The organism is Aeribacillus sp. FSL K6-1121 (assembly GCF_038003725.1).
Lineage (GTDB): Bacteria > Bacillota > Bacilli > Bacillales > Aeribacillaceae > Aeribacillus > Aeribacillus composti.
The window spans coordinates 1,786,297-1,843,967 of record NZ_JBBOPS010000001.1 but is presented as its reverse complement, the minus strand read 5'-3'; the positions used below and the strand labels follow the sequence as shown (position 1 = coordinate 1,843,967).

Annotated in this window: 53 protein-coding genes, 2 pseudogenes and 1 riboswitch (1 of these 56 running past the window's edge); of the genes and pseudogenes, 38 read left to right on the top strand and 17 right to left on the bottom strand. The window is 40.4% G+C overall.

The annotated features are described in order from the left end of the window. On the top strand, nucleotides 1-401 hold the final stretch of the coding sequence (locus NSQ61_RS09010) for a DUF6449 domain-containing protein (RefSeq protein WP_144598243.1). Its footprint begins 1,558 nt before the window's first position; only the last 401 of its 1,959 coding nucleotides appear in the window; its start codon lies off the left edge, out of view; it ends in the stop codon at nucleotides 399-401. A 17-nt stretch (nucleotides 402-418) separates the two neighbouring features. Continuing rightward, nucleotides 419-925 carry an RNA polymerase sigma factor gene (locus NSQ61_RS09005; RefSeq protein WP_063389419.1) on the top strand — a complete coding sequence of 169 codons (507 nt, stop codon included), beginning with the start codon at nucleotides 419-421 and terminating at the stop codon, nucleotides 923-925. 63 nt (nucleotides 926-988) lie between these two features. Here the strand turns inward: NSQ61_RS09005 and NSQ61_RS09000 are convergent, their stop codons facing one another. Next, complete coding sequence (locus NSQ61_RS09000; protein ID WP_063389418.1) at nucleotides 989-1,405, bottom strand: DUF4395 domain-containing protein; 417 nt, start codon at nucleotides 1,403-1,405, stop codon at nucleotides 989-991. 147 nt (nucleotides 1,406-1,552) lie between these two features. On the opposite strand from NSQ61_RS09000, the gene dat reads away from it, so the two are divergent. The 3 genes from dat to NSQ61_RS08985 all read left to right on the top strand — a co-directional run bounded on the left by dat (nucleotide 1,553) and on the right by NSQ61_RS08985 (nucleotide 4,332). Next, a complete protein-coding gene (gene dat, locus NSQ61_RS08995) occupies nucleotides 1,553-2,392 on the top strand; it encodes a D-amino-acid transaminase (RefSeq protein WP_063389417.1) in 840 nt (279 codons plus the stop codon). Between the two features lie 78 nt (nucleotides 2,393-2,470). Next, nucleotides 2,471-3,397, top strand: a complete 927-nt coding sequence (locus NSQ61_RS08990; protein WP_340806792.1) for a dipeptidase — start codon at nucleotides 2,471-2,473, stop codon at nucleotides 3,395-3,397. Between the two features lie 110 nt (nucleotides 3,398-3,507). Beyond that, nucleotides 3,508-4,332 carry an alpha/beta hydrolase gene (locus NSQ61_RS08985; RefSeq protein ID WP_261308796.1) on the top strand — a complete coding sequence of 275 codons (825 nt, stop codon included), beginning with the start codon at nucleotides 3,508-3,510 and terminating at the stop codon, nucleotides 4,330-4,332. A gap of 59 nt (nucleotides 4,333-4,391) precedes the next feature. On the opposite strand, the gene NSQ61_RS08980 is transcribed toward NSQ61_RS08985, so the two are convergent. After that, entirely contained in the window at nucleotides 4,392-4,949 is a 558-nt protein-coding gene (locus tag NSQ61_RS08980) for a DUF420 domain-containing protein (RefSeq protein WP_063389414.1), read from the bottom strand. Between the two features lie 170 nt (nucleotides 4,950-5,119). Here NSQ61_RS08980 and NSQ61_RS08975 point away from each other — a divergent pair, with 170 nt between their 5' ends. Beyond that, nucleotides 5,120-5,536 carry a universal stress protein gene (locus NSQ61_RS08975; protein WP_063389413.1) on the top strand — a complete coding sequence of 139 codons (417 nt, stop codon included), beginning with the start codon at nucleotides 5,120-5,122 and terminating at the stop codon, nucleotides 5,534-5,536. 704 nt (nucleotides 5,537-6,240) lie between these two features. Here the strand turns inward: NSQ61_RS08975 and NSQ61_RS08970 are convergent. After that, a complete protein-coding gene (locus tag NSQ61_RS08970) occupies nucleotides 6,241-7,632 on the bottom strand; it encodes a polysaccharide deacetylase family protein (RefSeq protein WP_117017210.1) in 1,392 nt (463 codons plus the stop codon). A gap of 1,042 nt (nucleotides 7,633-8,674) precedes the next feature. Between NSQ61_RS08970 and NSQ61_RS08965 the strand changes: the two genes are divergently transcribed. From NSQ61_RS08965 to NSQ61_RS08950, 4 genes are all read left to right on the top strand, one after another. Continuing rightward, entirely contained in the window at nucleotides 8,675-9,238 is a 564-nt protein-coding gene (locus NSQ61_RS08965; protein WP_311067113.1) for an FAD-dependent oxidoreductase, read from the top strand. A gap of 334 nt (nucleotides 9,239-9,572) precedes the next feature. Further along, on the top strand, nucleotides 9,573-10,154 hold the full coding sequence (locus NSQ61_RS08960; RefSeq protein WP_311067114.1) for a cell wall hydrolase: 582 nt from the start codon (nucleotides 9,573-9,575) through the stop codon (nucleotides 10,152-10,154). Between the two features lie 458 nt (nucleotides 10,155-10,612). Beyond that, the gene (locus NSQ61_RS08955; protein ID WP_311067115.1) at nucleotides 10,613-10,828 is read left to right on the top strand and encodes a hypothetical protein; all 216 of its coding nucleotides are present in this window, start codon (nucleotides 10,613-10,615) and stop codon (nucleotides 10,826-10,828) included. Between the two features lie 206 nt (nucleotides 10,829-11,034). Then, nucleotides 11,035-11,418: a DUF4183 domain-containing protein gene (locus NSQ61_RS08950; RefSeq protein ID WP_311067116.1), complete on the top strand. Its 384-nt coding sequence runs from the start codon at nucleotides 11,035-11,037 to the stop codon at nucleotides 11,416-11,418. Nucleotides 11,419-11,493: 75 nt separating this feature from the next. On the opposite strand, the gene NSQ61_RS08945 is transcribed toward NSQ61_RS08950, so the two are convergent. Together NSQ61_RS08945 and splB are read right to left on the bottom strand one after the other, a co-directional pair. After that, nucleotides 11,494-11,856, bottom strand: a complete 363-nt coding sequence (locus tag NSQ61_RS08945) for a DUF4183 domain-containing protein (protein WP_311067117.1) — start codon at nucleotides 11,854-11,856, stop codon at nucleotides 11,494-11,496. Between the two features lie 139 nt (nucleotides 11,857-11,995). Continuing rightward, complete coding sequence (splB, locus tag NSQ61_RS08940; protein ID WP_339194957.1) at nucleotides 11,996-13,012, bottom strand: spore photoproduct lyase; 1,017 nt, start codon at nucleotides 13,010-13,012, stop codon at nucleotides 11,996-11,998. A gap of 233 nt (nucleotides 13,013-13,245) precedes the next feature. On the opposite strand from splB, the pseudogene NSQ61_RS08935 reads away from it, so the two are divergent. Together NSQ61_RS08935 and NSQ61_RS08930 are read left to right on the top strand one after the other, a co-directional pair. Further along, a pseudogene (locus NSQ61_RS08935) lies at nucleotides 13,246-13,807 on the top strand (FAD-dependent oxidoreductase). A gap of 742 nt (nucleotides 13,808-14,549) precedes the next feature. Further along, nucleotides 14,550-14,708 (top strand): DUF1540 domain-containing protein, encoded by a 159-nt coding sequence (locus NSQ61_RS08930; RefSeq protein WP_311067118.1) that lies wholly within the window; start codon nucleotides 14,550-14,552, stop codon nucleotides 14,706-14,708. 82 nt (nucleotides 14,709-14,790) lie between these two features. On the opposite strand, the gene NSQ61_RS08925 is transcribed toward NSQ61_RS08930, so the two are convergent. After that, a complete protein-coding gene (locus tag NSQ61_RS08925) occupies nucleotides 14,791-16,236 on the bottom strand; it encodes an N-acetylmuramoyl-L-alanine amidase (RefSeq protein ID WP_311067119.1) in 1,446 nt (481 codons plus the stop codon). Nucleotides 16,237-16,441: 205 nt separating this feature from the next. Then, nucleotides 16,442-16,622, top strand: a riboswitch (cobalamin riboswitch). A gap of 104 nt (nucleotides 16,623-16,726) precedes the next feature. Here NSQ61_RS08925 and NSQ61_RS08920 point away from each other — a divergent pair. The 15 genes from NSQ61_RS08920 (at nucleotide 16,727) to ltrA (ending at nucleotide 31,576) form a co-directional block, all read left to right on the top strand. Next, on the top strand, nucleotides 16,727-17,701 hold the full coding sequence (locus tag NSQ61_RS08920) for an ABC transporter substrate-binding protein (RefSeq protein ID WP_063389407.1): 975 nt from the start codon (nucleotides 16,727-16,729) through the stop codon (nucleotides 17,699-17,701). Beyond that, nucleotides 17,664-18,725: a FecCD family ABC transporter permease gene (locus NSQ61_RS08915; RefSeq protein ID WP_063389406.1), complete on the top strand. Its 1,062-nt coding sequence runs from the start codon at nucleotides 17,664-17,666 to the stop codon at nucleotides 18,723-18,725. Before NSQ61_RS08920 ends, NSQ61_RS08915 begins: the two co-directional genes overlap by 38 nt. Before the next feature lies 1 nt (nucleotide 18,726). After that, nucleotides 18,727-20,190: an adenosylcobinamide amidohydrolase gene (locus NSQ61_RS08910; protein WP_063389405.1), complete on the top strand. Its 1,464-nt coding sequence runs from the start codon at nucleotides 18,727-18,729 to the stop codon at nucleotides 20,188-20,190. Continuing rightward, a complete protein-coding gene (gene cbiB / locus NSQ61_RS08905) occupies nucleotides 20,187-21,170 on the top strand; it encodes an adenosylcobinamide-phosphate synthase CbiB (RefSeq protein WP_063389404.1) in 984 nt (327 codons plus the stop codon). Before NSQ61_RS08910 ends, cbiB begins: the two co-directional genes overlap by 4 nt. Continuing rightward, nucleotides 21,130-22,209 (top strand): threonine-phosphate decarboxylase CobD, encoded by a 1,080-nt coding sequence (gene cobD / locus NSQ61_RS08900; protein ID WP_063389403.1) that lies wholly within the window; start codon nucleotides 21,130-21,132, stop codon nucleotides 22,207-22,209. Before cbiB ends, cobD begins: the two co-directional genes overlap by 41 nt. Further along, a complete protein-coding gene (locus tag NSQ61_RS08895; RefSeq protein WP_063389402.1) occupies nucleotides 22,203-22,772 on the top strand; it encodes a bifunctional adenosylcobinamide kinase/adenosylcobinamide-phosphate guanylyltransferase in 570 nt (189 codons plus the stop codon). The genes cobD and NSQ61_RS08895 overlap by 7 nt, the downstream gene beginning before the upstream one ends. Then, nucleotides 22,769-24,271, top strand: a complete 1,503-nt coding sequence (locus NSQ61_RS08890) for a cobyric acid synthase (RefSeq protein WP_340806778.1) — start codon at nucleotides 22,769-22,771, stop codon at nucleotides 24,269-24,271. The genes NSQ61_RS08895 and NSQ61_RS08890 overlap by 4 nt, the downstream gene beginning before the upstream one ends. Before the next feature lies 1 nt (nucleotide 24,272). Continuing rightward, entirely contained in the window at nucleotides 24,273-25,070 is a 798-nt protein-coding gene (gene cobS, locus NSQ61_RS08885) for an adenosylcobinamide-GDP ribazoletransferase (RefSeq protein WP_311067121.1), read from the top strand. Then, a complete protein-coding gene (locus NSQ61_RS08880; protein ID WP_340806776.1) occupies nucleotides 25,028-25,651 on the top strand; it encodes a histidine phosphatase family protein in 624 nt (207 codons plus the stop codon). The genes cobS and NSQ61_RS08880 overlap by 43 nt, the downstream gene beginning before the upstream one ends. Further along, nucleotides 25,603-26,037: a bifunctional adenosylcobinamide kinase/adenosylcobinamide-phosphate guanylyltransferase gene (locus NSQ61_RS08875; protein ID WP_311067123.1), complete on the top strand. Its 435-nt coding sequence runs from the start codon at nucleotides 25,603-25,605 to the stop codon at nucleotides 26,035-26,037. Before NSQ61_RS08880 ends, NSQ61_RS08875 begins: the two co-directional genes overlap by 49 nt. A 73-nt stretch (nucleotides 26,038-26,110) precedes the next feature. Beyond that, nucleotides 26,111-26,620: an ECF transporter S component gene (locus tag NSQ61_RS08870; RefSeq protein WP_311067124.1), complete on the top strand. Its 510-nt coding sequence runs from the start codon at nucleotides 26,111-26,113 to the stop codon at nucleotides 26,618-26,620. Continuing rightward, a complete protein-coding gene (locus tag NSQ61_RS08865) occupies nucleotides 26,586-27,305 on the top strand; it encodes an AIR synthase related protein (protein ID WP_311067125.1) in 720 nt (239 codons plus the stop codon). Before NSQ61_RS08870 ends, NSQ61_RS08865 begins: the two co-directional genes overlap by 35 nt. Nucleotides 27,306-27,541: 236 nt before the next feature. Further along, entirely contained in the window at nucleotides 27,542-27,994 is a 453-nt protein-coding gene (locus NSQ61_RS08860; RefSeq protein WP_340808085.1) for a MerR family transcriptional regulator, read from the top strand. An 86-nt stretch (nucleotides 27,995-28,080) separates the two neighbouring features. After that, nucleotides 28,081-29,376, top strand: coding sequence for a hemolysin family protein (locus tag NSQ61_RS08855; protein ID WP_311067126.1), 1,296 nt, complete (start codon nucleotides 28,081-28,083; stop codon nucleotides 29,374-29,376). A gap of 940 nt (nucleotides 29,377-30,316) precedes the next feature. After that, entirely contained in the window at nucleotides 30,317-31,576 is a 1,260-nt protein-coding gene (gene ltrA / locus NSQ61_RS08850; RefSeq protein WP_340808025.1) for a group II intron reverse transcriptase/maturase, read from the top strand. Between the two features lie 93 nt (nucleotides 31,577-31,669). On the opposite strand, the gene NSQ61_RS08845 is transcribed toward ltrA, so the two are convergent. Next, a complete protein-coding gene (locus tag NSQ61_RS08845; protein WP_311067127.1) occupies nucleotides 31,670-32,521 on the bottom strand; it encodes a methyl-accepting chemotaxis protein in 852 nt (283 codons plus the stop codon). Between the two features lie 95 nt (nucleotides 32,522-32,616). Further along, the gene (locus tag NSQ61_RS08840) at nucleotides 32,617-33,978 is read right to left on the bottom strand and encodes an IS4 family transposase (RefSeq protein WP_311067128.1); all 1,362 of its coding nucleotides are present in this window, start codon (nucleotides 33,976-33,978) and stop codon (nucleotides 32,617-32,619) included. 249 nt (nucleotides 33,979-34,227) lie between these two features. Between NSQ61_RS08840 and NSQ61_RS08835 the strand changes: the two genes are divergently transcribed. Both NSQ61_RS08835 and NSQ61_RS08830 read left to right on the top strand, forming a co-directional pair. Then, nucleotides 34,228-34,986: an SDR family NAD(P)-dependent oxidoreductase gene (locus NSQ61_RS08835; RefSeq protein WP_311067129.1), complete on the top strand. Its 759-nt coding sequence runs from the start codon at nucleotides 34,228-34,230 to the stop codon at nucleotides 34,984-34,986. A gap of 175 nt (nucleotides 34,987-35,161) precedes the next feature. After that, nucleotides 35,162-37,039, top strand: a complete 1,878-nt coding sequence (locus tag NSQ61_RS08830) for an IS1182 family transposase (RefSeq protein WP_340806771.1) — start codon at nucleotides 35,162-35,164, stop codon at nucleotides 37,037-37,039. A gap of 219 nt (nucleotides 37,040-37,258) precedes the next feature. Here the strand turns inward: NSQ61_RS08830 and NSQ61_RS08825 are convergent, their stop codons facing one another. From NSQ61_RS08825 to NSQ61_RS08815, 3 genes are all read right to left on the bottom strand, one after another. Next, nucleotides 37,259-39,904, bottom strand: a complete 2,646-nt coding sequence (locus NSQ61_RS08825; RefSeq protein WP_311067131.1) for a DUF2309 domain-containing protein — start codon at nucleotides 39,902-39,904, stop codon at nucleotides 37,259-37,261. Continuing rightward, complete coding sequence (locus tag NSQ61_RS08820; protein ID WP_311067333.1) at nucleotides 39,897-41,396, bottom strand: NADH dehydrogenase subunit 5; 1,500 nt, start codon at nucleotides 41,394-41,396, stop codon at nucleotides 39,897-39,899. The genes NSQ61_RS08825 and NSQ61_RS08820 overlap by 8 nt, the downstream gene beginning before the upstream one ends. A 349-nt stretch (nucleotides 41,397-41,745) precedes the next feature. Then, nucleotides 41,746-42,114 (bottom strand): DUF2294 domain-containing protein, encoded by a 369-nt coding sequence (locus tag NSQ61_RS08815; protein ID WP_311067132.1) that lies wholly within the window; start codon nucleotides 42,112-42,114, stop codon nucleotides 41,746-41,748. Nucleotides 42,115-42,886: 772 nt separating this feature from the next. Here NSQ61_RS08815 and NSQ61_RS08810 point away from each other — a divergent pair. The 4 genes from NSQ61_RS08810 to NSQ61_RS08795 all read left to right on the top strand — a co-directional run bounded on the left by NSQ61_RS08810 (nucleotide 42,887) and on the right by NSQ61_RS08795 (nucleotide 48,995). Next, complete coding sequence (locus NSQ61_RS08810) at nucleotides 42,887-44,242, top strand: aspartate kinase (protein WP_311067133.1); 1,356 nt, start codon at nucleotides 42,887-42,889, stop codon at nucleotides 44,240-44,242. 606 nt (nucleotides 44,243-44,848) lie between these two features. Further along, nucleotides 44,849-46,576 carry a methyl-accepting chemotaxis protein gene (locus tag NSQ61_RS08805; protein ID WP_311067134.1) on the top strand — a complete coding sequence of 576 codons (1,728 nt, stop codon included), beginning with the start codon at nucleotides 44,849-44,851 and terminating at the stop codon, nucleotides 46,574-46,576. Nucleotides 46,577-46,786: 210 nt separating this feature from the next. After that, complete coding sequence (locus tag NSQ61_RS08800) at nucleotides 46,787-47,248, top strand: MarR family winged helix-turn-helix transcriptional regulator (protein ID WP_063389390.1); 462 nt, start codon at nucleotides 46,787-46,789, stop codon at nucleotides 47,246-47,248. A gap of 94 nt (nucleotides 47,249-47,342) precedes the next feature. Further along, the gene (locus NSQ61_RS08795; protein ID WP_063389389.1) at nucleotides 47,343-48,995 is read left to right on the top strand and encodes a bifunctional diguanylate cyclase/phosphodiesterase; all 1,653 of its coding nucleotides are present in this window, start codon (nucleotides 47,343-47,345) and stop codon (nucleotides 48,993-48,995) included. Nucleotides 48,996-49,127: 132 nt separating this feature from the next. Here the strand turns inward: NSQ61_RS08795 and NSQ61_RS08790 are convergent, their stop codons facing one another. Next, the gene (locus tag NSQ61_RS08790) at nucleotides 49,128-49,226 is read right to left on the bottom strand and encodes a YjcZ family sporulation protein (protein WP_063389388.1); all 99 of its coding nucleotides are present in this window, start codon (nucleotides 49,224-49,226) and stop codon (nucleotides 49,128-49,130) included. A 75-nt stretch (nucleotides 49,227-49,301) separates the two neighbouring features. Then, nucleotides 49,302-51,101 (bottom strand): DNA ligase D, encoded by a 1,800-nt coding sequence (locus tag NSQ61_RS08785; protein WP_340806766.1) that lies wholly within the window; start codon nucleotides 51,099-51,101, stop codon nucleotides 49,302-49,304. 33 nt (nucleotides 51,102-51,134) lie between these two features. On the opposite strand from NSQ61_RS08785, the gene NSQ61_RS08780 reads away from it, so the two are divergent. Continuing rightward, nucleotides 51,135-51,662 carry a D-glycero-alpha-D-manno-heptose-1,7-bisphosphate 7-phosphatase gene (locus NSQ61_RS08780; protein ID WP_340806764.1) on the top strand — a complete coding sequence of 176 codons (528 nt, stop codon included), beginning with the start codon at nucleotides 51,135-51,137 and terminating at the stop codon, nucleotides 51,660-51,662. On the opposite strand, the gene ku is transcribed toward NSQ61_RS08780, so the two are convergent. The 3 genes from ku to NSQ61_RS08765 all read right to left on the bottom strand — a co-directional run bounded on the left by ku (nucleotide 51,659) and on the right by NSQ61_RS08765 (nucleotide 53,204). Then, entirely contained in the window at nucleotides 51,659-52,501 is an 843-nt protein-coding gene (ku, locus tag NSQ61_RS08775) for a non-homologous end joining protein Ku (RefSeq protein ID WP_340806762.1), read from the bottom strand. The genes NSQ61_RS08780 and ku overlap by 4 nt on opposite strands. A gap of 165 nt (nucleotides 52,502-52,666) precedes the next feature. Next, a complete protein-coding gene (locus tag NSQ61_RS08770; protein ID WP_063389384.1) occupies nucleotides 52,667-52,834 on the bottom strand; it encodes a twin-arginine translocase TatA/TatE family subunit in 168 nt (55 codons plus the stop codon). A 175-nt stretch (nucleotides 52,835-53,009) separates the two neighbouring features. After that, nucleotides 53,010-53,204, bottom strand: a complete 195-nt coding sequence (locus NSQ61_RS08765; RefSeq protein WP_063389383.1) for an alpha/beta-type small acid-soluble spore protein — start codon at nucleotides 53,202-53,204, stop codon at nucleotides 53,010-53,012. Between the two features lie 373 nt (nucleotides 53,205-53,577). On the opposite strand from NSQ61_RS08765, the gene NSQ61_RS08760 reads away from it, so the two are divergent. The 4 genes from NSQ61_RS08760 to NSQ61_RS08745 all read left to right on the top strand — a co-directional run bounded on the left by NSQ61_RS08760 (nucleotide 53,578) and on the right by NSQ61_RS08745 (nucleotide 57,131). Continuing rightward, on the top strand, nucleotides 53,578-54,780 hold the full coding sequence (locus tag NSQ61_RS08760; protein WP_063389382.1) for a quaternary amine ABC transporter ATP-binding protein: 1,203 nt from the start codon (nucleotides 53,578-53,580) through the stop codon (nucleotides 54,778-54,780). Next, a complete protein-coding gene (locus NSQ61_RS08755) occupies nucleotides 54,770-55,630 on the top strand; it encodes an ABC transporter permease (protein ID WP_277986810.1) in 861 nt (286 codons plus the stop codon). The genes NSQ61_RS08760 and NSQ61_RS08755 overlap by 11 nt, the downstream gene beginning before the upstream one ends. A gap of 50 nt (nucleotides 55,631-55,680) precedes the next feature. Next, on the top strand, nucleotides 55,681-56,571 hold the full coding sequence (locus NSQ61_RS08750) for a glycine betaine ABC transporter substrate-binding protein (protein WP_340806760.1): 891 nt from the start codon (nucleotides 55,681-55,683) through the stop codon (nucleotides 56,569-56,571). A gap of 344 nt (nucleotides 56,572-56,915) precedes the next feature. Further along, nucleotides 56,916-57,131, top strand: coding sequence for a DUF6366 family protein (locus NSQ61_RS08745; protein WP_339211279.1), 216 nt, complete (start codon nucleotides 56,916-56,918; stop codon nucleotides 57,129-57,131). On the opposite strand, the pseudogene NSQ61_RS08740 reads toward NSQ61_RS08745, so the two are convergent. Then, nucleotides 57,123-57,623 (bottom strand): annotated as a pseudogene (locus tag NSQ61_RS08740) (IS1595 family transposase); the annotation flags it as partial. The gene NSQ61_RS08745 and the pseudogene NSQ61_RS08740 overlap by 9 nt on opposite strands. Nucleotides 57,624-57,671: the final 48 nt, after the last annotated feature.

The following is a 57,671-nucleotide window of genomic DNA, read 5'->3' as shown; positions in this document are numbered from 1 at the left end:
AAAGAAAAGACTGGGGAGAAATTGAAATCATTCTAAAAAATAATAAGCAATTATTCATTCCATGGAAAAAAAGCTTTAAAGAGTTCGATGAGTGGATGAAGAATAACGGAACGGTTAAAAACGCAAGAGTGACAGCTGATGATGTCCAATATGTACTCATAACGGAGAATAACATCAATCACGATTTGGATTATAAAAATATGCTGAAAGAAATTGAACAAGATCCGCAAACGGTCAAAATTGTAGATAAACAGTTGATTGAGCAATGCTTGCAAGATGAAACAGAATCGACTTCAGGAAAAAATATTATGTTCATTGTTTATAAAAATGGAAATTATGAGGTTGGCAGCTTTGCTCATCCAGAAATAGCTGAATCGATCAAGAAACAGGCAAAAAAATAAAAAAGGATTGGAGAATTATGGATGATATAATATCCGCTCAAGAGAGCTTTCAAGACATCTATTGTATGTTTTATAAAAAAGTGTACCGGATTGCTTTTTCCATAACGAAAGATGTACATTTGGCAGAAGATGTATTGCAGGAAACATTTTTGAAATTTTATCAAAAGGCTGAACAAATTGAGGATATGGAAAAAATCTCTGGTTGGCTCGGTACAGTAGCAGCGAGAACTGCGATAGATTTTCTTCGGAAGGAACAGAAAACGCCGTGCCCCCTTGATGAATTATCTATCAGTCAAGGGGGCAATGTGGAACAAACAGCAGAATATGAATGGCTGAAAGAGACCATTTCTCAAGAAATTCGGAAACTAAAACCGAAATACCGCGAAATTTTAGAATTGAAATTGTATTATGATTTAAAAGAACAGGAATTAGCTCAACAGCTAAAGCTTTCGAAAGGAACAGTTAAAACTAGGCTTCACAGGGCAAGACGCACGCTGAAAGTGTCGTTGAAAGATGCGATGTAAAGTTCGGGTGCTCTTGCCCCTTTTTTACGTCTTTTCCCAGATTTTTAAAATCAGGGGAGAAGCTTATGAATTTTTCGCTTTTCGATATTGATACTGCTTCCATTGGAACCGGATAAAGCAGCCGATGCAAAATCCTAAAATCGCAATGAAAGCCGCTGAAAAAACTAAAATCGAAAAAATATATCCTAAAACATCAATATGAAAAGAAAATCCGATAAAAGCTAGCAGCAAGCATGTGCAGGCAATGATTTGATTGAATTGCTGATCAGATCTGTCTTCTAAATGATAGGACGAATGTGGTTTTCGTAAAAACGTTTTAGCGGCCGCCATAATCGGATTGACACCAAAAATGAGTCCAATCAAGCCAGCAATAAGCGGAATAAGAAGAAAAAGCGGCTCGTTTGTGATCCAAGTGATCAAAACAGACAAAACAATTGTCCATTGATTCGTTCTAACTAGAGGACGAGGGATGCCGTCCATGGTAATCCCACCTTTCCATATATGTTTTATGATATTTATATCATAAATGTGCAGGCATTGCATCTTTTTTGATTTTGATCAAGCCTCCATTCATATAATTATGTTACAATGGTTGGTAGATATTATGGAAATTAGGGGGATATGAAAATGTCAATCGGTTATGTAAATGGTCGCTTTGTTGACCTCAATGAACCGGTGATCCCGATTGATGAAAGAGGACACCAGTTTGGCGACGGAGTGTATGAGGTGATCCGCGTTTATAACAAAAAGCCGTTTATGCTGCGCGAGCATTTAGAGCGGTTACAGACAAGTGCTGAAGCGATTAAATTAAAACTCGATCAAACATTGGAGCAATATGAACAGCTGATAAAAGAAGCAATTGAAAAATCAGCATTAACAGATTGCGACGTCTATTTGCAAATTACGCGCGGAGTGGCCGTTCGAAATCATTTGTTTCCAGATGTTTCTGTTTCAACAACGATGACCGTAAGACCTGCAAAGCAATTGCCCCATCATTTGCGGGAGAACGGCGTTTCTGCTATATTCCATGACGATGAGCGGTGGGCCAATTGCTATATTAAATCGCTTAACTTATTGCCGAATATTTTAGCTAAACAAACCGCCCATGAAAAAGGAAGCTATGAAGCGATTTTAGTCCGTGATGAATATGTGACGGAAGGGTCGAGCTCCAACGTATTCATCGTCAAAAACGGAACAATTTATACGACGCCGCTATCAAAGCATATATTGTCAGGAATTACAAGAATGGCGGTAAAATCGATCATTGAAACAGAAGGTTTAACATTAGTAGAAGAAAAGTTTACGAAAGAGGATGTACTTGAAAGCGATGAAGTCTTCATTACGAGCACAACTTCTGAAATTTTACCAATCGTGACCGTAGACGGGCAAAAAATTGGCACGGGAAAACCGGGTGAGATCGCGACAACACTTTATCAAAAATTCCAAGAAAAAATCGCAAACGAATAACGAGCCTATTGATTGTAAAAGCCTGCAAGAAATCTTTCCTGCCAGGCTTTTTTTTATCATAAAAAACAGGGGGAAAACATGAATATTATTGATCTTCATTGTGATGCGCTGATGAAGCTGGCGAATGCTAAAGGAAAGCTGAAGTTTGCTAACGCCTCGTATTTGGATACGAATAAACAAAGATTGATCAAAGGTAAAATTAAGGTTCAATGCTTTGCCGTTTTTATCGATCAAAAAATAAAAACTGAATACAAATTCCAAGCGGCGCTTGAACAAATCGATCTGTTTTTTACAGAAGTGCTTGGAAACAATCCGGAAATGAAGCAAATAAAGGATTGGTCTGATATTTATAAGCTTGAGGAACATGAAATTGGGGCGATGCTGACTCTCGAAGGTGTGGATGCGATTGGCGGAGATCTCTACAAACTTCGACTTCTTTATCAGCTGGGAGTTCGATCGGTTGGATTGACATGGAATTATGCCAATCTGGCAGCTGATGGAGCACTTGAAGAACGAGGCGCTGGTGTAACAGCATTTGGCAAGGAAATCATAAAAGCAAACAATGAGCATCGCGTTTTCACTGATGTCTCCCATTTATGCGAGCGTGCGTTTTGGGATGTAATCGAGCTTGCGGATTATCCGATTGCGACCCATTCAAACGCCCGCGCCTTATGTGATCATCAGCGCAATTTAACCGATGAACAGGCAAGGGCAATGTTTCAAAAAGGCGGTACCATTCACATCGTGTACGCCCCCCAATTTTTAACAACTAATGATCAGGCAGCAATCAAAGATGTAATCAAACATATCGACCATTTTTGCATGCTAGGCGGAGTGAAACAAATCGGACTTGGCTCTGATTTTGACGGAATTGAGCAAAAAGTAATAGGATTGGAAAATGCGGCAAAAACACAAAACTTGATCAATGAACTGCTGAAATATTATAATGAGGACGAAGTGAAAGGATTTGCGTATCAAAATTTTCTCAATCATTTACCGAAATAGGTGCAAAAGCAAACTGTTAAGATTGCTTTTTTTTTGGGTTTAAATCCCCAAAAACATACTTGACTTATCGGAATTATAAACATTATAATATAAAAAACGAACGATTAAAGGTGGTTAATTTTATGGAAAAAATGTACTATATTCCGAGCCAACAGGCATCGTTAGCTGCCACATTGCATATACCGAACGCTCCAGCTAAAAACGAAAAATTTCCGGTTGTTGTTATTTGTCACGGTTTTATAGGAAGCCGAATAGGTGTCAACCGATTGTTCGTCAAAGCAGCCAACCATTTTGCTTCGCTCGGATTTGCCGTTTTGCGGTTTGATTACGAAGGCTGCGGCGAAAGCAGCGGTATTTACGGAACTTATGGCCTCGACCGCTTTATTGAACAAACGATTCATGTCATCGATTTTGTTGAAAAGCTTCCTTTCATCGACAAACATGAATTATATTTGCTTGGCCATAGTTTAGGAGGAGCAGTGGCGACACTCACAGCTGTACGGGATGACCGCGTGAAGAATTTGGCGATTTGGGGAGCGGTCGGTCGGCCATTTGAAGATATAGCGGCCATAGTTGGAAAGGAAGGCTTAGAAGAAGCAGAATCAAGCCAATATGTTGATTATGAAGGCTATTCCTTAACGAAAACATTTTTCCGCTCGCTTGAACAGTACACTCCTTTACAAGAGGCAAAATCGTTTACAGGTGACGTATTCGTTGCCCACGGAACAGAAGATGAAGTCATTTCTCCTTCTTATGCTTGCCTGTATGAAAAAAGCTTCAAAAAAAGGGCTAACAGCGTTGAAAAATCACTCATTATCGGCGGAAACCATACATTTTCGTCTATTTGTCATTCAACCGAATTGTTTCAACAAACAGGAGAATGGCTTGAACGGCAAAGAAAGTTAAACGATGATCGAAAAAAAAAGATTATTTAATGAAAGAGTTTCTAAACGAAAAAGAAGGTTGACCGGACAGCTCGGTCAACCTTCTTTTTTTAATAATAAGGAGAAATCAAGATGTATACAAGAACACCAGTAAATGAGACGTATAGCCAAATCGGCATCGCCCAGCGAACAATTTTCCGGTGTTTTTCTACCTGTCTTGACATTCCCCAGAAAAAGGCAAACAATGCAAGCGGAACAATGACGGCTGCTAATATACTATGGGAAGTAAGAATAAATAAATAAAATGTTTTCATAAATCCTTCACCGCCATAACGGGTCGGTTCAGATTGCAAAAAATGATAGGTTAAATAAGAAATACAAAATAAGGTGGTCGTTGTAAACGCTGCGATGATAAAGTTCCGGTGTACTTTGATATTTTTCTTTTTAATTGCATAAAGAGCAGCGAGCAGAAAGACGAACGTAAAGCTGTTAAAAATCGCATTAAGTCTTGGGAAAATCGTCAAATCAAAATGGACTTCGCCTCGATATCCGAGTGGAGAGAAAAATAACAGTAAAATAACGGCATTTATAATAACTGAGAGTGTCACAACAATGCCGGTGTAATTTTTTTTGTTGTGAGGCTGTTCATAGTTTTGAATGGAGTCCATTTTTTTCCTCCTAACATAAATTTTCTCATTGTATATTTTATCATTTTAAAATGGATTTAAAAGTGACAAAGTGGTGAAAATCGAAATTTTGACAAATCTCTACTTAAATTCTAGAAAAATTTTGATAAAATGGAAATAAAGAAAAAATAGTTCTTTTGGAGGGGATGAGGATGTACAAAAAAATATTAGTTCCTATGGATGGATCTGCCCATTCTACACGCGCGCTTGAACATGCTGTAAAACTTGCCAAAACAGTTGGGTCTGAAAAAATCACGATTTTGCATGTCAATAATTTAAGATTTACAGAGCAGTATTATTTTGTTGATATTTCCAAATTAATTGATGAAGAGAACGAAGCGATTTTAAAACCAGCGATTGAATTCCTTACTGAAAGCAACGTCCCGCATGAAACACATATTTTCCAAGGAGAGCCAGCAACAATTATTACGGATTATGCAAAAGAACATGACTATTCCATCATTGTAATGGGGAGTGCAGGAAAAGGCGCGCTTAAAGCAACGTTGTTGGGAAGCGTCAGCCGAAAAGTAGCTCAAGAGGCTCACTGTCCAGTCTTAATCATTAAATAAAAATAAGAAATTTGTCCATTTTAGTTTACATACGAGCTAAAATGGGCTTTTTTTGTTTGCTATAAAGTGAAAGGGAGAAATTGTTCAAAGCTTTTGATTATTACTGGATAGGATGAAATGAAGAGGGGATGGGCACTGCAGAGAATAACAATATGCCTTAAATTACAGCAGAAGCTGTTTTGGGAATAATTTACAATTGCTGTGGCAAGAAAGGCGGTTTGCGGCATGCACTGCCCATGAATAACAGCAGTATAAACGTATTTGTGCATTAAATGAAAAACGTAGAGCAACGACGTCTGGTTTATAAGCAATCAACTTTCTGCAAGGAAAAGCAAATCAATTGCTCTATTGTGTACATCAATCGGCACCAGCTGTTACGACTTGACAAAAGAAAGGGACCCAAAATGCTGACCTTTTTGGATCCCTGCTTTTATGGCCAAAAATGAGTGCAAACGTTAAAATACTGGAACATCTTTTTATGGGAATCGCTTTAAAATCCCTTTTCCTTTTCACACATTTCCACTGCAAAGCTTCTTTAGCAGGACAGATCATTTTTTTCATTAAAATAGGCATCAAACGTTTCAGCTTTCAAAATTTCTGTTGAACGTTTCCATAGATTTGGGAAGCGGATCGCATTCAACACTATAAGAATAGGCATTGTATGCATTTAATATTTCGGTCGCCAACTGCATGTGACGAGGATTTCATTTTTTTGATATCTCTGATACAGTTACAAACTCATAACCTTGTTGTTTTAAATATGGCAAGATTAGCTTCAATGCCTCTACTGTGGATGAATGAATATCGTGCATTAAAATGATGGAACCGTTTTTTGTCTTGGCTTGAACGATTTTAAGTACTTTTTTTGGGTCATCCGTTTTCCAATCTAATGTATCTACAGTCCATAGAATGATAGGCTTTTCAATAGCTGATCTGACCTTTTGATTAACAGCCCCATATGGAGGGCGGACGCAATTCGCTTTTAAGCCCGATGCCTTGAAAATTTCTTGATCGGTCATATTTATTTCTTCAAGTATTTTCTCTTTTTTTAAAGTTGTAAAATCTTTATGGCTAAAGCTGTGGTTGCAAATTTCATGTCCTTCCGAACCTATTCTTTTTACAATATTAGGATAAAAATTAACTCTTTGACCAATCACAAAAAAAGTGGCTTTTGCATGATACGATTTTAATAAATCCAAAATTTCTGTTGTATATTTTGGGTGAGGTCCGTCATCAAATGTTAGAGCAACTATTTTTTTGCTTTTGATCGGCTCGTCTTTTTGGATGGGAGGTTTTTTCGGCAATGGTTCTGCTTTTTTTGGTTTGTTTTCTTCCATCCGTAATCGCTTCCGCCACTCCTCTGTCAATAACTCTTTTCCTTTCGTCAAAGGAATGGAAATTTCAGGACTTTCAGCACCTTCTGTTACTTCATTGCTATGAAACTTGAAAACAATGAATTTGTTTGTCAAATAAATATTGGAAAAATCGTTATATGGGTGATTGAGCCACTTGTTAAGCTTCTTTTTGCTAAAGCTTTTTTTATATTTTTTTGATTGAAGAAACTGGTCCGTCAATTGAACATGCAGCTTTTCTTTTGTTTTTTCATCGATTTCTAGAATGTCTTGGCTGTTTATAAAACGTTCTGCTGCCAAATCGACTATGAAGATTTTAAAGTCTTTACTTTCTTTTTCCCCATCTGAATGGCTTTCCGAAGTAAAAACAAAAGAATAGACGCTGTCTGTGACCGGATAGAGGCGAAAAGTCAGAGAAAAATTCGACGGATCTTTAAACAAGCGCCATTTTTGGGATTGAATTTGTTCGTGAAACCGTCTTTTCTCTTCTTTGACATAAGACTGGATGGATGCATTCAGTTTGCTGCTTTGAAATCTCGGATAGTGTATGGCGGAATGGAATTCTTTTTTATCCTCAATATCTGAAATTAAGTCAACTCCATCATATTGCGATTTTTCTATTTGTTTGCTTCCATTTGCTGGGACAGACTGTACCCTTAATGTTTTGTAATAAAAAGACATTAAAAAAATGAAAATGATCGAAATGAAAACGATGCCGCTTATTTTCCATACAAACGATTTCACTAATGTTCACTGCCTTCTTTAAATAAATGCCGTATGTAAAATGTCAACGAATATAGAGTACTATCAGGATGAAAAGATGTCAAAGCCGTTTTCCATTTTTAATAAATTTTTTTAAAATTGGCTTTTATATCCATACATTTCTGCGATCCTTATGAAATTCGAAATATCATCATAAATATATTGTTTCAGTCCGTTTTCTTGAGCTTGATTCATATACTTGATGATTCTTTATCTTCTTGTCATTTCATTCATTGCTTCGGTTTGGATATGCGCTTCACCAATCTTTTTTGAAAGCTTCGTAAATCGATGTCGGATCCATTGAAACGTTTGTTGTCGTTTGAAACTTTCGAATTCAAACAATTTGTTGCTTTTCTATTTTTCGAGACGATCTAGCGGTTTAGCAATGTCATAGAGGATATCCAGTATTTTCAATTTCACTGCGTAATGTATGTATCAAATATTGATAATCCTGGTTCAAGATGTTGAATGGTTCACTTGCTGTTTGTAGAGCCGTTATAATGTTCATCTAACTAATCTTTTGTTGCCAAACGAAAGCTTCCCAATTTTTTGATATTGTAATGCGATGTACAGGAAGTTGCCAACCTAATATATACAGACGTTCTCTCTTTAATATATGGTTCAGCCTGCTGAAAAAATTCTCCTGAATTTGTATAATATGGGTTTCGATTAAGTTTCGTTTGTAATGTCAATTGCCAGAGGAGTGACATATACTAACTTTAACGTTTTTGTTACTGCGGTGAACTAATGAGGCGTTTTTTTAGAAACATTGCACACTAGGTTGTCGGAAGCCGTAAGCGAATTTCAACAGTGTTTTTTGCTGTGTGCTCAAAATAGATCAGCAGGGGAATAAGCTGTTTTACTTCGGGACCTCCAGCCTACAAAGGTTTTATATTCAGCTGGAGAAGGGAGATCATATATGGATTTTTTAATTTTCAGAATTGATAAGCAAGTTTCTTTACATTTGTTTTCGATTGCGTTTACAATGAAATTATAAACATTTTTGGCAAAGGAGGAATTTTAGATGTATGATGTGATCATTGTGGGTGCCGGTCCTGCAGGGGCAAGTGCTGCGCTGTTTACAGCGAAGGCTGGAAAGAAAACATTAGTTTTAGATCACGATAAGTCAATGACGAAAAGGGCATGGATCGAAAACCACTATGGTGTTTTGGAAATTACAGGTCCTGATTTAATTGATATTGGGAAAAAGCAAGCGGAAAAGTTTGGGGCAGAAATAAAAAACGAGCAAGTGGAAACAGTTGAAACAAAACAGGATGGACTTATCGTCAAAACCGATGGCGGTTCGTATGAAGCGAAGCATGTTATTTTGGCGACAGGAGTATTGACGGATTTAGCCGAGAAAATCGGATTAAAAACAAAAGACGGAACAGAGCCGCGCATCAAAAAAATATTCGATGTGGATCCAAATGGAAAAACAAATATTGACGGAATTTGGGCAGCAGGTACAGCTGCTGGCGTAAGCGTACATACAATTATTACCGCCGGTGACGGTGCAAAAGTGGCAATCAATGTCATCAGCGAGCTGAATGGCGAACGGTACGTCGATCATGATTTATTGAAAAATTAACTTATTTATTGAAAAATTAACTTCAAAAAAGACAGGACATTCATTTGTCTTGTCTTTTTTTATGCTTTAAAACTCGAAATTGGGTGCAAGTCGAAAATCTGTTTTACATTCGTTAATTGATAAACAACGAAAACATTCCCTTACATGGATTGTATTAGGAAGTAAAAAATTCTAAAAGAGCAAAGTGCTGTGTATTCAGCAAAAGGCTTCCGAAAAACATTTAGATCCCGACTTTTGCTGGAATATTTATGAATAATATGAAAAGATTTTTTAATGAATTCTAGATTAGAAGATGGTAGGGTAATTAAGAGCGAAAAAAAGGAGGTAAGGATTTATGAAGAAAATAAAAAAATTCATCTTCTCCTCATTTATTGCTCTTGCTGCCATTGTTTTCACTGGACAAGGAAGTGAGGCAAGCGCTGCCTATTCGGTGAAAAAAGGAGATACACTCTGGAAAATTGGTGTAAAATACGGGGTTTCAGTTCAAAAACTAAAATCCGTTAACAATAAAACAACTGATGAACTGTATGTTGGAGAAGAGTTGACGATCCCGCCAACGATCTCAGCAAGTGAAAAAGATTTATTGGCTAGATTAGTAGAAGCAGAAGCAAAAGGAGAACCATATCAAGGAAAAGTTGCGGTTGCCACTGTTGTACTAAATCGCGTAGACAGCCCTTTATATCCTGATACAATTACAGAGGTTATTTATCAAGATCGCCAATTTACTCCTGTAGCAAATGGAGAGATTAACAAGCCTGCAAGTGAGGAATCCAAAAGAGCAGTAAATGAAGCTTTGGCATTCCACGGCTTAGGTCAGGGCTCCCTGTATTTTTATAATCCGAAAAAGACAGACGACCAATGGGTTCGAGCTAAAAACACAACGATTGTTATAGGCGATCACGTTTTTGCGAAATAAGGAAGCTGCCGCAGATAGGCAGCTTTCTTTTTTGGTGCGCCCGGCATATGTGTAATCTAGGGTGAAAGTCCCGAGCTGCGAAGGCAGAAGTAGCAGTTAGCTTAACGCAAGGGTGTCCGTGGTGACGCGGAATCTGAAGGAAGCGAGCGGCAAACTTTGGGTCTCTCGGAACACGAACTTCATATGAGGCTAGGTATCACTGGGTGAGTTTGCACAACAAAACGAAGTGCTTTCTGCCGAAGGTGATACAGAGTACATGAAGCAGATAGATGGAAGGAAAGATTACACTCTTACCCGGGGAGGTCTGGCTGGCACGCCAAGTAACCTTGGTAACCTATCGAGTAATCGATAGCTGAACAGTCAGAAGTCAGCAGAGGTCATAGTACTCTTTCGAACTCGAGACGAAAGAGGAAGGACTGAACAATTAGGGAGAACGAAACACTAGGCGTTCATCTTGTGTGTGGAAGCAGACAATCCGACAGGACTTACTTGAAGGAGGAAGTGGTGAGTCCCACGGGGGACTTCAAGAGGGGGGAGCAGAAAATGGCACAAATAGAAGAATTCGTTCACGTGGAGAGGATATCTATGTTGATGGACATGATTTTGTCACGGGAGAATCTCCTGGCGTTTTATTTTATATGAAGAAAAGTTCGGAAAAAGTGACAATGTTTTGACGAATCTAAAACTGAAATATTTTGCTGCTTTATAATCACTATTGCCATTCGCTGAAGCAAGAGCAATTAATAAAAAAGCCCTTGAATTTTAAATTGGAGCCCTTAAAAATAGGGAATCGGCTATACATAGAATTTATGTATTTGTCTATAGCTTCCGCCGCATTTTTACATACGATGAAATAGATCGTATGAAGGGAGGGGTTTGATTGGCTCTGCAATTAATGAAATTGGTTGTCACTGCGTCCACAACAACGAATGTCGTTCCTCAAGATCAAAGATTTTTCTACGTCACGACTGCAGAGACTGCTCCGGGAAGTACGCTCACCATTGATGCAGCCAGCTTTTTTCAAGATGATGGTTCAGCTGTTACAGAATTGCCTGCACTGGCAGCTAACAACAGTTATTATAATGTTTATGTCAACGGAGTGCTTCAAATGGGCGGACTAAGTACGTATACGCCGGGAGCAACGACGGTCGGTTCGCTTGCGATCAATGTGCCTGCAGGTGGAGATCCAATTTTAGCTGACACGCCAATTGTACTGGAAGTGGTCAATTATTCACCTCAATCGACAACTGTTGTGTCAGCTTAACAAAATCAGGATCCGAAAGTCCTTCTTTTGGATCCTGATTTTTTTATCCCGTGCAGGCATCACCTATTTCCTCAATTATAAATATATGGAAATAAATTCCAAAATAATAGGAACACCTTTTTGCGGGACATCGCTTGATTTTAATCTTAACATTCCTTTTTTCACTTCATAAATGTTCGGCGGTTGTAAAACACCGTTAATGAAAAGCCGGATATAGGATACATCTTTTGGATCCAAGATCCCTTTATTCGTAAATTCTTTGATTTGATCGGCGTCCGTATAGATCGTCTTTTTTCCATCAGCTAAAGCATAATAGTAAAATGTTTCAGCTTTTAAAGGTTTCCGTTTCGTATGAAGCCGAACATTCATATGGAGGCGGGAGGCGGAACGGACCCAATCATATAAAAAGGGAACATCGATTGTGTGATTTTCCTTCATTTTTGTATCACCTTTACCGTAAACTGTTTGTTTTATCATATGTTGGTTCAAGAAAAGGTGAGCTAGCAAAAGAAAATGTTTTTGTTGAATTAACCATTTCTGACCGTCGATTTTGAAAAGGTTTGTATTCCTTACAGTTTTACGTAAAGTATTCGATGATGGCGTTAGGAAAATAATAGTGAATATATTGTTCCATCGTCTCTTTCAGCTCCCTTTCCTCTTCTGTTTGATAAACATATTTGCCAATTCCATACCGCCCCCACTTGTATTTTCTTTTTTTCTCATCCATTTCCAGTTTCGTTTTTGGATACCTTGCTTCGATAACTTTTTTGGCAGGTTTCGTGAATCTGTGTTGAATCAATTCAAATGTTAAGTTATCGTCTTCGATTACGTCACCCAGTTTTTTGAATAATTTTCTATATCCTTCTTTCCATCCATCATGCCGATATAGCGGAGCAACAACAAAACCGATAGGATATCCTGCTTTTGCGACTTTCAAAGCGGCGCTGATTCTTTCATCCAATCTTGATGTTCCCGGCTCCAGATGACGAATGACCCAATCGCTGTTGATGCTGAATCGGAAGCGGGTGTTGCCGTTATGTTTGGCATCCAATAAATGGTCTACGTAATGATATTTCGTTGTAAACCGCAATCTCCCCAGCTTTGTTTCTCCAATAAATTCGATCGCTTTTTTGAGTGAATGTGTTAAATGATCTATCCCGACGATATCAGACGTACACGAAGCTTCAAATCTGGTTATTTCTGGAACTCTCTCTTCTATATACTGTTTAGCTTGCTGAAAAATTTCCTCTAAATTTACATAAACGCGAATGTAGGGTTTGCTTCCTAACGTTGTTTGCAAATAGCAGTAATGGCAATGCCCCATGCAACCGGTTGCCAGTGGAATGGCGTATTCGGCAGAAGGCTTGCTCGTATCAAATTTCAATGTTTTTCGAACCCCGATGACTAAAGTCGACTTCGCATTGCGGTATTTCTGGAGAGGTGTTTCTCCGGGGATATTACGCACTTGATTGTGGGAAGTTGTATAGCGAATGTCGATTCCCATTTTTTCGAATTTTTCTTTCCATTCCACTCCAAGCGGGTATTCAAGGGCTCTTGGTTCAATGTATACGAGTTGTGGAATAAACGGCTTCATGATCAATCACCTCTATGTTATTATGCCGATATTCCTTCCGTTTTATTGATTTTCATGAGATTTTATCCCGTCCTCTTTTCAAACTGCTTGCGGAAATAATAAAATGTTGAGAGGACGATTCCTACAAAAGCGGTTCCCCTTGCAAGGAAAAGGCAGATGAAGATCTTTACAATTCGTTTTAATTGCGCTTACGATGGAAGTACAATTGTTTTCCTAAAAGGGGGAATTGCAACATGTATGATGTAGTCATTGTCGGGGCTGGTCCGGCGGGTGCAAGCGCCGCTTTGTTCACGGCAAAAGCCGGTAAAAAAACGCTTGTGTTGGACAACGATAAATCCGTGACGAAACGAGCTTGGATTGAAAACCATATGGGTTATGGAAATTTCTGGGTCTGATTTAATTGAAACAGGGAAAAACAAGCGGAAAAATTCGGCGCGGAGATTGTGGCAGAAAATGTGGAGACAATTGAAAAACAAGCGGAAGAGCTTGTATTCAAGACGGATAAAGGATCCTATGAAACAAAACACGTCATATTAGCTACAGGAGTTCTGACAGATTTGGCCGACAAAGTCGGATTAAAGACAAAAGACGGGACTGAACCCCGCATTAAAACAATATTTGATGTCGATGCACTAGGAAAGACAAACGTTGACGGAAATTTGGGCTGCGGGTACAGCTGCAGGTGTCAGCGTACATACGATCATCACTGCCGGCGACGGCGCCAAAGTTGCGATCAATGTTATTAGTGAGCTGAACGGCGAGCGTTACGTCGACCATGATGTTTTGAAAAAATGAATAAAAAGGAATGAGGACAAGGCATCAAGCGACTATGTCCTTTTTTATTTCATTGCAAAAGCGAACTTACCTACCAAAGCGATTCTTCTTTCTCAACAAAAGAACAAACAAATGGATACAACAGCCAACCAGCGAAGAAAGCAGCAAAAATAAGGAAATTGTGTACTGAAAAGGGAGCCCGAATGCTTGCAGCAAAAGCGGAGGCGGCACAATTGCCAAATTGATGAAACCTGTTTTTTGCCTCGATTTTCTTGAAAAATAGAGCTTTCTGCTGCATGATGGACAGAAGACGGATTGTCGAAAAGATAATAAAGCTTTATGGATCTTGCCAAATGGAATCGTTTTCCGGCAAAAACAACATGTAGTGATCGGTAATCACATTTTTGCCAAATAAAAGAAAGCCGCCGCAAATGGCGGCTTTTGTCATTCCAAATCACTAAATGAAAGTTACGGATGAGTGAAATTGCATAGCAATTGGAGGACTTGAGGCGTTTACAAATGTTTGCATTTTCTTTTTCTGAGGCACCTTTTGGTATGGAGCAGATCACCTTGCTTGTCCATCGACAAAATAAATCGAATTTTGGCTTACAATGACATGATAATCATGAATTCATTAAACAGCCAACAAAACATGCAAAAACGATTGCCTTTACGATTCGAAATATTGCCATGGACATTTCACAACCAAAACAAGTATCAAATCACTTTCCAAAGGAAAATATATAACTGGGAGGTGACAAACATGGCGCAGGACGTTTTGTGTGAGGTAAATAACTGCAAATATTGGGCGGAAGGGAATAAATGTGCAGCTGATGCCATTTATGTCGTAAGTCATTCAGGAAAAACGGCAAAAAATCAAAAGGAAACTGATTGCAAGACGTTTGAACCAGAAGCATTTTAATAAAATAGAGAGCCGGAAGTTGGCTCTCTTTGTATTTTTGATAATCTTTTCATTTTTATACAACATCTTTTTGGAATTCAGATTATATTTGTTTGCTTATGGCTGATTGAGCAGCGTTCAATTGTTGAATTGCAAACTGCAAAATGGATAGGTAAATGGATAAAATCATTTCTCCGTAACGGCTGCCGGGAACGGCCCACTTCCCATTTAAATCTTTCCAGGTCGGGGCAGAACCTCGTTCCACATAAATAAATCTGGGATCGACGAGGGGGAACCCGGCTGGAAGAGGCTTCGTTGTGGCGTATGCATATAAATGTTGAAGATGGGCAAGAACGCCTTCTCTCGGAGTGGAAAAGCTTGCTCCTGTAACATTTGGACCGGTAGCTCCGATTCCGGCAAAATTGTTTTGATTGCGATTGACTACTCCCGTAAAACGGAAATAGTTCGTTTCATGAATTGCTTGTGCAAATGCGATGTCGCCGCGAATTCCGTAGGATTTGCTTAATTGTTCATACAAATCGCCCAGCTGAGGTGCGCTAGGATTTGTTTTTTCTACATATAAATCCAAGATTGTTCCCGATACGAGCGTTTCCCCTAAAATAGGGATATCCCTTGAATCGGGAGAAGGGGTTTTCGGTTGAGGTGTTGATGAACGGGATGAATCTGTCTTTTGGCCTGATTGTGCCGTTCCTTGTTCTGCAGGGGTTAATATAAATGCATCCTTGTATCCTAATTGAACAAGCCTTGCCAACTGGTCTTTTGCATTTTGCAAATTTTTAAATGCTCCTGTTTGAACGCGGAAATAACTTGCTCCGTCCACCATCGCAGCGGAAAGGAAACTATCAACATTTTTTCCTTTCAGTTCATTTATCAGCTTTTCTGCATTTTCTCGGTTTTTAAAGGAACCGGCAATGACTTTGTACATCCTGCTGCCTGCAGCGGGCGATGGCTGCGGAGTTGGGGTGGTGCGTGTCGACTTTCTGGGCAAATTAAGCGCTTTTCCGATTCCATCGGCTAAGCTTGCTGCATAGTCGCTCATAAAGTCAGACGATGTTAAAAGTTTGATGTCATTCGAATGGTCAATAAACAATGTTTCCAAAAGAACCGCAGGCATTTTTGTTTCTCTTAATACGTGAAAATTGGCGCTTTTTTTGCCCCGATCCTTTACGCTATATTTCGGACCGATGACGCTCATAATTTGATCATGGATGACGGACCGGTATTGGATCGTTCTTGGAGAGGCCCCTCCGTTATAAACATAGCTTTCAAAACCTGTTCCTCCGCCGGCATTAATATGAATGGAACAGAAAAAATCAACATTCTCTCGATTAGCCATGGATGATCTTTCTGACAAACCGACTGTTCGATCGTCTGTGCGCGTCATGAGCACGTTGACTTGGTAATGTTCAAGTAAATGTTGTCTTGCCAAGAGGGCAATAGTCAACGTAAAATCTTCTTCCTCATAATTTCTATAGGTTGCGCCGGGATCGCTTCCTCCGTGGCCAGGGTCTAAAAGAACGGTTGTCACTGCAATATCCTCCTTCGTTTTCAAACATCCAATTCGCTTGTCTGCAAATATTTTATTCAAGTAATGGAAAGGAAGTTCAAAAAAATTTTATTTTTAGCGAAAACTGTATCGAAATCCAAAACATTTAGGTCAATTTGTCGATTTTTTGCATTTTCTTCCTACCAGAATTCAATCAAATCATGTATAATACATTTCGTCATAACATTATACCAAAAAGCAAACAGGTGCCGGCACATAGCTGCCAGCTTAAAAGGGAAGTTTGGTGAAAATCCAACGCGGTCCCGCCACTGTGAATGGGAGCAACCTGGGAAAACCACTGTTTCAACGGGAAGGTCCAGGAAGCGATGACCATGAGCCAGGAGACCTGCCTGTTTGAGCACACCTAAAACCCTACGCGGATAGGGAGGTGTTTGAAAACAATACATATGTACGTTTTCAGACATCTTCTTATCGAATTCAAGAAGATGTTTTTTATTGGAGGAGGAAAATGATGAAAAAACTATCTGCACTATTTTTAGCCTTATTACTTCTATTTGGAATTGCGGCTGGATGCGGCCAACAAAATACATCAGAGCCGTCTGAAAACAAAAGCAATCAAAAGACGGAAGAGACGGCTTCACAATTTCCGGTGAAGGTCAAGGACGGTTTAGGAAATGAGGTGACGGTAAACGAAAAACCGGAGCGGATTGTTTCGCTAATTCCAAGCAATACTGAAATTGCCTATGCTTTAGGGTTGGGTGAACAAATTGTCGGTGTAAGTGATAATGACAACTATCCGGAAGATGTTCAAAACAAAGAAAAGGTTGGCGGGATGGAATTTAATGTTGAAAAAATTATTTCTTTAAAACCGGATCTTGTTTTAGCGCATGCTTCCAGCGCCCATAACTCGCAGGAAGGGCTGAAGCAGCTGAAAGATGCGGGAATAAATGTTTTTGTAGTCGAAGATGCCCAATCATTTGATAAAGTGTATGACTCCATCCAGACAATCGGCAAAATTACAGGGACAAGTGACAAAGCCGAAGATATTGTGGCTGAGATGAAAACGAAACTGGCGGATATTCAAGAAAAAGGAAAAACGATTCCGGATGATCAAAAAGTGTCTGTTTTTGTCGAAGTGAATCCCGCACCACAAATCTATACGACTGGAAAAGGAACGTTTATGGATGAAATGCTAACGATCATTGGAGCAAAAAATGCAGCGGGCGATCAAGAAGGCTGGCCGCAAATGACGGAAGAAGCCGTTGTAAAACTGAACCCAGACGTCATTGTGACGACATACGGCTATTACGTCGATAAAGCTGTTGACCAGGTGTTGGCACGCAAAGGATGGGAAAATGTATCAGCGGTGAAAAATAAACGGGTTTACGATGTGCATTCCGACTTGGTGAGCCGCCCAGGCCCAAGATTGGTTGAAGGAGTAGAAGAACTTGCGAAAGCAATTTATCCGGATGTCTACAAAAAATAAACATGTGGTCGCCTATACGGCGACCGCTTGTTTTCTTATTTTTTCCGTCTTTTTAGGAATTTCTATCGGAACGTTTCACATCACGTTTAAGGATATTTTCCAAATAATTTTCAATCAACTGTTTCATACTGGTTTGGCGCCGGACATTGATGAAAGCATGAAAAGCATTGTGCTTGATATTCGACTTCCTCGTGTCGTTTTAGCCGGACTTGTCGGAGCCTCGCTTGCAATGGCGGGGGCTTGTTATCAAGGGCTTTTGCAAAACCCTTTGGCAGATCCTTATACGCTCGGTGTTTCATCAGGTTCTTCTTTAGGTGCTGTACTTGTTCTTTTTTTCGGCATTCAAATTCCTTTTTTCGGCTCATTCACTTTGCCGGTTGTCAGCATTTTTACGGGTTTTTTAACGATTTTGGCTGTGATTTTGTTCGCCAATTTCATTGAAAAAACGATGAGGATTGAAACCATTGTGCTGACCGGAATTATTTTAAGTTCCTTTTTAAGTGCTTTCATTTCGTTGATGATTGCCCTGACAGGAGAAGAATTGCGACAAATTGTCAACTGGCTGTTAGGAAGCGTTGCGATGCGCGGCTGGGGATACGTTTTGATGCTTTTGCCGTTTTTTTTAATCGGGTCCATTTTGATTTTTGTAAACGGAACAGAATTAAACGCTCTGTCCTTTGGCGAAGAAAAGGCGAAGCAGCTTGGGGTCCATGTAAAAAGGAGAAAGCTGTTTATTTTAGCATCATCCTCTTGTTTAGCCGGTGCGGCCGTTGCCATCAGCGGAACGATTGGGTTTGTCGGTCTTGTCATCCCGCATGTAAACAGGCTGCTTTGGGGAAGTGATTATCGCCATCTTCTCCCTCTGTCCGCCATTTTTGGCGCCGCTTTTTTAATTTTGGCGGATCTCGTTTCAAGAACGATCGTGTCGCCGACAGAACTTCCGATCGGTGTGATCACGGCTTTAATCGGCGCTCCCAGCTTTGCCTTTATTTTAATGAAACAAAGAATGGAAAGAAGAGGGTAACATGCTGCAAGTCAAGAACATTTCGGGAGGCTATCAAGAGCGAAAGATTATCGAAAACCTTTCCTTCTCAGTAAAAAAAGGGGAAATATTTGGCATTTTGGGGCCAAACGGGAGTGGAAAGACGACACTATTAAAAATGATCAGCGGGATTCTTCCGGTTAAAAGCGGCACGATCGAGCTTGCCGGCAAACCTCTTTCTGCTTATTCTCCGAAAAAATTGGCGCAAAACATCGCTTCATTGCCGCAAATCCCAACGCAAATGTTTGATTATACCGTTTGGGAGACAGTGGCGCTCGGCCGTTATCCTTTTCAAACGGGTTTCTTCAAGCGGTTGACGGGAGAAGATGAACAAATCATCCAAAAGACCATGGAGCAGACGAATATTTCCCACTTAAAAAATAAAGCGATCAATGAATTAAGCGGCGGGGAAAAACAGAGGGTTTTTTTAGCGCAGGCTCTTGCACAAAACCCCGTTTTGCTTTTATTAGATGAACCCACGAACCATCTTGATATTTCCCATCAAAAAATCATGCTTGATCAGTTGAAAAATTGGACACAATCAAATGGATTAACGGTTGTCTCAATTTTTCATGATTTGAATTTAGCAAGCCTTTATTGTGACAAACTGCTGTTATTAAAAGATGGAAAAGCGGTTGCCGTTGATAATCCATCTGTCGTGATGAACGAAAAAACGATTGAACAGGTGTATGGTGTTTCGATTGTCAAACAATCACATCCGGAGCTTGCCCGCCCGCAAATGCTGCTTATACCCGAACAGAAACAGGAAGAAACATATAAAGTGACAAAAAGGGACATTGTTCAGACGAAGGAACTCATCTATTTAAAAGCGGCATCGCCGCTCAAAACCCTTTCATCTGCCATTATTGGCGGAGGATTTGGCTGGCACAGCACTTTTGTCAACCGTCATGTCGATAAAAGCTACAATTGTCAAGACAGCCGTTCGGAAATGGCCGATTTTCTGCAGAAAAACGGGTTTGATCAACATGCAACAGTCGCCATGATGACCGCGGCTTGTTTGGAAGATGGGGTAGTCAGCGAGCTTGAAGCAGAAGGAGTCTCCGTTGTCATTGTTGTGACAGCAGGACTTTCCAATGCAGTGGATGCAGCAAATAGTATAAAACGGAATGGCATAGCTTCAGGGACGATCAATACATGGATTTTGATAAACGGACGGTTATCTGATCAAGCATTTATTGAAAGTGTGATGACGGCAACAGAAGCCAAAACGAAGGCGCTGGCTGATGAAAAAGTGTTGGATCCTGTCTCCAATACGATTGCAACAGGCACTTCAACGGATAGCATATTAGTGGCTGCCACGCAAAAGGGCATTTTTCATCAGCACGCTGGCACGATCACAACACTTGGAAGATTGGTCGGCAGGGGGGTATATGAGAGTACAATTCAAGCGATTCAGCTAAATAAAAAAAGAAGGGGAAGGACATGACAGAACATGTAATTGCGATTATGCTGGCGTTTGTAATCGATCAAGTCATCGGGGATCCGAAAAATGCCCCCCATCCCGTCCGCTTGTTTGGCTGGTCTATTGCGTTTTGCGAACGGCGCCTCAACAAAGGGCGCTTTAAGAAAGAAAAAGGTATGGCGATGATCATGCTGGTCGGTTTATTTTTTATGCTGGCCGCTTTTTCAATTGTGTCATTTTTCTCTAGGCTTCACCCAGCAGCGGGCATTTTTGCGGAAGCGGTGATCATTTCTTTTATGATAGCGGAAAAAAGTTTGCGGGAAGCAGCTTTGGCAGTTTATGAACCGCTTTGCCAAAAAAATCTCGTTTCGGCAAGAGAAAAGCTGTCATGGATTGTCGGCCGCGATACGGCAGATTTGCCAGAATCGGAAATCGTTCGGGGAACGGTGGAAACGGTAGCGGAAAATACGAGCGATGGCATTACCGCACCGCTTTTTTGGGCGCTGTTCGGCGGAGCTCCTTTTGCGGTTTTGTACAGGGTCGTCAATACTGCGGATTCGATGGTAGGCTATCAAAACGAGAAGTTCGCTGAATTCGGGTTTGCTTCCGCCAAGCTGGACGATTTGTTGAATTACCTTCCGAGCCGTCTGACAGCTTTCATCATGGTACTTGTCAATCATCCGGCAAAAGGGATTCAAAAGCGGGAATGCTTTTCCATTCTGAAAAGGGATGCGCGCAAACACCCCAGCCCCAACAGCGGATTTCTTGAAAGCGCCATGGCTGCTTTGCTGGGTGTATCATTAGGGGGAATCAACCGTTATCAAGGGAAAATTTCTAATCGCCCTAAATTGGGAGACGGGGTTTATTCGCTAGAAGCAAAACATATTCACGATGCTATTGATATTATGAAGAAAACAGACAGGTTTTTCTTGCTATTTTTCATGATCGGAGGTGTATGCTTCGATGCTGCCATCACATGGAGCCAATCCATCTTATCTTTATAAATCATTGAACATCCGGATGCCGGAAAACATCATCGATTTCAGCGTCAACATCAATCCTTTCGGTCCGCCTGAATGCATCCGCAAAAACTGGGATCGCTTTTTTCCGTTTGTTGCCGATTATCCAGATCCTGATATGGCGGAATTGCGAGCGGTAATTGCCGGAAAGGAAAATGTTTCGCCTGAAAATATATTAATTGGAAACGGTGCCGCAGAACTTATTTTTATCATTGCAGCCGCCTTGCTGCAAAATGAAGACGTATTGATCGTGGAACCGGCATTTTCAGAATACCGAAAAGCATGCGAACCGTTCTCAAAGAGGATTTCATCCTATGTTTTAAAAGAGGAAGACAATTGGGAGTTGAACGTTGAGGAGCTAAAAACGGCTCTTTCCGGGAAAAAAGCGGTTTTCCTCTGCCACCCCAACAATCCGACAGGCAAAGTATTTAACCGGGAAACATTATTGGAAATCATTCGTGATGCCAAAAAGAAGCATGCGTTTGTCGTTCTGGACGAAGCATTCTATGATTTCGCCTTGGAAAACGTATCAATTCTGAATTGTTTATCATCTTTTTCCAATGTGATCATTTTGCGTTCTTTGACCAAAATGTATGCCATTGCAGGTTTAAGACTTGGCTTTTTGTTTGCCGATGAGACGGTCATCCAGAGACTAAAAAAATTTCAGGTGCATTGGAGCGTCAACGCCATTGGACAGAGGGCGGGAATAGAAGCATTAAAGGACGAAGACTATGTTAAAAAAACAAAAAGAATGATCTCTCAAGAACGGAAGCGAATGTTTGAACATCTCCATGAACTTGGTTTTGTGGTGGCGGACAGCTCTGTCAATTTTTATTTGTTAAGAGAGCAGCCAAAAAAAGATATGCTGCCTTTGATCCGCTTTTTATTGGAAAGAGGTATAGTGCCTAGACATACATACAATTTCAACGGGCTTTCCGGCAAATACATTCGTTTGGCGGTTAAGAGAAAAGAAGAAAACGACCGGCTTCTTTCAGCGCTTAAGGAGTGGAAGGACAAGTGTTGATCTTTGTGACCGGCGGGGTGAGAAGCGGGAAAAGTTCGTGGGCAGAACATTATTTGACGGTTAAAAAGAATCAGGCCAACCGCCTTGTTTATATTGCAACCTCTTTTCCATCAGACGAAGAAATGACAAAACGAATATTGCAACACCAGCTAAAAAGAGCCCAAGGCAAAGAAAAATGGCTGGCAATTGAACAGACGAATGATGTCGGCAAGTTGTCGAAAAAACTGCAAAAAAATGATTTTGTGCTGCTGGACTGTTTAACAACGTTGTTGACGAACGAACTTTTTTTTCATGAACAACATGGTGAACGATGGCAGGCCGCTTCTTTTCGCCAATATGTGTTGGAAAAAATCATCCGTGATCTATCTGAGCTGCAAAAAAGCTGCGAGCTATTTTGCATCGTCTCCAATGAGGTCAACTGGGAATTTCCAGCGCGGTCAAATGCAGTGTTCCAATATGTTCGCCTTCTCGGCCATCTCCATCAACAAATCGTTGAACGTGCGGATTTGGCGGTCAGAATGGAATTCGGCATTCCAGTTGCTATGAAGGGAGAACTACAATGAAAGGGATCATGATTCAGGGAACGGCTTCTGATGTTGGCAAAAGTTTCATTGCCACGGCATTTTGTGCTATTTTTCACAAACTTGGCTACAAGGTTGCTCCGTTTAAATCACAAAATATGTCAAACAACTCATATGTCACATTGGATGGAAGGGAGATCGGCAGGGCTCAAGGAATTCAGGCAGAAGCCGCCGGCACGGCGGCCTCCGTCTATATGAACCCGATTTTATTGAAACCGAAAAGCGATTGCACTTCGGAAATCGTCTTGCTTGGCAAAAGCTATGAAACATTAGGCGGTCAAGCTTACCGCGAAAAATTTTATCTAAAAGGGCTGGAAGCGATTCAGCTTTCACTGGAAAAGCTGTCGGAACAATATGATTTTCTCGTGATGGAAGGGGCAGGAAGTCCTGTTGAAATCAACTTGAAAGACAGGGAACTTGTCAACATGAAAGTGGCCGAACTGGCCGACGTTCCGGTGATACTGGTGGCAGATATCGATCGGGGCGGCGTGTTTGCCAGCATTATCGGGACGCTTGAACTTTTTTCCGAAGAAGAACGTAGCCGGGTAAAGGGGATTATCATCAACAAATTCCGAGGAGATCTCAGCTTGTTTCAACCCGGTGTGCAATGGCTGGAGGAACGGACGGGCATCAAAGTATTAGGGGTGGTCCCTTATGTTTCCGGACATATGATCGAAGGCGAAGATTCTTTGTCGCTCACCAAACGATTTGCCAACCAAAACAGGAGAGAAATTGACATTGCGGTGGTAAAGCTCCCCTATATATCCAATTACACGGACGTTGAGCTGTTTTTATTTGAAGAAGATGTTTCCATCCGACTTGTGTCCGGCCCAGATGAATTCGGCGAACCGGATGCCCTCGTGATTCCGGGAACAAGAAGCACGATTCACGATCTGCAACAATTGAAAAATAGCGGCTTGGCTCAAAAGATTAAACCATACAACGAAACGGGCGGAACGATCATCGGCATTTGTGGCGGTTATCAAATGCTTTCAAGATACTTGTATGATAAAGCCGGATCGGATACAGGGGTGAAAGGACGTTATGCAGAAGGATTCAGCATCCTCCCAGTGGGCACAACCTTTTATCATGAGAAAAAAACGGTGCGGAACAAAGGGGTTATTCATCCGCAATCAGGTTTTCCCCAGTTTTTCGTGGAAGGGTATGAAATTCATTTAGGCGTAACCGAACCGATTGTTTCGCAAGCAGTGCGGACTTTTATCAAGCTTTCGGACGGGACGGATGGCGCGGTGATCGACTCTGGAAGGGTGATTGGCACATATTTCCACCATATTTTTTTCAATGACGAATTCCGCACGGAATGGCTCAACAGGATTCGAGAACGGAAAGGACTTGAAAAAAAGCAAGTAAAATGGTTGAAAAAGGAAAAAACAAAAAAGTATGAACAGATTGCCCGACATGTCCAAAACCATATTCATATGGATGATTTGCTCAACATCATTCAATCGTGGGGGAAATGAAATGAGAACGGCCAGACAAATAATGGAGGGTTTTTTTCTTGCGCTCCAGTTTTTCACAATCATTCCGGTTCAAAAGGAGTTTGCAATAGATGAGAAACGGCTCAAATTTGCGGTGTTAAGTATGCCGATGATCGGGGCTTTCATCGGTTTGACAGGCAGTTTGATCATGTATATGGCAAAATTTTGGACACCATTGTCCAATTGGGCTTGCGCTCTTTTTCTTTTATTCTATTTTGTGGCGATAACGGGCGGCATTCATCTTGACGGTTTTACAGATACAGCGGATGCCTATTTTTCTTATCGCGACAAGGAAAAAAGGCTGAAGATTATGGAAGATCCCAGAGTGGGAACGTTTGGGGTGTTGGCGCTGCTGTTTTTGTCAGCTTTTCGCTTTTTGTTTATGGCGGAAATCATCGGCGCAATCGACAATTTTTGGTTTGCTGTGTTCATTCCGTTTTTTTCCCGTCTCATCGTTTGCGCCCTAATGATTGATGGTCCGGGAATGGCGAAACGGGAAGGGCTTGGGTACTTGTTTGCTAAAACGCTTGCCAAAAAAGATTTCGCCGTTCTGATCGGTTATTTGTTATGTTTTTTCATCGCCGTCCCCATGATCCCGGGTTTACCAGCCGTTTATCTTTTGATGGCCTTATCGTCTATTTTCCTTTATTTGTACGCCCGCCGGTTTTTCCTTCAATCGTTCGGCGGCTTAACAGGAGATTCCTTTGGAGCAGTGATTGAAGGGAGTGAGACAGTTTTATGGATGGTAACGTGGTTGTTACTCTTATACGTCATGGGTTGACAGAAGCAAATAGACAAAAACGCTATATCGGCTGGACGGATGAAGCACTGTGTGAAGAAGGAAAAAAAGCTTTGGAAAAAAGCCATTATCCAAAAGCTCCTGATCTGGTAATAGCAAGCGATTTGCAACGCGCCGCAGAAACGGCCGGCATCATTTACCCAAAACAAAAATTCGTTGCCTTAAAAGAACTCAGGGAAATTAATTTCGGCGATTGGGAACAGAAAACCTATTCCGAACTGAAAGGAGATGCCCGCTATCAAAGCTGGCTTCGCGATATGCTGCATCTTGAAGTGCCAAACGGAGAATCGTATCCAACCTTTTCAGAAAGGGTCAAAAGAGGCTGGGAAAAGACGGTCACCTATTTTTTTGATGAAACCATTTCCCACATTGCAATGATCACTCATGGCGGCGTCATTCGCGAGATCCTTTATCGGTATGGACCCGAAGGATCATCATATTGGCAATGGCGCTTGGATCATGGAGCGTATTGTTCATTGACAGGAAAGCGAACAGATGTAAGGAGGGGAAAGCGGTGCATGTTGTTGTCGGCGGAGCGTTCAACGGAAAAAGAAAATGGGTGAAAGAGCATTACCGGCTGCAATCCGGCGCTTGCAAATGGTTTTGCGGCTACGTAAAGAAAACCAAAGTGTCTGAAATTTATGAGACGGAGCATTTTCAAAAAATAACGGTCATTGAAGGAATTGAACAATATATTTTTCATCTGATCGATCAATCGTCGGACTGGCAAAAAAAGTGGGAAAAGATGATTTTCAACTGGCATGAGTGGGAAGTAAAAAAGAGAGGAACAGTCATTATTATTGCCAATGATATTACAAAAGGCGTTGTTCCAATTGACCCATTGGAACGCAAGTGGCGGGATGCATGCGGGAGCTGCCTCCAACAATTGATTGCGAAAGCAGGACGCGTTGATATCATTTGGTATGGAATCAGTGAAAGATTAAAATAAAAGTACGGTTAAACTTCTTTCATTCGTTATATTAATGGGAAGATTGCGCAATTAAAAAGAAAGAGGGAACAGAATGAAACAATATGCGTATTTGATAATGTTTATTGCACTTTCCGTTGTCGGAGCATTTATTAAAATCCCCGCGTATATTTCGAGTGTTGCCCTTGATTCATTTCCAGCCCTTGTGGCCGCTGTCGTATTAGGGCCGGTTGCGGGAGCAGTTGCGGCTTTCTTTGGTCATATCATGTCAAGCTATCTCGCTGGTTCTCCGTTAGGAGCGTTTCATGCAATGATTGCAGTCGAAATGTTTTTGCTCGTTTGGGCATTTGGGGTGATTTACAGAAAAAACAAATACGCAGCAGCCGTTTTCTTTTTTATCGCCAATGGTTTTTTAGCTGCCGTTCCTTTTTCCTTTCTGATCGGGAAAGGCTTTTATTTCGGGTTGCTGCCGGGATTGGTCATCGGTACAGCCATCAATTTAATGATTGGTCATATCGTAACCATAAAACTTGTTCCTATTTTAGAAAAACAAAAAGGGGTTCACCGCCATGAGAGACGTTATCATGATTCCGATATCAAATGATGAAGATCTTGTGATTACCGCTGACAATTCCGGCGGTGTGGGACAAAAATTGTTCGATTACGTCAAAGTTGATTATGAAACGGTCGCTTATTATGGTTTAAGAGTAGCTTTATCCGAATGTTTAACAGTGGGGGCAAAGCCGCTTGCTATCGTCATGCAAAACCTCATCGGTGAAGAAGAATGGTCTCATTTGCAAAAAGGCTGTCAAACCCTTTTCTCGGAACTTAAGTGCGAACCGATTCCCATAACCGGAAGCACAGAAAGCAATTTCAAGATGGTTCAGTCCGCTTTTGCGATCATGGTCATCGGGAAGGTGAGAAGAGCAGACATCAAGGTTCGGAAAACGCCAAGCCATGCGAAATTTGCCTGCATCGGAAAACCGCTGTGCGGAGGCGAAGTAATCGAAAAAAAACATGAAATCGGGCCTCTGCCAATCATAAAAAAACTATTGGAATTGCCGTATGTATTTGAAATCGTTCCGATCGGCTCAAAAGGAGTTCAATATGAATGGAAAAAGCTTTGTGAAGAAAACAAGTTAGATTATTGCCAAATCACTTCAACAGAAATTGATATAACAAAATCGGCCGGACCTGCCACATGTTTTTTAATCTCGTTTCATCCAGACCGAACCGAAGACATTGCCAAAGCGGCAGGCGGGCATTTTTTCCAACTTAATACAAAATGAGGGTTCGAAAATCATGAGCCCAAACTATTAACTTGTTTCCTGTATTTTGCCAAAAGGAGAAAGTGACTTTCATTTTGCTAACCAATTTTTTTACAAAATGAAATTTATTTTTGAAACAGTTCCTAAATAGGCCTTGAACTAAAAATCAAACTGTGAAAGTAAGTTAGACATAAATGAAAAGTTTTTTGCTTGTTTTCCAAAACTAAAACGTTGACTGTACGGTTAATTTTTTGTAAATTAAAAATAATTCTATAAGCAGGGGTGAATGTATTGGGAAGTATTATAGAATTGGAGAGTTAGCCGAGAGAACGAACGTTTCAAAACGAACGATCGATTATTATACGAAGATCGGCTTATTGCACCCAAGGCGCTCTGATTCCAATTATCGCCTGTATGATGAAGAAGCGGTTGAAGCGATTGAATTGGTGAAGCGGTATAAAAAAATGAACTGTCCGCTTTATGAAATTAAAGATATCATTGATATGTTGCAATCAAAAACACTATCAAATCAAAGCTTGGAAATGCATGTCGACCATATTGCCCAACTTATGCAAAATCTTGAAAAAGAAATAAAAGACATGCAGCAATTGATGGATCATATGAACAGGGAACAGCGCACCATCATAATGGAAAAATTGTCTAAGCAAAGTGCCAATTTGGTGAAGGCGTTGCTGGCAACTTATTATTAATCATATTCCCTTTTAAGAAAATACTAAATAAAAGTAAGATTACAGGAGGTGTATTCCTTACTGTTTAGAAGCGGTAAGGGAGATATTTGGAAATTTTCAATTTGCTTATAGTGGCTTTTTTAATCGCCCTCTCAGGTTTTTTTGTGGCATCGGAATTCGCTATTGTCAAAGTCCGAACTTCAAGAATCGATCAGCTTATTTCGGAAGGAAATAAACAAGCGATTGCAGCCAAGAAGGTTATATCCAATTTAGATGAATATTTGTCAGCTTGTCAGCTTGGAATTACCATCACCTCTTTAGGATTGGGCTGGATTGGTGAATCTACGATTGAGCATTTATTGCACCCTGTGTTTGTTTATTTTCAGCTTCCAGCCTCGGTTACAACCATTTTATCTTTTGTAATCGCCTTTTCCGTTGTGACGTTTTTGCATGTTGTTGTCGGCGAATTGGCGCCGAAAACATTCGCCATACAAAAAGCGGAACATATCACGCTACTTTTTGCCCGTCCGCTCATTTTGTTCGACAAAGTCATGAAACCGTTTATTAAGATTTTAAACGGCGCTGCGAGGCTTTTGACGGGTTTGTTTGGCCTCAAGCCGGCACAAGAGCATGAAATTGCCCATTCGGAAGAAGAATTGCGCATTATTTTGTCTGAAAGCTATAAAAGCGGGGAAATCAACCAGTCGGAATATAAATATGTCAACAACATTTTTGAGTTTGACAACCGTATTGCAAAAGAAATCATGGTTCCAAGAACAGAAATTGTTGCTTTTGATAAAGACATGAAATTAAAAGACTGCATTGAGATTGTCATGGAGGAGCATTATACGCGCTATCCCGTATTTAACGGCGATAAAGATAATATGATCGGAATCGTAAACATGAAGGAGGTGCTCACCGACTATGTCAAAGGAATCCAAGGAGAAAAAACGGTGGGCGAATATGTGCGGCCAGTCATTCATGTCATTGAAACGATTCCGATCCATGACCTGTTGGTTAAGATGCAAATGGAACGCATTCATATGGCCATTTTAATTGACGAATACGGCGGGACGGCAGGTCTAGTGACAGTCGAAGATATTTTGGAAGAAATTGTCGGGGAAATTCGCGATGAATTCGATGCGGATGAAACTCCGCAAATTAAGAAAATTACTGATTCGAAAACGGTTGTCGATGGAAAAGTTTTGATAGAAGAAGTCAATGATATTTTTGGCCTCCAGATTAAAGAGTCCGATGTTGATACTATCGGCGGATGGATTTTAACCCAAAAGATGGATGCGAAAGTCGGAGATGAAATTGATTTTGACCAATATTCGTTTAAAATTTTAGACATGGACGGGTTTCATGTCAAAACGGTTGAAATTGCTGAAAGAGAATCATGAAATTAACGAAGATGTTACTAAAGATTTTCTTTTTTGAAGGACAATAAAAAAACAATAAGATCAATTTAAGATCCACCGCTATCATTGCGGCAGAGATTCTTTACTTTTCTTTTATATATAAAAGAAAATCTTGTTTTTGCAGAAGAGATTTTCAGAAACAAGCTCTTCCATACAAGCCATTTGTTCTTTATTCGTCATTAACATGGTTATCAACTTCAACTTAAGCGGCGAATGAATAAAGATTCCAAACAACAGTAAGGGGCTGTCCGATAAGTCCCTAAAATGAAGCAAGTGGAGAAAAACAATTCGTTTCTCTCCACTTGCTTTTATATTTTTTCGATTTTTATCTGAAAGTAGCTGGCGGATGCCGGCTACTTTCAGTATGTGTGCGCCCGGCATGGGTGTAATCTATAGGGTGAAAGTCCCGAGCTGCGAAGGCAGAAGTAGCAGTTAGCTTAACGCAAGGGTGTCCGTGGCGACGCGGAATCTGAAGGAAGCGAGCGGCAAACTTTAAGGTCTCTCGGAACACGAACTTCATATGAGGCTAGGTATCACTGGGTGAGTTTGCACAACAAAACAAAGCCCTTTCTGCCGAAGGTGATACAAAGTAAATGAAGCAGATGGATGGAAGGAAAGATTACACTCTTACCCGGGGAGGTCTGGCTGGCACGCCAAGTAACCTTGGTAACCTATCTAGTGATAGATAGCTGAACAGTCAGAAGTCAGCAGAAGTCATAGTACTCTTTCAAGCTCGAGATGGAAGAGGAAGGACTGAACAATTAAGGAGAACGAATCGCTAGGCGTTCATCTTCTGTGTGGAAGCAGACAATCCGATAGGACTTACTTGAAGGAGGAAGTGGTGAATCCCACGGGGGACTTCAAGAGGGTGGAGCAGAAGATGGCACAAATAGAAGAATTCGTTCACGTGGAGAGGATATCAATGTTGATGGAAATGATTTTGTCACGGGAAAATCTCCTGGCGGCACTGAAACGAGTCGAACAGAATAAAGGAGGTCACGGAGTAGATGGCATGTCCGTAAAAGACCTACGAAGACACCTCTACGAAAATTGGGACTCCATTCGACAGTCGTTGAGAGAAGGAACCTACAAGCCCTTACCCGTCCGTCGAGTCGAAATCCCGAAACCGAACGGTGGAGTAAGGCTTCTAGGGATCCCTACCGTGACGGATCGTTTCATCCAACAAGCGATTGCCCAAGTGTTGACGAAAATCTTTGATCCGACCTTCTCGAACCATAGCTATGGTTTCCGCCCAGGTAGAAGGGGACATGATGCGGTTAGGGAAGCAAAGGGTTATATCAAAGAAGGATATCGTTGGGTAGTCGATATAGACCTAGAGAAATTCTTTGACAAGGTGAATCACGACAAACTGATGGGGATCTTGGCGAAAACGATCAAAGATCGAATTCTACTGAAGGTAATTCGCCGGTATCTTCAATCAGGCGTGATGATCAATGGAGTGGTAATGGAAACGGACATGGGAACGCCTCAAGGCGGCCCGCTTAGTCCACTTTTATCAAACGTCATGCTTCATGAATTGGATAAGGAGCTTGAGAAACGTGGACATAAGTTTGTTCGGTATGCGGATGACTGTAACATCTATGTGAAAACAAAGAAAGCAGGAATTCGTGTCATGAACTCCATTACGAACTTTATAGAGAAGGAGTTAAAGCTCAAGGTAAATAGAGAGAAATCGGCGGTAGACCGTCCTTGGAAACGGAAGTTTCTCGGTTTCAGCTTCACACTCAATAAGACTCCAAAGGTACGGATTGCGAACGAAAGTGTGAAACGTTTGAAGAACAAGATCCGTGAAATTACATCAAGATCGAAACCGTATCCAATGGAGAAAAGGATTGAGAAACTGAACAAGTATTTAATGGGATGGTGCGGATATTTTGCCTTGGCAGAAACACCAAGTAAGTTCAAAGAATTTGATGAATGGATTAGACGAAGGCTTCGGATGTGTTTGTGGAAAGAATGGAAAACCCCGAAAACAAGAATTCGGAAACTCAGAGGATTAGGGGTTCCAAGCCATAAAGCATTCGAATGGGGCAATACACGCAAGAAATATTGGCGGATTGCCTGCAGTCCCATTCTACACAAAACCCTCGACAACTCCTATTGGAAGCGTCGAGGGTTAAGAAGTCTATTCGAAAGATATCAAGCACTACGTCATACTTAATTGAACCGCCGTATACCGAACGGTACGTACGGTGGTGTGAGAGGTCGGGGGTTAGTCACCCCCTCCTACTCGATTGAGAAAACGAACCACTCATTATTGTTTGATTTCTATATCTTCTTTATCGTATCCCAAAATGGTTTTCATGAAGTCTTTTAATTTATGGGAAACTCGATTTAAATTTTCTAAATCTGCCATTAGTTCCGTGATTAGTTGTGCTTCTTCTTGTGAAGATTGGGATATTTCGTTAAAATCATTTTCCATTCGCTTCATGTATTCTTGAATGCTGTCTAATGTTTGTTCAATATTTACTGTTTCTTCCTTCGTATTTGTAGACAATTTGCGTATTTCATTTGCCACTACGCCAAATCCAGCACCGGCAGCGCCAACGCGAGCAGCTTCTATCGCTGCGTTTAAGCCTAAAAGATTTGTTTGATCACTAATCTCTTTTATGATTTTCGTTATGTTGCCGACTTTGTCGGAATGTTCAGTTGCTTTTTTCACAATTTGCGTTATTTCATCAGCAGTTGCTGACAGTTCTTCAGAATGAGCCACAATTTGCTGTATTTTATCTAATAATGAGTGGGAAAAGCTTTCTATTTCATCAATAATGGTTTTTAAATAATGCTGCTTTTTAGTGCTGATGGCCGCATTTATTGCAGCAATAACATTGCCGTTTTCATCTTTTATAGGCACGGATATGCTATCAAACGGTATGCCAAATTCTTCTTCGGGGACTTTGACGACAACCGGCTTTTCCCTGTCAACCATCTGAAAGTTCAAATACTTCGGCGGCAATGGATCACCGGGTTGATGACCAAAGTCTAAATCTTTGCTGGGAGAATAAAATAAATATTTTTCATGATCAAAGACTGTGATCATAATATCCTCTCGCAAAACTTGTTTAAAAATTGGAATGGATTGAATAATTGCTTGGACGATATCCAAATCGTGTACCTCCTTGTATGCTTGAACATGGTCTTTTTTATTCACATTTTTATTATCGGCTGATATATTTTTATTTTAATTTTTAAATAAGTAACTCAACTTTCGCACACAGAAATATTTAAGCATTGCTTGATATAATTAGGTATAGTGGCCAACCATTTATTCATTTGATTTTTAAAGATGTCCATGTTCAAAGAAACCTCGGCTTCCGCCAAAGTTTGGAAAAGGTCAATAAGTGATTGAAGGGCAGTAATAAAATCTATGTCTTTTACATCTTCGCAAAGGATGTAAAAAAGGTTGCCAATCGTCTTAGGATCCTCCTCTTTTCGCATTTGCCAAGCAATGAGAATATATCGTGTAAAAACAATGGTTGTATGGCTAATTAACATGTCGTAGGAACGTCCCTGGAATTCTTTCTCTAAATTTAAAAGGGATTTATTGCATTTGAAGAAGACTTCAATGTCCCAACGCATGCCGTAAATACGAATGATCTCTTCATTTTCTAATGTTGTATCTGTGCTGAGAATGGCAAGCCATTCGCTCCGTTTATTACGGTTTCGTACAAATAGAATTTTTACTGGAATTCCATTGTCTAAAGTAGCATAAACGGATCCGCGAATGTCTTTTTTACCCATGTGAGGTTTTGCCAATTTGTAAAGTTGATTCAGTGTGAAACGTTCACCATTGTAAACGTATCGCTGCTTTAATTGCTTCACCATGCCAATGACAAATAACCCTTTGTTCGTAATCTTCTCAATTAAAGGCGCTTGTGTAAACCAGGAATCCATGAGAACATAGTCAGCTATAATCCCTTTTTCAAGCGCATGATCAAGTAAAGCTGAAGCCACGTCCGGTTTTGATTTCAGAGCTTCCTGGCGACGCTTATAGCCAGATGTTCGTTTATCAATATTGGTATTGATTTCTTGCAGGCGATTTTCCTTTTTCGGTGAACTTAGAAGAGCAAAATCAACGGGAATAAAAGTAAAACTATCGGTCCAGCCAAGGGTAAGCATTTGAAACCCTTTCAAGTACTGATGGGTAGAGTGATCAAAACCCTTAGCCAACAGTTCAACCGACTTACTACGGTTTCTTGAAAAGACAGAATCATCAATCACAAAAGCTGTGACACGATCTTTTGAAGTTAATGGTTGAAGCAGACGGATCATTTCACTGCTTAATGAAAGTAGAAACTTTCTCCAATGATAGGTTGGTGTATTTAAAAAGCGATAGACTGTATCCTTTCCGGGCAGATCCTGAGATCGTTTACTCATAAAAGCACGAAACCAGTTCTTATATTGGAAGACTAAAAGAAAAATCAGTTTGAAAACAGTAAGACAAGAATACCCGGAAAGTTTCGTAATATTCGCTCTTCTTAAATGATATCCAATATTTAATTCGGAAAATCCTTGTTTAATTTCTTTTGGTAATTGCGCAAAGTAGTCTTTATTCGTTATCATAGTGGTGACACCTTTCTTTTGGATTTGGTTTCGTCACCAATATTTTACCAAAAGAATAGGTGTCTTTCTTTATGTTTTAAAAAATGTCACATGATAATTTTGTACTTCCCAAAACCATTTACATCAAGCATTTAAACAAGATTTTGGACTGCGAAAGCTGAGTAAGTAATCTTTTGATGACGTCAAATATGGTGTATACTTTATGCATGTAAACAATTTTTTGAAATTTGATAAAGGAGGTATATAAAAATGGCAAAATTTGAAGGCAAATCTGCGATTGTCACTGGCGGCGGCAGCGGAATTGGGCGTGAAGTTTGTTTATTGTTGGCCAGCAAGGGGGCTTTTGTATCTGTAGTCGATTTGTCAGAAGAAGGCGGCATGGAAACGGTTCGCCAGATTGAAGAAAAAGGTGGAAAAGCTATCTTTGTTCAAGCGGATGTCAGCAAAGTTGAGGATGTGAAACGATACATAGAGGAAACAAAAAAAGCATTCGGAAAAATCGATATGTTCTTTAACAACGCCGGCGTTGAGGGAGCAGTTGCGCCTATAGCTGAGTATCCGGATGATGCTTTTGAGAAAGTAATCAATATCAATTTAAAAGGAGCTTTTTATGGCTTGAAATATGTTATTCAAGCTATGCTTGAAAATGGTGGAGGTTCCATCGTTAATACAGCGTCCAACGCAGGACTTGTAGGAAGTCCAGGGGTCGGCCCTTATGCTGCTACAAAACACGGAGTGATTGGGCTGACAAAAACGGCGACCGGCGAATATGCGGATAAAAATATTCGGATTAATGCTATTGCGCCTGGACCGACCGCTACGAATATGATGGAACGGTTTACAAAAGGATCAAAAGAAGCAGAAGCTGCCATTAAAGAGGGGATTCCTGCCAAGCGCTACGGCACACCAAAAGAAGTCGCAAATCTTGTCGTTTTCCTGCTTGGAGATGATGCGGAGATTATTAATGGAGCTGTGTATCCGATTGACGGCGGCTTGACAGCATTATAATTTAAAACTGAAATTTTATTTTATAATTGTGTGCAAAGGGGGGCTGTCCAAAAAGTCAGGGTAACTGACTTTTTGGAGCCCCTCATTTTTCACTTTTTAAAAAAAATGCACAAAAAAATCGTCCTTTCTAGTAAAATGAAGTTACCACACAACATTACAGAAAGGACGATTTTTTATGAGCAGTCATATGATTACTCGTGAAAATTATAACACACAAATGACACTTCCTCTAGATGGAAAAGAAAAAAAAACTCCTGCCAAAAGAAATTTAGCCCCTACTTTCAAACCATATAACAACCGTCAAGTTCAAATGATTTATGATATTGAATCTCTCATACCCGAACATCACGTGGCACGTGTCGTGGACGAAATGGTGGAGGCGATACCAGATAAACAATTGTTTTCTCATTATAAAGGCGGCGGCAGAAGTTCCTATCATCCCAAAATGATGCTGAAAATCATTCTGTATGCTTATTCTCAAAAGGTTTATTCCTGCCGAGGAATCGAAAAACTCGTTAAAGAAAATATTCCTGCCATGTGGCTTTCAGCGATGCAACAACCAGATTTTCGCACCATTAATGAGTTCCGAGGGGAACGGATGAAAGCTTTCATGGATGAGCTCTTTGAAGTCATGATTCTCAAATTGATAAAAGAACATTACATCACGATGGAAAACTACTTTTTGGATGGCACTAAGATCGAAGCCAATGCCAATAAGTATTCTTTTGTGTGGAAAAAATCCACTTTGAAATTCGAAGAGAAATTAAAAGAAAAAATCCAAGAAACACTAAAGCACATTCATGAATTAACCCAATTAGAAGCCGGAACAGGGCAAAAGGAAAGCGATCAACATACAGAGATCACCGAACAAAACCTGGAGGAAACCGCAAAAGAAATAGAAGAAAAAGTTGAAACGCTAACGGAAGAAATCGAAAAGGAGACCGATACATCCATTCGGAAAGAGAAGCGAAAAAAACGCAGTCAATTAAAGAAATCGGTGAAACAAATTCGTGAAGATTTCCTGCCCCGAATGGCAAGATACAAGGAACAAAAGGAAATGTTCGGTGACCGTAACAGCTACTCGAAAACAGACAAAGACGCAACCTTCATGCGCATGAAAGAAGACCATATGAAAAACGGTCAGCTCAAGCCCGGATACAACGTGCAAATGGGGACAGAGAATCAGTTTATCTTGTTTTATACTATTCATCAACGACCGACCGATACACGTTGCTTTATCCCACATATGGAGAAGCTAGCCTCCACTTCATTACCGATGCCCCGAACAGTTATTGCGGATGCAGGCTATGGTAGTGAAGAAAACTATGTATATGCAGTTGGTGATGAGAAAGAGCCCCGGTTTGAGTTTCTAATTCCTTATGGGAGCTATGTAAAAGAACAAACACGTACATACAAAAAAGACATTAAAAATGCCAAAAACTGGACCTATTGTGAAGAGGATGATTGTTTTATTTGCCCGAATGGAAGGAGAGTAACGTTTAAAAAATACCAAAACAAAAAGAATCCATCTGGCTATGAACAAAGCTTCAAAATATACGAATGTGAAGATTGTACCGATTGCCCATTGAAAGCGAAATGCACAAAAGCGAAGGGAAATCGTCAAGTTCACTGGAATCCCATCTTCGAAGAAATGAAAGCAAAGGCCAAAACAGCCCTTGAATGTGAAGAGAAAGCCGCCATCTACGCTCGACGCAAAGTCGAGGCAGAAAGTGTGTTCGGTCACATCAAGGGCAATCGGTCGTTCCGCAGATTTTCTTTGCGGGGCCTCGACAAGGTACATGTTGAGTTTGGGATTGTGGCATTAGCCCACAACATACTGAAAGTAGCCGGCATCCGCCAGCTACTTTCAGATAAAAATCGAAAAAATATAAAAGCAAGTGGAGAGAAACGAATTGTTTTTCTCCACTTGCTTCATTTTAGGGACTTATCGGACAGCCCCCTGATTTTCACTTCACAACTTTTTGAAAACGTCATGTTTTGCATTGACATTTACAAAAAAGAATGGAGAAGTAGACGGCTTCCTCTTACATAGTGATCACGGGTTCATCAAGTCAATATAACTGCAAAATGAACCTAAAATTTATTTAGAAAAATATGGAAAACTTCTCCGGAGAATTTAAGGAAGAGTGTTCCAATCTGTACTTTTTTCGATCAGGGTTCCTGTACGACAAATATGTCCACTTGATAACCATCTACGGTTTAAAACTGCTTCAGTAGCTTTTAATTCTTGCTACTCCACAAGGGTCACTTTTTAAATTGGCTCGGTATAAAACTCGCCATGAATCCTATCAAACTTCCATTTTAACCAAGCCCCTGTTTCAGGTTCAATGGAAGAAAGACGGAGCCATCCGTTTTTCACTTTTTGACGGAAAAGGGGATTGTCCCGGAGCAGCCGCTCGATATAAAAACGCGGTGCTTCAATGATCATGAGCAAACGAAGGGGGGAATGAAACAGCTCCCTGTCGGAAGAAGCGACCGACTGCCACGGAAGACCGGAAAGCAAGTCGCTCCCATTCCCTTGCATCACCCCGAATCCACCTGTAACCGTCTGCGTCGTTTTGCTGCCGCTTCCGTAATAATGCGGTGCAACGGTTGATGCGTAATATTGCAAATTGATCCATTGCCCGACCGTAGCAGGACCGGAGATGATATTTTCAAGTGCTTCGCCGGATTGGTCTTTTCGCCAGTCATAGCTGTGTAAAAACACTTTCCCGTCTAAATGGCAATGTTTTGTAAGCGTCCTGCGGCCGATAATAAAGGCTGCGTTTCCAGCCAATCCCCATTCAGGACGGATTTCGCTCCAATCGACGGAACGGCGGCTCGCCTCAGTCACCGGATTTTTCGACTTGCCGGTGCAAGGGAGATTCGCCAGCCGTTCGGCGTTTGCTTTCCGTTTCACTTCTTCTAGCTTTCCTTTTAGTAAACGGAGTGACTGCTCTGCCTTTTTCGATAAGGTTGGCAAATCGAGTAAGTAGAGTTCGTCGACCGTTGTGATATGTTCCGCTGCCACAAATACGGTTTCATCTGGAATGAAGATCCCTTCCTTCACCAGTCCTTCTCTTACTTCCTGCAAGTTACATAGGCTTGCAAACACGCGGGCATTAAAAGCTCCGGCTGTTCCGCCGCACGCCCCGCAATCAAGGGAGGAGGCATACGGGTTATTCGTTGTCATACTTTCGTGACCGCAGACAACGACAAGGGGGGCAAAAGACGATGTTAACCCGATATTTGTTAACAATTGTTTTACGTACTGAACTTGTTCTTCTGTTGTAAACCCGATGGGCAAACCGGATGATGAACAAGACACTTCATGATGCAATGACAAGTTTGTCGGCGGCTTCCGTTCAGCTGTTTTTTCAGCTTGCTGGAGAAAATGGCCCGCCCATCTAGGGGCAATGCTTCTGGCGATTGTATGCAAACCAAGCCATGGGCCGCTCATTTCTGGAAGCAATAAACTCGCTAATGCATCTTTTTTCATTTTTTTAAAGGTGCCCCCGATGAACTGAAATACATTGAGCCGGCGACGGTATTTTGCAGCATCATCTTGTGCAGATTCGTAAATTTCATGCTTCGGCTCAATGATCGCAGGACAAGAAGGATGGGTATGGTCGCTGTCAAGTTCACGCGTTCGGATCGGCAAACCGAAAAATCCTGCGCAACCGTACGTTTCAAATGGACCGGATTCCTCTAAATGACGGCGAAAAGGCTCGGAACGGACATCAATGCAGAAAAGAAACTGGACGGCGGCCTGCTCTTTTTGTCCAATGTATGGACGGGATGCAATTTTTTCTTGCAGCCGGGATTCGTACGTCTCTTCCCACGCCTCGAGCCAAAGGTGATAACGATTGATCCGCCAAAACCGGTCGGCAAACAATAAACAGGATGTCATTTCATCCTTCGACAATTGCCTCCACTCATCCACAGATATTCCTCCCCAATGGATCCATGCGGCCAAAAGGGGAAGTAAACTTGAAACGTCAGCCTTTTTCTCCTGTTCCAGCGGCAAGTAAGGGGAGACAAATGCCCATTCTAACGAAAGACGAATGGCCAAATAATCAACTAACAGTTGGAGGCCTTCTCCACTTTGCTGAGAACGCCACTTTAACATGCCGGCCCATCCCGGCAATGCAAGAAGATGCGATTCTAAATAGTCTTTCGCCTTTTCATCGTCTATATCAAGCAGCGACAGCGAAAACAACAGTGCTGTTTCCGCATCTTCCGGCCAGTCAGCTAGGCGTTTTCTCTCATTTTTTGAAAGAGCCGGATCGTTTTGGATAAGTTTTTGCCAAGCAGGATAAAATCCCTGTTCCCGGAAGGGCATTGCCCATGCAGCTTGATTATCATCCAAATATAGTTTGCACCATTTGATCATTTGTTGATCAAGCCGTTCGTCTAGCTTGTAAATGCGGGTACAAATCGGCTTCACCACCGCTGCGTTTGTGGAACCGATCCACTCGGCTATTTCCTCCGCCAGCTCGTTCAGTTCTGATGAATCTAACCATTCATGTGGTACGGTTTCGTTCCACAAAAGTGCATGGCACAACTGTTCCGCTTTGTGGCGATGAACGGGTAGAGACTGCTCGGAAAGCCAGTTCTCCAGCTGTTTTTCAACGAAGGAGGGATTGATCTCGCCTCTAGCGAGAGCTTTGCGTACAACCGCCATTGTCGGATACAGGTGAACATGCTGGGTTTGTTGCAAATGCTCAGCTACTTCGGTAAACGGCATATGTTCAAGTTCCATCCACGGATGCCGTGCAATGAACGTTGAAATCGGCCAAAGGGGAGCAATTGCATCGCATGCCTGTTCCACGAGCTGAAGAATAGAGCGGGACACATCTTTCTTATTTCGTTTACTTTGCTCTTCAGGACGTTCAAGTGAAATCACTGTTTTACTCATGGGTCATCTCCTCCTTCATATATGCATGCAAATAAAGGGGATGCCGTTCAACCGCAGACAGACTGGGCTCGCCAAAATGAACAAGCCGCATATAAAATCGGGCAGCAATACCGGAAGAACGTTGTTTAAAGAGCTGTGCCAACGCCAATGCGGAAACAATAAACAAAATGAAAGTAAGCCATTCAAGGACAAGCGGAGGTGCAAAGTGAGAAGCCTCTGCTTTATGCAGCATGGCCATTAGTCCGCTGCGCACTTCTTCTGAAATAAATGCCAGTATCGCTGCTAGTGCCAACCCAAGCCATCGACCTTCTCGGAAAAGCGCAAATCTGCTCCATGCAATCGTCATGGACGAACCAAGGAGCAAAGCGCTCAATAGGCGCGCCGGCTCTTCCGGCGAAACGGCCCAGAAGCCGAATCCAAGTGCCAAGCCAAGCATCGTGCCGACAAACCTATGTCCTTTTTTGTGCACCAATGTTCGTGCCGAATGTCCCGGACGGGGAACAGCCGATCCGGACTGTAAAAATAAAGTCGCTTTAAATAAGCCGTGCAAAATAAGATGAATGACTGCCGCCTCGTAAGCGCCTAATGCACATTGAATAAGCATCATACCCATTTGTGCCATCGTTGAGGCGACTAGTTGCCGTTTATAATCTACTTGAACGAAACTGACGCCGGTACCGATCATGACGGAAATAAACGCGATTAGAAGAAGGAGAGCGTGTGTGACTGCATCCGTAAACAACGGTGAGAAATGCCAAAGCAAAAGTCCTCCGGCATTGACAAGACCGGCGTGCATCACAGCCGAAACCGGCGTCGGCGTTACCGCAGATTCAAGCAGCCAACGGTGGAAAGGCCATTGCCCGGCAGGAATGATGGCCGCCAAAATAAGCAGCAAGCTTATTCCGGCTGTCTCCCACCATTTAAGATGAGACAACTTATCCGTTGATAAAGCGCCCGATAACTTCCACTCCCCAGTCGCATGAAACAGCCAGACAGACACTGCACATACCGCAAGGGAAGAAACAAAAAACATTGTTCCCATTTGCACCGCTTCAGCTTTTGCCGGCCGCCATTCTTTTTTTAAAGCCGTCAAAAAGACAAGACCGAAAAGAGGCATCGCCCAGCAAATGCTAAACAGGCGTAGATCATCAGTCATCCAAGTGCTGGCGGAAGAGCCGGTTGTCCATGTCAAGAATAGAAAATATAGCCGGTAGACTCGATCCCCATGCAAATATCGAATGGAAAACCGCTGGATGATAAAGCCGAGTGTTGAAATATAGACCGCCATCATCCAGCTAATCGTGTCGAGCCGCCATGGTCCGGCTTTTATTTCCGCGCCAGAATAAATCCACCCGAAGAATGCCGAAGCAATCGGCAAAAGAAGCAGGCCGACGTGAACATGTACATACCAGTCGGGCACACGAGGATGCAGATAAATCAATGCGCTTATGAGCACGATCATCAATGCTGCCAGCCATCCGAAAACCAACATTTCTTGCAAATTTCGTTCCTCCTCTGGTGTGACCTTTTTGAAAGAAAAAAACCGGCTATGTCATTCTAAGCAAAACAGCCTTTTTTAAGAAAATGACTGTCTTTTGCCTAAAAATGACGATAGCCGGTTTACCTTAAACCAATTTCGATTGGCTTAGATCTCCCGTTTCAGTTTTCCCATTGTCGGTTTACCTTCAACGAACCTACTAATAGATTCCGTAGGTTTTTTGAAGGTCTGCCGACTTTGGCAATTCTCTCGTATTTTTTCAAAAAAAGTTGTTTTCATTATACATCATCGTTTTCAAGATTGCACGTATTTTTTTAGAGATTTATAGAAAAAGCGTTTACGTTTATTTAAGGAGTTTCTTTTCCAAATTTTGAAACAATTTAAACACCATAATTCGCTCCCCGGTTTGAGTACTAAGGTCCGTATGGAAACTTTTTACTTGCTCTTCTGTAATTTGAAAAATCATCTCTTTCAGCTCATCAACCCCGGATTCGACTAAACTGGAGCGGATTTGTTTCACAGACAACATCCCTTCTTTAGACTCACAGAGGGCATATTCAGCAGGGGTTAGAATACCTTGCAGCGATACAATAATCATATCCCGCAAAATATCCGTTTTGACGGACACAGATCCGCGTCCAAGAAAATCTTTTTCCCATTTTGTTAATGCTTTGCTGATTTCAGCCTCGATACTGCCTTTCGATTGATTCATGATGTTTCACCTCTCTAACAGGTACATGACAAGGAATTAAAGTTCGAAAATGATAAAACGACTGATACATTCGTATTCCCTTTTTTGATCAATAATCATTATTATAATCATTATCGGCTTTGGCTGCTAGAAAAAAATCATTCTTTGTTTGAATCAATCATTTTGAAATGGCAATTCCATCATCAATTTAGGAATCCAAAAGAGATTGTAAAGCATGGATAAGAACACCGTTTACCCGAGGCCCAGTCGTCACTCATCTTTTAAGGTTTCTAGAGCGTAAAAGGGAGCACGTCCCCAGTTGTCGAAAAAAGCAGTAGCCATTAACCATCGAACGATAACAATTTTCAACATCCGAGATGTAACCTGTTCAGCGTTTTATCATTGACAAAGATTCAGGTTTTCGCTGCTAAAAAATATCGGAAAATGTTCCAACCAAACAAAGCTGTACGGCGAGATGTATTCTTTGAGCGCTAAAACAGCGTATTTCAACCATAAAGGATCTGGTGAAACGATTGAAACATGATCTAATTTTTCTTCTTGGGTGATATACTAGAAGATATGAAAGACTTGATTCTTCTTCAAGTCATAGAAGAAGGTTGTTGATGAGGAAAACGCACCGTGAACGCAACTAATTAAAAACCGAGAGTTTAGCTGTAATGATCATTTAGGCACTGAAAAAACTATTGCAACAATCAGCATGAAAAGAGATAATAAGATTTATATGGAATTTTATAAAATATTGCTAAAATTATTGGTAGGGGATGTAGTAAATATGAAAGTTGTAAAGTTTGGTGGAACGTCCGTTGCATCTGGGCAACAAATTCAAAAAGTGTTCGATATCGTCACATCTGATCCAAAAAGAAAAATTGTCGTTGTTTCGGCTCCTGGCAAAAGATTTAAAGAAGATGTGAAAGTGACCGACTTATTAATAAAGTGCGGGGAAGAATATTTGAACAATGGCAGCGCAAAGGAAACATATGAAGCTGTTGTGAACAGATATGCTGAAATTGCTAAAGAATTAGGATTATCTAATGATATTATTGATCGAATTTCAGCTGATTTGCAAGAAATTTTACATGGGGACAAATCAAATCCTGCCCGTTTTATGGATGCGGTGAAGGCCAGCGGTGAAGATAATAATGCAAAACTGATCACTGCGTATTTTCAATCGCGCGGTGTTGAAGCCCATTATGTGAATCCTAAAGAAGCAGGGCTTATTGTGAGCGATGAACCCGGCAATGCACAAGTACTGCCGGAAGCCTATGAAAATTTAAAAAAGCTGCGTGATCGCTCAGGAATTCTAATTTTCCCTGGATTTTTCGGTTATTCAAAAGACGGTAAGCTCGTTACCTTTTCTCGTGGCGGTTCTGATATAACAGGTTCGATTTTGGCAAACGGAGTCGGAGCGGAAATATATGAAAACTTTACGGATGTAGATGCGGTCTATTCCGTAAATCCTAATTTTGTTGAAAATCCGAAAGAAATTCGGGAGCTTACATATAAAGAAATGCGTGAGTTATCTTACGCAGGCTTTGCAGTATTCCATGACGAAGCACTTATTCCGGCATTCCGTGCAGGAATCCCGGTAAATATTAAAAACACCAATAATCCATCTGCACTTGGTACAAAAATTGTGCATGAACGAACGAATTCTAACGGTCCTGTCGTAGGTATCGCTAGTGATACCGGTTTTTGCAGCATTTATGTCAATAAATATTTAATGAACAGAGAAATCGGTTTTGGCCGAAGATTGTTGCAAATTTTAGAAGATTTTGGGCTGTCATATGAACATACACCTTCTGGAATTGATGACATTTCTGTCATTTTGCGCCAGGATCAGTTTGATTCGGAAACAGAACGGAAAGTTGTAGAGCGGATCAAAAAGGAACTGGAAGTCGATAATATAGAAGTTGCTTATGATTTAGCGGTAATCATGATTGTTGGCGAAGGAATGCGGAAAAATGTCGGGACGATGGCCCGAGCTGCAACAGCACTTGCTAAAAGCGGAGTGAACCTCGAAATGATTAATCAAGGTTCATCAGAAGTGAGCATGATGTTTGGCGTAAAAGGAACGGATGAAAAGAAAGCCGTACAAGCGTTATATGAGGAGTTTTTTGGGACAACATAACTTAATCAAAATTGTCCACTCGCCTGCAGACAAATTGGATTTTTTGTCTGCAGGCTGTTTTTATGTTGGAAAAGATGCGAAATGCTCAATATTTAAGGTGATCTGGGACTGTTTTCCTAATGAAGGAGCGTTTTTTCTTTGATAATAGCAAGTTCATGCCTCCGTTCCAATTGCATAAATCATGACCTTAAAATGGGCGGTTCATTTTTTGAAAACATATGGCGATTTTATGTCTGCGATTTCACACTGATTAAAAAAGGGATTGTGTGAACGGTGAGTGAGGCGGTCAAGCAACACTGCTGTCATCCTCTCGTCCCCAATAATGCTTGCAAAATTCAAAATTAGTCGTAAGATAATACTGGTTTGTTGTAAAAAGGGAAATAGAAAAGAGCCGCGTTGTTTCTTCTTTGGTAGGATAAACAATAGACAAACAAATTTTGGCAGAAAAAGTTATTGATGTCACCTTAAACGGATCCTATACCTCCTAAAAGCTAGTTGTTAGAAGCATTGTATATGAAACTGGGTCTATTTTACTATTCTATAAAAATGATGAATTTTGCACCGATATAAATAAAAAAGGGGTTTGGGAAGGGGATCGTAGATCATATGAAAAAGAATAAAACAGTGACAAGGATCACTACTTCCAAAAAGCAAGGCGGATTGAGAAGAAGGCTGCTCAGAAGCTTTGGAATATTAATGCTGCTAACATGTTTAATGGCCGTTATTAATTTTGGGGTAATAAAAAATTTAACAAATCATACGGAAAGCATCATGAAGGAAGATGTAGAAGGACTGATCCAAAACGAGAAAATGCGATACAATATTGCAGAACGCATTTCATTAATAAACCAGTTTCTTCTATATGGGGACCGAGACATTCGTCAAAAATACGAAGAATTGGCAAAACAGAGCAGCGAGATTCAAAAGCAGTTATTGAAATTGAATTCTTCACAGCAAATGAAGGATTTAGTTGCGAAATGCCACCAATGGGAATTGCTTGTCCGACACGAGGTTTTATTCGACTATGATATGGGGAAAAAGAATGATGCTTTAAAGCAAATGAAAGAAAGTGTACAACCGCTTGGGGAAACGATTATTCAAGAATTTGAAAAAGTGACGTCAGATCGACAAAACGATGTAATCAAAAGCGGAAATAATATGATTCAACTTAGCAATCTATCTATCATCATCATATTAGCTGTTTTGGCCTCCATACTTTTAATCGGTTTCATCATGTCCTTTAAAATGGCTCGTTCCATTACAAATCCTTTGATCAAAATCGCCGGCCAAATGGAGCAAATATCTAAGGGAAATCTAATATTGGAACCGTTATCAATAAAGTCGAAGGATGAAATCGGCGAATTGATGGAAGCTGTCAACGAAATGGGGAATCAGCTTCGAAAGATCGTGCAAGACATTCATCATGCTTCAGATACTATGTCAAAACAAAGCAGCGATTTGCTTTCTTCCTCTAAAGAGCTAAAAGAAGGAAGCAACCAAATCGCTGCGACGATGCAAGAGCTGTCGGCTGGAGCAGAATCGCAAGCTAATTCTGCCTCAGAGCTTTCTGAAGCAATGGGTATGTACATGGATAAGATTTATCAAATACATAGGAATGGAAAAGAAATGTTTGATAAATCGAGAGAAGTGCTGGAGTTGACGGACAATGGCAGCAAGCTGATGAATCAATCGAAAAAACTTTTTGATTATATGTTTACAGGCATGCAAAGCAATATGAAAAAAATTAAAAAACTTGATGAACGCTCAAAACAAATTTCCAAACTCGTTGAAGTTATTCAATCTATAGCTGATCAAACAAATTTGCTCGCGCTAAATGCAGCGATTGAAGCGGCTCGAGCGGGGGAACATGGAAAAGGATTTGCAGTAGTTGCAGACGAGGTCAGAAAATTGGCTGAACAAGTTTCCAGTTCCGTTGTGGATATTCAAAAAATCGTGGAAGAAGTCCATAGCGAGACGAATAAAGTGACGAAAAGCTTTGAATTAGGATTTCAACAAGTAGAATCGGGAATGGATTCAATGAACGAAACGAGTGCCGCATTTCAACAAATTAAAGAAACGATTAAAGAAATTTCCGAAAGAATCAACAATGCTCAAAATGATTTAACTGACATGTTATCAACGAGCGAATCGATTAATGATTCGATTTCCAACATCGCATCGATTTCGGAAGAGGCGGCTGCAGGTATTGAACAAACATCAGCTTCAGCAGCAACGGCAAATGGATCAGCGGCAACCATTGCTTCACATGCCGAATCCATGTCAAATCTGGCTGGAGATTTGCAATCTTTAGTGAAAAGGTTTCAAGTTCAATAATCAATTTTTACGAACCGTATGACAAAATAAAAGGATGAATGGACTGTAAAGCGTGCAAGCATCTTGCTGCACGCTTTTATTTTTTTCGATAAGAAAAGATTTTGACTGACTGTTTGGTAGAGCACACTTTTAAAATGACAGCGTTTACATAAACTGTTTTTTCCATTAAAATGAGCATTATAAAATAAAAAAAGGAAAAGGGGATTGGAAATGTTTTTTTCCTATACTCAAGAAGAAATGGAGAGGGCTTTAAACTTGTTTCATACGCTTGCAAAAGCGTATAAAAACGTTTCGGATCACGCCAATCGAGACAGCAAGGAGCATGGTTTGAATCCAACCGAATATGCTGTATTGGAGCTTCTGTACATAAAGGGTCCGCAAAAACTTCAGCAAATCGGGTCAAAACTATTGCTTGTCAGCGGTAATGTAACTTATGTTATTGACAAGCTTGAAAAAAACGGATGGATTTATCGGGAAAAAAATCCGAAAGATAAACGGTCAGTTTATGCAAATTTATCGGAGAAGGGGCGCCAATATTTTGATGAAATATATCCGATCCGCGCCTTAAGGATGGCGAGAGTTTTTTCCGGCCTATCCGAAGAAGAACAAGTGCAATTGATCGAACTGTTAAAAAAAGCTGCAGACTCCAGCAATAGTGTGCTGTTTCGATAATTTTTATGAATGAAATTCTATGTAATTATTGAATAAAGCTATGTTTATACCGATATAAAAAATGAGAACCCATAGTTGAGGAAGTGTTAAAATAATGGATCGCCTTTTTCAACAATTTTATGACCTCATTTTTCAATTTCACCCTGATATGATCGTTTTTTGTGATCCAAGCGGATTGGTCAAGGAAGGCAACCGAATGGCTGCGCATTTTTTGCAAAAGAAAGGTTCGATTTATCATTTTTTTCATACTTCATCCAGAAAAGAGATTCAGCATCTTTTTGAACAGGTGAGGATAACCGGCGAACCTGCAACTTTTGAGGCAGTTGTTGAGGAAACGCCTTCGTCCATCTTATGCCTTCCTTTATATAGCAATAATTTTTTTTATGGTTATGCGCTGATTATAAGAGATATTTCAAAAGTAAAGGAAGCGGATGAGAAGATTCAATATTTAACGCAATTTGACGATTTGACAAAGCTGCCAAATGAACAAGCTACTTTCAACCGTTTAGAGTATTTATGCCAAACAGAAAAAAATCCTGCTGCAGTTGTGAAGTTTCAAATTAATCGCTATAAATACATAAACGAAATTTTTGGGAAAGATATTAGTAATGAAGTGATTAAGTCATTTGCAAGGCAGTTAAGAAATATTTTTCCCGATACATACTTTATAGGTCGTCTGTCAAATGACGAGTTTTTAGTTATTGTTTACAATGTTGTAAATAAAGATGAGATGATTCGTGATATTGTGCATCGTATCAATAAGCTGGAAGATATACTTGTCATCAACGATTTGGAAATTTATTACGATTATAGCATTGGCATCGTGTTTTACCCGGTTCATGGAAGAACGCCGAAAACTTTAATTAAAAATAGTGAAATTGCTATCAAAATGGGGAAAGAAAAAAACGAGCGCATTGCCCAATTTAATAATCATAACAGCAAATCGATCGAACGAAGAATTTTTATAGAAAATGAGCTTTACAAAGCTGTGAAAAAAAGAGATTTATGTTTATATTATCAACCGATCGTCGATACAAAAGAAAAAAAAATTACCGGCTTTGAAGTGCTGCTCAGATGGAAACATAAAGAGCTTGGGATGATTCCCCCTTCAGAATTTATACCGATTGCGGAAGATACAGGGCTTATCGTAGAAATCGGCAAATGGAGCATGGAAAAAGCTTGCCAGCAATTAAAGGAATGGAGAGATAAGGGCTTCCGTGACTTGAAAATCAGTGTCAATTTATCTATTAAACAATTTTACCAGCATGATGTTGTGAAAATGATTACGGATTACTTGACGATGTATGAAATTCCGCCTGAATGCTTTGAGCTTGAATTTACCGAAACCGTCCCAATGTACAATTTTGAATGGTTTTTGGAAATCATCCGCAAGTTAAAGAAACTAAATATAGGTTTGAGCATCGATGATTTCGGAACAGGCTATAGTTCGCTCAGCTATTTAACGAAGCTGAAGCTGGATAAAATTAAAATTGACCGTTCTTTTATTCAAAACATTTATTTAGAGCACGACCACAATGTCGTTGTAAAAACGATCATTGCTCTAGCGCAAAATTTGAAGCTTTCCATCGTAGCGGAAGGCGTCGAAAAAAAAGAACAAGTATTTTTTCTGAATCGCCACCATTGTTTTCAAATGCAAGGTTTTTATTTCAGCAAGCCTGTTTCATCTGATGAAGCATTCCAACTTTTGCAAAATTGGCCTGAAAAGAAAAAGCAATTGTTCATTTGAAAATCTTGATCGTCGGATTTCGATTGATTGCTCTTAAAAAACATTCTGCTTTTAACAGGTGAAACCGGCAATTTTGCCGGTTTCAACGAACGAATTAGCTCTGGCTTTTTTGAAAAAGCCGAAATGTAATATTTACCATCCCCACCAAGATGCTCCGACAATAATGAGAAGAATGAACAGAACGACGATTAACGCAAAGCCTCCGCCGTATCCTCCAGATACTCCAGACATATGAAAACCTCCTTGTGAAATGTTTTATTTCAGTTATAAACTATGCTGAAGAAGCTCAAGTTGTATAGGCGGTTTTCATAATAAATGCTCGACGATGGCTTTAATTTTTTCATGCTGATCGATGGAAAAATAATGTTTCATTGGACAAATACCTGATTTTACCCTGTTGATGCAGTAGTCCATTGTAAAAGATTCGGCATCAAGCTGTTCATTGACTTCATTCCAATGAAGCGGAGCGGCAACCGTTCCATTTTCGACTCCTCTGACGGAATAAGGTGAAATGATCGTTTTTCCCTCTGCATGCTGTAAAAAGTCAATATAAAGGCGGCTGCCCCGTTTTTTCTTCAAGCGTTCAATCGTAAATTCGTTCGGATGCTGTTCGGCTAAATAATTAGCGAAAAAAGACGTAAACCGCCTCGTTTCCTCATATGAGAAAATATTGGTGCCGATCGGAATATGAACTTGAATTCCTTTGTTTCCGGAAAGCTTTGGAAAGGAGGCAATCTCAAACCGATCTAAACATTCCTTCAGCTTGTTTGCAGCATAGATAGCCAAATGAAATTCGTTTTTTGACGGCGGATCTAAATCAAATACAATTTCCGCCGGCTGTTTTTCCTTCCACGTATTAAAGGGGATATGAAATTCAATTGCGAGCTGGTTGCCAAGCCACATAAGCGTTTTTTTATCATTGCAAATGATATAATGAATCCCGTCGATTGTTTTTGTCTGAATAAATTCCGGGGCATAATCAGGACAATTTTTTTGAAAAAATGCTTCTCCCAACAAACCGTGCGGATAGCGGATCACCGTTAAGGGGCGGTCTTTTAAAAATGGAAGCATATAATCGGATATTTCCAATAAATAAAGCAAAAAATCTTGTTTTTGTATATCATATTTCGGCCAAAGAGGTTTTTCAATATGTGTGACAGCCACATCTTTGACATTGGCTTCAGCCATTTTCAGCTGCAAAAAAGTGCAGTCTGTCCAATCATGTTCCAATGCAAAGGAATGGAAAGAAGGTTCTCTTAAACTGCCGCTGTCAATGGAAAGAAACCGTACTTTCATGCAAATGGCCGGCTCTATAGTATATAGGTGGTTTTCCTTTTTTCCTTTCTTTTTTATAATCTCCAACAACGCTTGTTTTTGGTTGTCAGGCATACCGTGAGAAAAAACGCCGGCTTGCACAATTGCTCCTTTATGATGAACAGAAATATGTATGTAGCCGTTGTTTGAATCAAATCCAGTGACAAAAAAGAGCGCTTCTTTAAAGTTTTTGATTTTCAGCCATTGTGATGTTCTTTTCTTGTTCTCATATGTGCTTAACATATGTTTGCAAACAACGCCTTCTCCTTCATGCTGGACAATTTTTTCCCATAATTGGGAAAACTGATGATATGCTTGAATCATTTGGATCGGGATCGGATTCTCTGGACTAACATGCAGCGGTAAACCGAGTTGTTGAAATACGGAGGATAGTAGTTCTTTTCGGTTGGAAAGGGGTTTTTTTGTTATAACCTCTCCTTGCAGCAAAAGTATATCGAAAACGAGAAGCTGATATGCTTCGGTCGTTTCATCGCTTTTTCTTTTCCATTTTCTTTTTAAAGAGGCAACATCAGCGGAAAAAGCTGTTTTGAGCATAACAAGCTCTCCGTCCAAAACAAGCGGAAAAAAAGGACGCCATTTTTCTATTTGTCTTTCGATAAAATGTTTAATTTCCGGGAACGATGGGGATAAATCGTTTCCATTTCGGCTCATGAGAGAAATACGGTCTTCGTCAGCTTGCAATATCGCGCGAAAACCATCATATTTTGGCTCATATAGCCATTGCTCCCCTTCCGGAATATGGAAAGATAATGTCGGCATCATCGGTTGCATAGTGTTCACCCTTAAAGATTGGAGGATAGATTTGTGAAAAATGCAGTTTTTTTAGACAGAGACGGCGTTGTAAATGAAGTGATGACCAATCGTGTCCGTTTCGTAAATAAGCCTGAAGATTTTTATTTGTTAAAAGGAGCAGCTGAAGCTGTTGCGCTTTTGAACAGATCCAATTTTGACGTTTTCGTTGTCACAAATCAGGGCGGAATCGGATTAGGATACATGTCAGAAAAAATGCTCCACAAAATCCATGAAAAAATGGTTCGTGAAATTGAAAAAAAAGGCGGAACGATTAAAGAGGTTGCCTATTGTCCCCACGCACCTAAAGAAGGCTGCGACTGCCGTAAGCCGGAGCCAAAGATGATTGTTGATTTGGCAAAGAAATATAACATCAATATAGAGAACAGTTATATGATTGGCGATCGTGAAGTAGATATCGCTGCCGGAAAGGCTGCAGGAGCTAAAACGATATTAGTAGGCAGCCGCCATCAAGAAAAAATAGCTGATTTTCATTTTCCGGATTTGCTGTCGGCCGCCCGCTTTATTGTCCGGCAAAGCTAAGCTTTTTTGCGGGTCGTTTTCGTTTTTTTGCCTGCTGCTCCGCTTTTTTCTTCTCCCTTTTTATTTAATGATTTTGAGCGTTCGATGCTTGCCTCAAGCGCACTCATTAAATCGACTACGTTCTTTTTTGGAGACGGTTCAGCCGTTTTTGTTTCGTTTTGCTGTACTTTTTCTTCAATTTTTTCTTGAATCCGCAAACGGTATTCATCTTGATATTTCTCCGGTTGGAACGTTGTTGTCAGCTGATCGATAAGCAGCATGGCAGCGTCCAGCTCTTTTTTTTCAATATTGGTATTTTGAGGAATCCCGGGAACGTCACGGGCGTTTCGCACTTCATCTGGATAATGAATCGTTTCCATTAAAATGACGTCCTCATATGTCCGGATGACAGCCAATTGTTGTTTAGAGCGCATTGAAATCTTTCCAATTCCAATCTTCCCTGATTGTTTCAATGCTTCACGAAGCAATGCATACACTTTTTGTCCGTTTTCGCCTGGACCGATATAATATGACCGGTTAAAATAAATCGGATCAATTTCCGGCAAATTCACGAAATCGACGATTTCAACCGTTTTGTCTTCATTTTCTTCCTTCAGAGCTGCTAATTCCTCATCTGTTAAAATAATGAATTTGCCTTGTACATATTCGAACCCTTTCACAATGTCATCGTTGCCAACTTCTTCGTCGCAGTTTGGACAACGTTTTGCGTATTGAATTGGGGTATGGCATTTTTTGTGAAGCTGACGAAATTTCATATCCTTGTCTTCTGTAGCAGAAAACAGTTTGACCGGGATGTTGACGAGCCCGAAGGATATGGAACCTTTCCACATTGTATGCATATTCATTCCGCCTTTCCGTAAGTTACCTTTTCTTTCTCTTTATTTTTTGCGAAAGGATCAGAATGATTTGTGTTAAAAAATGTAAGTTAAATACTCGAAAAACGGTTCATACAAATTCCGAAAAAAGAAAAAATCGGCAATTTGCCGATTTTACGGTTGAACCAATTATTTTTTTTCATTTTTTTCTTCTTCGTCAAGAATTCCTTTTGTAGCCAGCTTGAATTCCCGCAGCGTTTTTCCTGCTGCTTTTCCAAGCTCCGGAAGCTTGCTCGGTCCAAAAAGCAAAAGTGCAACGAAAATGATTAAAATAAATTCTGTCCAACCAATTCCCATGTTCTATCCCTCCTAAAAAATGTTCCATTTCATGCCGTTATGCAATCGGAACATGAACAAATAAAACTTATGAAACATCATCCAACATCATTTTACCCTAAACAATATGAAAAATGAAGCATTTGGACGAACATGGGAAAGGATAAAATGTTTGTATTATTTACAAAAGTCTATTTTAAGGCTGTTTTCCGCTAAAATCAGCCTGAGCTTGTGCAATTAAACGCTTTGTCATTTCTCCTCCAACAGATCCGTTTGCGCGTGAGGTAGTATTTGAACCAAGGTGGACACCAAACTCTTGCGCGATTTCCATTTTAAATTGTTCAAGAGCTTGTTCAACTCCTGGAACAATTAATTGATTTCGCCTTGCCATTCGAATTCAACTCCTTTTTGCCTGTTTACGCATAGTTTGCAAAAAAGAAGTGATCTGATGTGTGGAACTTGTTGGTTAAAAATAAACAATGTAGTTGACCGTAAAATGTTGATATTGGTATGAATTTACCAGCATATAAAAGGAAATGTAAGAAAACTATATAAAAAAACTATTCAGTACAAACTGATAATTAAATATAAGAGATATCCGCTATATACCGCGTTTGTGTCCATCAAGAAAAATTAGTTATACTTATAAAGCAACGAATCGTTCGGGTTTACATATTTTTATTATGAGCTATTAAAGCTTAGTATGACAATTTTATCGGCGTATTATTTTGAAAGTATTGAATTTTAGAAAAAGGGGTGGAAAAATGCCGATCATTGAGGTGAAAAATTTAACAAAAATTTTTGGTAAAAACCCCGCTCAAGCATTGAAGCTATTAGATGAAGGATTTTCAAAGCATGAAATTTTACAAAAAACCGGACATACAGTGGGAGTGAATCGCGCTTCCTTTTCCGTTGAGGCTGGAGAAATTTTCGTCATTATGGGGTTGTCTGGAAGCGGCAAATCAACATTGATAAGATTGCTCAACCGGTTGATTGAACCGACTAAAGGAAGCATTTTTATCGATGGGGACAATTTATCAAAAATGGATAAAAAATCATTGCGAGAGGTGCGGAGAAAAAAAATCAGCATGGTTTTTCAACGATTTGCCCTATTTCCGCACCGAACGGTTTTAGAAAATGCAGAATTCGGACTTGAAATTCAAAAGGTCCCAAAAGAAGAACGAAGGGAGAAGGCAATCAAAGCGCTTGAAATGGTCGGATTAGGACAATATTTGGAGCAAAAGCCTAATCAGCTGTCAGGCGGAATGCAGCAGCGCGTAGGACTTGCGAGAGCATTGGCAAATGATCCTGAAGTGCTGTTGATGGATGAGGCCTTTTCAGCCTTGGATCCGCTTATCCGAAAAGAAATGCAGGATGAATTGCTCGATCTTCAAGGGACGATGAAGAAAACCATTATATTTATTACACATGATTTAGATGAAGCTTTGCGGCTTGGAGACCGGATTGCCTTAATGAAAGACGGATCGATTGTGCAAATCGGTACGCCCGAAGAGATTTTAATGAATCCGGCAAACGACTATGTCGAAAAATTCGTTGAAGATGTAGACAGATCGAAAATATTGACGGCGCAGCATATTATGAAACGGCCCGAAACGATCAATATTGAAAAGCATGGACCGCGTGTTGCATTGGAAAGAATGAGAGAAGAAGGGATATCCACCATTTTCGTTGTTGACAGCAAACGGAATCTAAAAGGTTATGTAACAGCTGATGATGCATCAGAAGCAAGAAAAAAAGATGTTCGTGATATTGAAGAAATATTGCGGACAAATGTTCCGAAGGTTGAAAAGGACACTCCAATGTATGATATTTTTACGGTCATCCACGACTCGCCGATACCAGTAGCAGTAGTCGAAAAGGAAAAATTAATAGGGATCATCGTTCGCGGGTCAGTCATCGCGGCTCTTGCAGGTGAAAGCGAGGTGAGCACAAACAGTGCTGAATAATGTGTTGGATTTTGTTCCGAAAATTCCAGTTGCGGAAAAGATCAAACAATTTACGGACTGGGTGACAAATTCTTTTTCGTTTTTGTTTGATCCGTTAAAAAAATATTTTGAGGATTTAATGGAATATGTGGCGGATTTGTTGGGGGCTGTGCCGCCTGTTCTAGTCATATTGATCGTTGCCGTTATTGCCTTTTTTATAAGCGGAAAAAAGTTTGGCCTGCCGGCATTTTCCATCGTCGGCCTTTGGTTTATTTACAACCAAGAGCTTTGGGATCATTTAATAAGTACATTTACTTTAGTTTTGATCGCAAGTTTATTATCCGTCATCATCGGTATTCCAATAGGTATTTTAATGTCTAAAAGCAGAACAGCGGAAGCAATGATTACTCCTATCTTGGATTTTATGCAAACGATGCCTGCATTTGTCTACTTAATACCTGCCGTTGCTTTTTTTGGTATCGGCATGGTGCCGGGAGTGTTTGCATCATTAATTTTCGCGACACCTCCTACCGTTCGTTTTACGAATTTAGGAATTCGCCAGGTGCCGAAAGAATTGATTGAAGCTTCTGATGCATTCGGTAGCACAGCAGTTCAAAAACTATTTAAAGTAGAACTGCCGATGGCGAGAGCCACAATTATGGCCGGAATCAATCAAACCGTCATGCTGGCATTATCAATGGTTGTCATTGCCTCGATGATTGGAGCGCCGGGACTTGGAAGAAACGTGTTATCCGCTTTGCAGCGCGCTCAAATTGGTCCCGGATTTGTTGCAGGTATCGGTATTGTCATATTAGCCATCATTATCGACCGCTTCACTCAAAGCATGAACAAGAAGCATGATCATGTATAGCAAGTTGGTCTCTTTTCGAATTGAAAAATTAAAAAGGAGTTTTGATATTTATGTTTAAACGAATTTGGAAACGCCTAGGACTTGTTGCCGGAATTTCCTTGTCGCTTTTAGTGGCTGGCTGCGGATCAAACGGGGGATCTGAAGGCGGGGCGGCAGATGAAGGAAAAATAAAATTGGTTTACGTGGAATGGGATACGGAAGTCGCCTCCGCCCATGTCATCAAAAAAGTTTTAGAAGATCAAGGATTCGATGTGGACATTACACCTGTTGATAATGCTGTTATGTGGGAATCTGTTGCAAAAGGTGAGGCAGACGGCATGGTTGCCGCCTGGCTGCCGGCTACTCACGGAGATTTATATAAAGAATATAAAGATCAGCTGGAGGATTTAGGTCCAAACTTGGAAGGTGCGAAAATCGGGCTCGTCGTTCCGAAATATATGGACATTCAATCAATTGAAGAGCTCGATCAATATGCTGGCAAATTAAACAAAACGATTACAGGCATTGAACCTGGAGCGGGCGTTGTAAAATCAGCGGAAAACGCTGTTAAAACATATGAAAGCCTAAAAGGCTGGCAAGTCCAAACATCTTCAAGCGGAGCTATGGCAACGGCTTTAGGGGAAGCTTATAAAAATAAAGAACCAATTGTCGTTACAGGCTGGTCCCCGCATTGGAAATTTGCTGCATATGACTTAAAATTTTTGGAAGATCCGAAAGGCTCCTTTGGGAAAGAAGAACATATATCCACAATCGTTCGAAAGGGATTAAAAGAAGATATGCCGAAAGCATATAAAATTTTGGATCAATTCTCATGGACTGCTGAAGATATTGAACAAGTCATGTTGGAAATTTCAGAAGGCAGTGATCCTGCTAAAGCAGCAGAAGATTGGGTCGAAGCAAATCAAGGTAAAGTGGCAGAATGGACAAAAGGTGTGGAATGATCTATTTTAAGAGGGGCTGTACAGAAAGTCAAATCGCCATTGAAAACAAAAAATCATAAACACCGATATATCAACGTTTCTAACACATTAATGGGGGGCGTCAATAAGCCGTAAAAACGACTTATTAGACACCCCCTTTTATCATTTTTACATGGTCCGGAGCGTCTTTAGTTTTGATCATTTCATTGTTTATTTTTAGTAAAGGCTGTTCTCTAAAAGATTTTTTATATGAAAATTTGTTAAATTACCATAATGTGTTAAAATTATGTTATAAACCTTAAGGTAAGATTTATGTAAAGAGTATGAAGAACATATGTTAGTATTACAAAAATGGGGGTGTGATAATGAGCGAAGACAAAGAAACACCTGGAAGAAGAAGAGAAAGACTAAGACGAGAAGAATTAATACGAAACCCAACTGGAAATATAAGCGATGCGTTTAATAGAGCTGAAACTGGAAACCTTGCTGATTTAGTAGGTAGTTTAGGTTGGAAGGGTACTGGAATACTTATTCTTGCGATCATAATAGGTTTTATAGCCGCATCAATATTCTTAAAGTAAGGAGAGTGCTTTGAGGTCTTTTATTATGCACTTCTTAGTTGTATAATTTGATTTTTGACAAGCTGAAATAACACGTTTATCAAATGTTAAATCCTTTCTTTATTAATCAACGGAACTAATAAAGGCAGTGATCCAAATAACGAGTTCCAACCCTTTAGAACCTTTCCACCCAACCTTTCAAGCGATTGTGGAAATTGTTAACGTGTTGAATAAGATAAATTCCTTCCTTAACACGTTGCTTTTGGCGTTCATTGACAAACACCCCCTTCAATTTGGCAAGCTTCTTATAATTCGTTGCTGTATCAGTGCATAGCAAAGCGGAAGGATGAATAAACTCACCTATCACAGTTCAATTTCTTCGGCTTTCACACGCCCTGTTCCTGTTTTTCGAGCAATCATATTGCCATTTCTATCTTGTGCTGCGACAACTGCAATTGTAAAATTAGAAATCCCTCTTTTCTTGTCTTTCTCGCCACATTTCTTAACTTTTCTATGTGATTTCACGCTCCCTTAAAAATGTTGCCCTTTGCCGTTTCTTTG

What these genes read in the sequence shown, in the direction of transcription:
- NSQ61_RS08990 (WP_340806792.1), top strand. Translation starts at nt 2,471, where the DNA reads ATGAATATTATTGATCTTCATTGTGATGCGCTGATGAAGCTGGCGAAT.
- NSQ61_RS08835 (WP_311067129.1), top strand. Translation starts at nt 34,228, where the DNA reads ATGGCAAAATTTGAAGGCAAATCTGCGATTGTCACTGGCGGCGGCAGC.
- NSQ61_RS08770 (WP_063389384.1), bottom strand. Translation starts at nt 52,834, where the DNA reads ATGGGAATTGGTTGGACAGAATTTATTTTAATCATTTTCGTTGCACTT.
- NSQ61_RS08790 (WP_063389388.1), bottom strand. Translation starts at nt 49,226, where the DNA reads ATGTCTGGAGTATCTGGAGGATACGGCGGAGGCTTTGCGTTAATCGTC.
- NSQ61_RS08830 (WP_340806771.1), top strand. Translation starts at nt 35,162, where the DNA reads ATGAGCAGTCATATGATTACTCGTGAAAATTATAACACACAAATGACA.
- NSQ61_RS08800 (WP_063389390.1), top strand. Translation starts at nt 46,787, where the DNA reads ATGTTTTTTTCCTATACTCAAGAAGAAATGGAGAGGGCTTTAAACTTG.
- NSQ61_RS08880 (WP_340806776.1), top strand. Translation starts at nt 25,028, where the DNA reads ATGGATGGTAACGTGGTTGTTACTCTTATACGTCATGGGTTGACAGAA.
- cobD (WP_063389403.1), top strand. Translation starts at nt 21,130, where the DNA reads ATGCTGCCATCACATGGAGCCAATCCATCTTATCTTTATAAATCATTG.
- NSQ61_RS08890 (WP_340806778.1), top strand. Translation starts at nt 22,769, where the DNA reads ATGAAAGGGATCATGATTCAGGGAACGGCTTCTGATGTTGGCAAAAGT.
- NSQ61_RS08760 (WP_063389382.1), top strand. Translation starts at nt 53,578, where the DNA reads ATGCCGATCATTGAGGTGAAAAATTTAACAAAAATTTTTGGTAAAAAC.
- NSQ61_RS09005 (WP_063389419.1), top strand. Translation starts at nt 419, where the DNA reads ATGGATGATATAATATCCGCTCAAGAGAGCTTTCAAGACATCTATTGT.
- NSQ61_RS08960 (WP_311067114.1), top strand. Translation starts at nt 9,573, where the DNA reads ATGAAGAAAATAAAAAAATTCATCTTCTCCTCATTTATTGCTCTTGCT.
- NSQ61_RS08820 (WP_311067333.1), bottom strand. Translation starts at nt 41,396, where the DNA reads ATGTTGGTTTTCGGATGGCTGGCAGCATTGATGATCGTGCTCATAAGC.
- cbiB (WP_063389404.1), top strand. Translation starts at nt 20,187, where the DNA reads ATGACAGAACATGTAATTGCGATTATGCTGGCGTTTGTAATCGATCAA.
- NSQ61_RS08975 (WP_063389413.1), top strand. Translation starts at nt 5,120, where the DNA reads ATGTACAAAAAAATATTAGTTCCTATGGATGGATCTGCCCATTCTACA.
- NSQ61_RS08825 (WP_311067131.1), bottom strand. Translation starts at nt 39,904, where the DNA reads ATGAGTAAAACAGTGATTTCACTTGAACGTCCTGAAGAGCAAAGTAAA.
- NSQ61_RS08805 (WP_311067134.1), top strand. Translation starts at nt 44,849, where the DNA reads ATGAAAAAGAATAAAACAGTGACAAGGATCACTACTTCCAAAAAGCAA.
- cobS (WP_311067121.1), top strand. Translation starts at nt 24,273, where the DNA reads ATGAGAACGGCCAGACAAATAATGGAGGGTTTTTTTCTTGCGCTCCAG.
- NSQ61_RS08810 (WP_311067133.1), top strand. Translation starts at nt 42,887, where the DNA reads ATGAAAGTTGTAAAGTTTGGTGGAACGTCCGTTGCATCTGGGCAACAA.
- NSQ61_RS08795 (WP_063389389.1), top strand. Translation starts at nt 47,343, where the DNA reads ATGGATCGCCTTTTTCAACAATTTTATGACCTCATTTTTCAATTTCAC.
- NSQ61_RS08865 (WP_311067125.1), top strand. Translation starts at nt 26,586, where the DNA reads ATGAGAGACGTTATCATGATTCCGATATCAAATGATGAAGATCTTGTG.
- NSQ61_RS08965 (WP_311067113.1), top strand. Translation starts at nt 8,675, where the DNA reads ATGTATGATGTGATCATTGTGGGTGCCGGTCCTGCAGGGGCAAGTGCT.
- NSQ61_RS08785 (WP_340806766.1), bottom strand. Translation starts at nt 51,101, where the DNA reads ATGCAACCGATGATGCCGACATTATCTTTCCATATTCCGGAAGGGGAG.
- NSQ61_RS08920 (WP_063389407.1), top strand. Translation starts at nt 16,727, where the DNA reads ATGAAAAAACTATCTGCACTATTTTTAGCCTTATTACTTCTATTTGGA.
- dat (WP_063389417.1), top strand. Translation starts at nt 1,553, where the DNA reads ATGTCAATCGGTTATGTAAATGGTCGCTTTGTTGACCTCAATGAACCG.
- NSQ61_RS08980 (WP_063389414.1), bottom strand. Translation starts at nt 4,949, where the DNA reads ATGGACTCCATTCAAAACTATGAACAGCCTCACAACAAAAAAAATTAC.
- NSQ61_RS08840 (WP_311067128.1), bottom strand. Translation starts at nt 33,978, where the DNA reads ATGATAACGAATAAAGACTACTTTGCGCAATTACCAAAAGAAATTAAA.
- NSQ61_RS08745 (WP_339211279.1), top strand. Translation starts at nt 56,916, where the DNA reads ATGAGCGAAGACAAAGAAACACCTGGAAGAAGAAGAGAAAGACTAAGA.
- splB (WP_339194957.1), bottom strand. Translation starts at nt 13,012, where the DNA reads ATGAAGCCGTTTATTCCACAACTCGTATACATTGAACCAAGAGCCCTT.
- NSQ61_RS08930 (WP_311067118.1), top strand. Translation starts at nt 14,550, where the DNA reads ATGGCGCAGGACGTTTTGTGTGAGGTAAATAACTGCAAATATTGGGCG.
- NSQ61_RS09000 (WP_063389418.1), bottom strand. Translation starts at nt 1,405, where the DNA reads ATGGACGGCATCCCTCGTCCTCTAGTTAGAACGAATCAATGGACAATT.
- ku (WP_340806762.1), bottom strand. Translation starts at nt 52,501, where the DNA reads ATGCATACAATGTGGAAAGGTTCCATATCCTTCGGGCTCGTCAACATC.
- NSQ61_RS08910 (WP_063389405.1), top strand. Translation starts at nt 18,727, where the DNA reads ATGCTGCAAGTCAAGAACATTTCGGGAGGCTATCAAGAGCGAAAGATT.
- NSQ61_RS08870 (WP_311067124.1), top strand. Translation starts at nt 26,111, where the DNA reads ATGAAACAATATGCGTATTTGATAATGTTTATTGCACTTTCCGTTGTC.
- ltrA (WP_340808025.1), top strand. Translation starts at nt 30,317, where the DNA reads ATGTTGATGGAAATGATTTTGTCACGGGAAAATCTCCTGGCGGCACTG.
- NSQ61_RS08750 (WP_340806760.1), top strand. Translation starts at nt 55,681, where the DNA reads ATGTTTAAACGAATTTGGAAACGCCTAGGACTTGTTGCCGGAATTTCC.
- NSQ61_RS08765 (WP_063389383.1), bottom strand. Translation starts at nt 53,204, where the DNA reads ATGGCAAGGCGAAATCAATTAATTGTTCCAGGAGTTGAACAAGCTCTT.
- NSQ61_RS08945 (WP_311067117.1), bottom strand. Translation starts at nt 11,856, where the DNA reads ATGAAGGAAAATCACACAATCGATGTTCCCTTTTTATATGATTGGGTC.
- NSQ61_RS08815 (WP_311067132.1), bottom strand. Translation starts at nt 42,114, where the DNA reads ATGAATCAATCGAAAGGCAGTATCGAGGCTGAAATCAGCAAAGCATTA.